This is a genomic window from Cupriavidus sp. GW821-FHT07C08, assembly GCF_059419025.1.
On the sequence record NZ_JBWKQZ010000037.1, the window covers coordinates 55,333 to 100,744 of the forward strand.

The window sequence follows — 45,412 nt, forward strand, 5'->3', positions numbered from 1 at the left end:
ATTGCCGGTGTTGACCACCAGCGCGCGGATGCCCTTGCCGGCGGCCAGGTGCTCGCGGCAGACCTGCACCGGCGCGGCGCAGAAGCGGTTGCTGGTGAAGACGCCGGCCACGGTGCTGCCTTCGGCCACGCGCACCACCAGCACGTCCTTGCGGTTGGCCTTGCGGATGCCCGCCTCGGCCCAGCCCAGCTCCACGCCGGCGACGGATTTCAGGTTCTCTGCCTGGGGCAGCGGAAGATTGACGGGCATGTGGACTCCTCTTTCCTGCTTGCGTTATCTGCTTGCGGCATCTGCTCGCAACTTGCTTGTCATCAGACGAACATGCCCGCTAAGGGCGGGCATGTCGTTTCCTTTCGCGTCACGCCGTGCGACGGGCGCGACGTCATACCGGTGCGCGACTCAGCTGAGCCGGCCGTGGCACTGCTTGAACTTCTTGCCCGAGCCGCACGGGCACGGGTCGTTGCGGCCGACCTTGGGCATGCCCGCGAGCGCCAGCTCGGCGGCGGCCATGGCCGCACCGGTGCGCGGCGACGGCGCTTCCTCGACCGGCTCGCGCCCTTCGGCGAACTCGTCGTGCTTGTACTGGACGTTCTCCAGGTGCGAAAGGCCTTCCTCGATCTCTTCCGACGCCTGCTCCAGTTCTTCCGGCGACTGGATCTGCACGTTGAAGGTCACGCGCGTGACTTCGCTCTTGATCAGGTCCAGCAAACGCGCGAACAGCTCGAACGACTCGCGCTTGTATTCCTGCTTGGGATCCTTCTGCGCATAGCCGCGCAGGTGGATGCCCTGGCGCAGGTGGTCCAGCGCGGCCAGGTGCTCGCGCCAGTGCGTGTCGATGCTCTGCAGCATGACCGAGCGCTCGAAGCCGGCGAACGACTCGCGGCCGACCATCGCGACCTTGCTGTCGTAGCGCTCCGCGGCCGCCTTCATGATCAGGTTGAGCAGCTCTTCGTCCTCGATGCTCTGCGCGCCCTCGATGGTCTGCGCCAGCGGCACTTCCAGGCCCCAGTCCTCGCGCAGGCGCGTTTCCAGGCCGGCGATGTTCCACTGCTCTTCCATGGTGTCGGCCGGCACGTGGTCGCGGAACAGCTCAACCAGCACGCTTTCGCGCAGGTTGGTCACCATGTCGCCGACATCCTGGGCTTCCAGCACGTCGTTGCGCAGCTTGTAGATTTCCTTGCGCTGGTCGTTGGCAACGTCGTCGTACTGCAGCAGCTGCTTGCGGATATCGAAGTTGCGGCCTTCGACCTTGCGCTGCGCCGACTCGATCGAGCGCGTGACGATGCCGGCTTCGATCGGCTCGCCCTCGGGCATCTTCAGGCGTTCCATGATGGCGCGCACGCGGTCGCCGGCGAAGATGCGCAGCAGCTGGTCGTCCAGCGACAGGTAGAAGCGCGACGAACCCGGGTCGCCCTGGCGGCCGGCACGGCCGCGCAACTGGTTGTCGATACGGCGCGACTCATGGCGCTCGGTGCCGACGATATGCAGGCCGCCGGCGGTCTTGACCTGCTCGTGCAGCGAATGCCACTCATCCTCGAGCTGCTTGATGCGCGCGGTCTTCTCGGCGTCGGACAGGTTCGGATCCGCCTCGATAAAGCCGGACTGCTTCTCCACATTGCCGCCCAGCACGATGTCGGTACCGCGACCGGCCATGTTGGTGGCAATGGTGATCATCTTGGGGCGGCCGGCCTGGGCCACGATCTCGGCTTCGCGTGCGTGCTGCTTGGCGTTGAGCACCTGGTGCGGCAGTTGCTCGCGCTCGAGCAGGCCCGACAGGTATTCCGAGGTCTCGATCGAGGTGGTGCCCACCAGCACCGGCTGGCCACGCTCGTAGCAGTCGCGGATATCGCGCACCACGGCGTCGTAGCGCTCCTTGCCGGTCTTGTAGATCTGGTCCTGCTGGTCCTTGCGCTGGGCCGGGCGGTTGGTCGGGATCACCACCACTTCCAGGCCGTAGATCTCCTGGAACTCATACGCTTCGGTGTCAGCCGTGCCGGTCATGCCGGCCAGCTTGCTGTACATGCGGAAGTAGTTCTGGAAGGTGATCGTCGCCAGCGTCTGGTTCTCTTGCTGGACGGTGACGCCTTCCTTGGCTTCCACGGCCTGGTGCAGGCCGTCGGACCAGCGGCGGCCGGTCATCAGGCGGCCGGTGAACTCGTCGACGATCACGACTTCGTCGTTCTGCACCACGTAGTGCTGGTCGCGATGGAACAGGCTGTGCGCGCGCAGTGCGGCGTACAGGTGGTGCATCAGCGTGATGTTCTGCGGCGCGTAGAGCGATTCGCCCTCGCCGATCAGGCCCTGCTGCGACAGGATCTCTTCGGCCTTCTCGTGGCCGGCTTCGGTCAGGTAGACCTGGTGGCCCTTCTCGTCGACGTAGTAGTCGCCCGGCTTCTCGACGCCGGTGCCATCGGCCTTCTCTTCACCGATCTGGCGCTCGAGCAGCTTGGGGATGCCGTTCATGCGCTGGTACAGGTCGGTCTGGTTCTCGGCCTGGCCGGAGATGATCAGCGGGGTGCGGGCCTCGTCGATCAGGATCGAGTCCACTTCATCGACGATGGCGTAGTTGAGCGGGCGCTGCACGCGCTGCGACGGGTCGTAGACCATGTTGTCGCGCAGGTAGTCGAAGCCGAACTCGTTGTTGGTGCCGTAGGTGATGTCCGAGTTGTACGCCGCCTGCTTGGCGTCGTGTGGCATCTGCGACAGGTTCACGCCCACCGACAGGCCCAGGAAGTTGTACAGCCGGCCCATCCACTCGGCATCGCGCTGCGCCAGGTAGTCGTTGACGGTCACCACATGCACGCCCTGGCCGGTGATGGCATTCAGGTACACGGCCAGGGTCGCGGTCAGCGTCTTGCCTTCGCCGGTGCGCATTTCGGCGATCTTGTTGTCGTTCAGCACCATGCCGCCGATCAGCTGCACGTCGAAGTGGCGCATCTTCATGACACGCTTGCTGGCCTCGCGGCAGACGGCGAAGGCCTCGGGCAGCAGCGCCTCGAGCGATTCGCCGCCGGCGTGGCGCTGCCGGAAGGTCTCCGTCATGCCGCGCAGCTCGTCGTCCGAGAGCTGCTCGAACTTCGGCTCCAGCGCATTGATCTGCGCCACCGTGCGGCGATATTGTTTGATCAGCCGCTCATTGCGGCTGCCGAAGACTTTCTTGAGAAGGCCGGTGATCATCGATTGCTTTCACCTGCGCGGAACCGGGTGCACCCCAGGGATGCGGGCTGCTCCGGCGGCCGGGCGAGGAATGGATAGATTGGCGCAAAACGCCGAGTTTATCATGTGCCGGGGTCACGGCCGGAACGCGCCTGGCCCCGTCCCGCAAGGGCAGGCAAGCCTGCCGAATGTTGACCACGCGTGTCGTGCGCATGATCGCCCGCGCGCCCCGTCAGCCACAGTTTGGGGCGGCCGCCGCAGCTTCAATCCACGGTCGGGCAAGGCGGCCCCCGCGCCCCTTGCTAGAATGCATGCATGCGCCGCTTCACCCACCACGCCCTGCAGACCCCCGCCGCCAAGCCGCTCAACGATTGGCTGGCCAAGGCCGGCCCGGTTTCGACGCTGATGCAGACCGCGCGCCAGCTGTCGGTGCTGGAGGCCGAGGTGCTGGCGCTGCTGCCCGCCGGCATGCGCGACGGCCTGGCCGTGGCCGGCGTCAAGCGTGACGCCACCGACCCGAACGCCCAGGTGCTGCTGTTGCTGGCCGCGCACGGCGCCGCCGCTGCCCGCGTGCGCCAGGTGGTGCCGACGCTGCTGGCGCGGCTGCACCAGCGCGGCTCGCACATCACCGCGATCCGGGTGCGGGTGCAGCCAGAGGTGTCGCGCCACGCGGACTGGGAAGTGGAGCCCGTGCAACGTCAGCGCACCGGCGGCCGCATGACGCCCACGGGACTCGCCAATCTGGACCAGCTGGCGCGCAGCCTGCCGGATTCGCCGCTGCGCGACGCGCTCAATACCCTGCTCGCCCATCACCGCTAGCCCGGTGCCGATCACGAAAAAGCCGACCCTCGGGTCGGCTTTTTTTGCGCCAGTTCGCCAGGATCAGGCAAACGCCGGCTGCGCCTGCGGCAGGAAAGCGGCCGGGGCTTCCTCGACGCGATCGAAGGTGACCAGCTCGTAGGCTTCCTGGTCGGCCAGCAGCGCGCGCAGCAGCTGGTTGTTCAGGCCGTGGCCCGACTTGTTGGCCACATAGGCGCCGATCAGCGGATGGCCCACCACATACAGGTCGCCGATCGCATCCAGGATCTTGTGGCGCACGAACTCGTCGCCGTAGCGCAGCTCTTCATTGTTGAGCATGCGGTGCTCGTCCAGCACGATCGCGTTGTCCAGGCTGCCGCCGCGCGCCAGGCCCATCTCGCGCAGCGCTTCCACCTCGTGCGCAAAACCGAAGGTGCGGGCGCGGGCAATCTCGCGCACGTAGCTGGTGTCGGCAAAGTCGATCGAGAAGGTCTGGCCGGTCTTGTCGACCGCCGGGTGGCGGAAGTCGATGGTGAACGACAGCTTGAAGCCGAAGAACGGCTCCAGCCGCGCCAGCTTGTCGCCCTCGCGCACTTCCACCGGCTTCTTGACGCGGATAAAGGTCTTCAGCGCGTTCTGCTCTTCAATGCCAGCCGACTGCAGCAGGAACACGAAGGACGCGGCGCTGCCGTCCATGATCGGGATTTCCTCGGCGTCGACATCGACATAGAGGTTGTCGATGCCCAGGCCCGCACAGGCCGACATCAGGTGCTCGACGGTCGAAACGCGCGCGCCATCCTTCTGCAGCACCGACGCCAGGCGCGTGTCGCCGATGGCCGACGCGGCCACGGGAATCTCGACGGCCTCGGGCAGGTCGACGCGGGTAAAGACGATGCCGGTGTCGGCCGACGCGGGACGCAGGGTCAACGTGACCTTGCGGCCCGAGTGCAGGCCGATGCCAACGGTCTTCACCAGGGATTTGATCGTGCGCTGTTTGAGCATGACAGCCTCAACTATTATAAAAATCTATCGTGCAGCTTTTCTGATTAAGGGATTTTACCACCACCTCAAGGGCGCTGCAGCCGGGTTTTGTTTCCGGCTGTTAACACTCCCTTAACAAGTTGCGTATTATCCACGTTTACCCGGATAACTGTGTCACCCACGCAACGCCGCCAGCACTGCCTCGGCGCTGCTGACGCGGAATTCTCCCGGTGCCTCGACGTCGAGCCGGGTGACGACGCCATCGTCGATGACCATCGCGTAGCGCTTGGAGCGCACACCCATGCCGCGCGCGGTCAGGTCCTGGTCCAGGCCCAGCGCACGGGTCCACTCGGCGCTGCCGTCGGCCATCATGCGCACCGTGCCGCCCGCCTGCTGCTCACGGCCCCAGGCGCCCATCACGAAGGCGTCGTTGACCGACACGCACCAGACCTCGTCGACACCGGCCTCGCGCAGTTCCGCGGCGTGCTGCACAAAGCCCGGCACATGCTTGGCCGAGCAGGTCGGCGTGAAAGCGCCGGGCAGGCCGAACACCACGATCTTACGGCCGCGGACCAGGTCCGCCACCTTGAAGGCATTGGGGCCAAGGGCACAGCCGTTGCCTTCGGTTTCGAAGAATTCCTGCAGCGTGGCGTCGGGGACGCGGGAACCTACAGCGATCATGGGTCGTGGTCCTCTTGGGTTTTCTGAAGAATAGTCCGGATGCCGGGGCGCGGACGCCCGCACTCAGGCAGACGGGCAACCTCAAGATCATAGGCGCCCTGCCCGCATTGCCAAAGCCGGGTCACATCCGGTGACATCCGGCGCGGATCCGATACACCTTGCTACAAAGACGTCCGCGCGGCGCACCTCTTGGGTGCGCCGCGCGGACGCTGATACATCCCGACCGGGAAGGCGGGAAACCAGTCCGGGGAGGCGGCCAGCGGCACGCCCGTCCCGGCGACGGGATGTGGGTGAAGCTCAGTCCGGCGCAGGCGCGGCGCCGCCAGCGGCCCGGCGGTTCACGTCAGTCCATGCAAGGCACGCGCGGATGGGGAGCGCACGTGCATCGCGACAAGGCGACGCGTTCCGTCAGGCGGCCGGTGGAGGCACCGATGCCGCGCCAGGCAGGGCTCAGTCTGCCTGCTTGCGCAGGAAGGCCGGGATGTCGTACGTATCCACACCCTTTTCCTGCAGCGCCGCCACGTGGGCCGACGCCGACTCACGCGAGCTGCGCCACACTGCCGGCGTATCCAGGTTGCTGTAGTCCGGCGAGCTGTGCGTGGCCGCGGCGGCGGTCATGTTGGCCATCATCTGCACCGGCATGTTGTCCGTGCCGGTCTTGAGCAGGGTCATCGGCTGTTGCTTCTTGGCCGAGCGGCCCAGGCCCGTGGCCACCACCGTCACGCGCAGCGCATCGCTCATCGAGTCGTCGTACACCGTACCGAAGATCACGGTCGCATCTTCCGCGGCGTAGCTGCGGATGGTGTTCATGACTTCCTTGGTTTCCGACAGCTTCAGCGAACGGCTGGCGGTGATGTTGACCAGCACGCCGCGCGCGCCGGACAGGTCCACGCCTTCCAGCAGCGGGCTGGCAACGGCCTGCTCGGCCGCCAGGCGGGCGCGGTCAACGCCCGACACGGTGGCCGTCCCCATCATGGCCTTGCCCTGCTCGCCCATCACCGTCTTCACGTCTTCGAAGTCGACGTTCACCAGGCCGTCAACGTTGATGATCTCGGCAATGCCGGCCACCGCGTTGTGCAGCACGTCGTCGGCGCACTGGAAGCACTTGTCCATCTCGGCGTCGTCGCCCATCACTTCGAACAGCTTCTCGTTGAGCACCACGATCAGCGAGTCGACGCTCGATTCCAGCTCGCTGGAACCGTGTTCGGCCACCTTGGCGCGGCGCGCGCCTTCGAAGTCGAACGGCTTGCTGACCACGCCCACGGTCAGGATGCCCATCTCCTTGGCCACTTGCGCGACGATCGGCGCGGCGCCCGTGCCGGTGCCGCCGCCCATGCCGGCAGTGATGAAGACCATGTGCGCGCCGCGCAGGGAGTCGGCGATCTGCTCGCGGGCCTGGTCGGCACAACCGCGGCCGACTTCCGGCTTGGCGCCAGCGCCCAGGCCCGTATTGCCAAGCTGCAGCACGCGCGAAGCGCTCGAACGCTTGAGCGCCTGGGCATCGGTGTTCATGCAGATGAATTCGACGCCTTGCACGCCGCGGCTGATCATGTGCTGCACGGCGTTACCGCCCGCACCGCCCACGCCGACCACCTTGATGATGGTGCCGTCCTGCACTTCCGTTTCGATCATGTCAAAGTCCATCACTGCCTCCGAGAAAAATCAGTCCCCAGACGATGCAGCCTCCCCGCCGCAACCCCTGGTTTCTGAACAAGAAACCAATAAAAAGAAAACCAGAAAACTTCCACTGAGCACACAGGCCTGTCCGGTAGACCGCCCTGCCTGCGCGCCGTTGCATCGTCAGCGCGTCAATTTCCGCATTGATCAGAAATTGCCGACAAACCATTCCTTCATGCGCGTCCACACCTGCTTGACCGAGCCGCTCTGCACGGCCACCTTGCGTCCGCGCATGCGTTGCACGCGGCCTTCCAGCAGCAGGCCCATCACGGTCGCGTAGCGCGGGCTCTTCACCACCTCGTGCAGGTTGCCGCGGTACTCCGGCACGCCCACGCGCACGGGCTTGAGGAAGATGTCCTCGCCCAGCTCGACCATGCCCGGCATCATCGCGGTGCCACCGGTGATGACCACGCCGGACGACAACAGTTCTTCATAGCCCGACTCGCGCACCACCTGGTGCACCAGCGAGTACAGCTCTTCGATGCGCGGCTCGATCACCGCGGCCAGTGCCTGGCGGCTGAGCGTGCGCGTGCCGCGGTCGCCCACGCCGGGCACCTCGATCATGTCGTCCGGGTCGGCGATCGCCTGCTTGGCGATGCCGTATTGGATCTTGATGTCCTCGGCGTCGGGCGTCGGCGTGCGCAGCGCCATCGCGATGTCGTTGGTGATCTGGTCGCCGGCGATGGGGATCACGGCCGTATGGCGGATCGCGCCTTCGCTGAAGATGGCGATGTCGGTGGTGCCGCCGCCGATGTCGACCAGCACCACGCCCAGCTCCTTCTCGTCCTCAGTCAGCACCGCCAGGCTGGAAGCCAGCGGCTGCAGGATCAGGTCGTGCACTTCCAGGCCGCAGCGGCGCACGCACTTGACGATGTTCTGCGCGGCGCTGACCGCGCCGGTGACGATATGCACCTTCACTTCCAGGCGGATGCCGCTCATGCCGATGGGCTCGCGCACGTCTTCCTGGCCGTCGATGATGAATTCCTGCGTCAGGATGTGCAGGATCTGCTGGTCGGTCGGGATATTGACCGCCTTGGCGGTCTCGATCACGCGCGCCACGTCGGTCTGCGTGACCTCCTTGTCCTTGATCGCCACCATGCCGCTGGAATTGAAGCTGCGGATGTGGCTGCCGGCAATGCCGGTGAAAACCTCTGAAATCTTGCAGTCGGCCATCAGCTCGGCCTCTTCCAGCGCCTTCTGGATCGACTGCACGGTGGCCTCGATATTGACCACGACCCCTTTCTTCAGACCCTTGGACTCTGACTGGCCCATCCCGATCACCTCGTAGCTGCCGTCGGGGCGCAGTTCTGCCACCACCGCCGCCACCTTCGAGGTGCCGATATCCAGACCGACCAACAGGTCCTTGTATTCCTTGCTCATCGGGTTTTCTCCGCGTTCTTGCTCTTCAGTCGCGTCGGATTGTTGTTGGAAGTACCTGAAACCGCTGCTGCCGCCGGCGCCGGCTTGGCCGCCTTCGCTGCCTTCGCCGCCTTCTCAGCCCTGACCGCCGCTGCGATCTGCGCCTCGGTCAGGAAGCGGGCATTGGCGGCGCGGATGGCAAAGCCGTTGGGATAACGCAGGTCGGCATACTCGATCTGGCTGCCCCATTGCTGGGTGACCTGCGGCCAGGCCGCGACGAAGCGCCGGACCCGCTGGTCCATCGCCACGCGATCCTCATCGTTCTGCTCGCGGCCCAGTTCGACCTCCATGCCGTTGGACAGCTTCGCGCGCCAGGCATAGCGGCCGGACAGGGCCACCGCCAGCGGCTCGGCCTTGAGCGGCTTGAACCACTGGCGCATGACCTCGAGCTTCTCGATCACGTCGCCCTCGCTGTCCGGCGGCCCGTCCAGCGCCAGCAGCTGTGCGTCTTCTTCCGCCTCGGCGGTGTTGGCGACAAAGACCTCGCCATAGGTATTGATCAGGCGGCCGCTGTCGGGCGTGCCCCAGGTGCCCAGCGCCTCGTGTTCCTCGACCTCGACCGCCAGGCCGTTGGGCCATTCGCGCCGCACGCTGGCGCGCCGCACCCAGGGCACCGACTCGAACGCCTGCCGGGCCGCGTTCAGGTCCAGCGTGAAGAAATTGCCGGTCAGCTTGCCCAGCGCGCTGGCACGCACGCTGGGCGCGTTCACGTGGCGCAGGGCGCCGCCGTCCAGCGGGCCGATCTCCACATGGGTGATGGCGAACACCGGCCGCTGCGCCAGCCACAGCAGGCCTGCCGCGAGCGCCATCAGCACCACCAGCGCGTACAGCGCGGAGGCGATCAGGTTGAGCAGGCGTGCGTTATGCCACATGGTCCGGTGCGGTCGTGTTCGGTTGCGTTATTCGGGTTTCCAATGCTCGTTGGGATGCAGGTCCAGCGTGGCCGCGGCCACCACCTGCATCACGAAGTCCTCGTAGCTGATGCCAACCGCGCGCGCCGCCATCGGCACCAGCGAATGGCCGGTCATGCCGGGCGAGGTATTCATCTCGAGCAGGAAAGGCTTGCCGTCGGCGCGCAGCATCAGGTCGGCGCGCGCCCAGCCGCGGCATCCCAGCACGCGGTAGGACTGCACCGCCAGTGCCCGGACCTCGCGTTCGACTTCAGGGTCCAGGCCCGACGGGCACAAGTACTGGGTATCGTCAGTAAAGTACTTATTTTGATAGTCGTAGTTGGCTTCGGGCGCAACAATGCGGATCACCGGCAGCGCTTCGGCGCTGTCGCCCTCGCCCACGATCGGGCAGGTCAGCTCGGCGCCGTCGATAAAGGTCTCGGCAATGACGTCGTTGTCCAGCGCCGCGGCCTTCTCGAACGCCGCGCGCATCTGGTCGGCGGCAGTGACCTTGGTCAGGCCGATCGACGAGCCCTCGCGCGCCGGCTTGACGATCAGCGGCAGGCCCAGGTCGGCCGCCACGGCGTCGAAATCGGTGTCCGCATGCAGCATGGCAAAGCGCGGCGTGGCCAGGTCATGGGTCATCCACAGGCGCTTGGTGGCCTGCTTGTCCATGGCCATGGCCGAAGCCAGCACGCCGCTGCCGGTGTACGGCACGCCCAGCTGCTCGAGCAGGCCCTGCATGGTGCCGTCCTCGCCATAGCGGCCGTGCAGTGCGATAAAGACGCGGTCAAAGCCGGCCGCGGCCAGCTCGGCCACGCCCTGCAGGCCCGGGTCGAAGCCGTGCGCGTCCACGCCGCGCGACTGCAGCGCAGCCAGAACGCCCTTGCCCGACATCAGCGAGATCTCGCGTTCGGCCGAGCGCCCGCCCAGCAGCACGCCGACTTTGCCCAGCGACTTGGGATCGATATTGGGATGGGCGACGAAGCTCATGCCTGGCCTCCCTGCGTTGATTGCGTCGATTGCTGGTGCGACACCAGCTGCCCCGGCACGGCCCCGATCGAGCCCGCGCCCATCGTCACGACCACATCGCCCGGCCGGACGGCATCCAGGATGGCCTGCGGCATTTCTTCCATCTGCTCCACGAAAACAGGTTCGACCTTGCCGGCCACGCGCAGCGCGCGGGTCAGCGCACGGCCGTCGGCAGCCACGATCGGGGCTTCGCCGGCGGCGTAGACCTCGGCCAGCAGCAGGGCATCGACGGTGCCCAGCACTTTGACGAAGTCCTCAAAGCAATCCCGCGTACGGGTAAAACGGTGCGGCTGGAACGCCAGCACCAGGCGGCGCCCCGGGAACGCGCCGCGCGCGGCGGCCAGCGTGGCCGCCATCTCCACCGGGTGGTGGCCATAGTCGTCCACCAGGGTGAAGGTGCCGGCGCCATCGGGCGTGGCCACCTCGCCATAGCGCTGGAAGCGCCGGCCCACGCCGTGGAACTCGCGCAGCGCCTTGACGATGGCGGCATCGGGCACCTCCAGCTCGGTGGCGATGGCGATCGCCGCCAGCGCGTTCTGCACGTTGTGCAGGCCGGGCAGGTTCAGCACGATCTCCAGCGGCGGCTCGGCATGGCCGTCGAGGTGGCGCTGCACGGTAAAGTGCATCTGGCCGTCGACCGCGCGCGCGTCCACGGCGCGGATCTGGGCATCCTCGGCAAAGCCGTAGCGCACCACCGGCTTGGACACGAACGGCAGGATCTCGCGCACGTTGGGGTCATCCACGCACAGCACGGCGATGCCGTAGAACGGCAACCGCTGCGTGAATTCGATGAACGCCTGCTTGAGCCGGGCAAAGTCGTGCCCGTAGGTGTCCATGTGGTCGGCATCGATATTGGTAATGACCTCGATGACCGGGAACAGGTTCAGGAAAGATGCGTCCGACTCGTCGGCCTCGGCGACGATGAAGTCGCCGGTGCCCAGGCGCGCATTCGCGCCGGCCGAATTGAGGCGGCCGCCGATCACGAAGGTGGGATCGAGCCCGCCTTCGGCCAGCACCGACGCCACCAGGCTGGTGGTGGTGGTCTTGCCGTGCGTGCCGGCAATGGCCACGCCCTGCTTCAGGCGCATCAGTTCGGCCAGCATCACCGCGCGCGGCACCACCGGGATGCGCTTGCTGCGGGCCGCCAGCACTTCGGGGTTGTCGCCGCTGACCGCGGTCGACACCACCACCGCGTTGGCGCCAGCGACGTTGGCCGCGTCATGCCCGTGCATGACCGTGGCGCCCAGCGAAGCCAGGCGCCGCGTGGCGGCATTGTTGCCCACGTCCGAGCCCGAGACCTTGTATCCCAGGTTCAGCAGGACCTCGGCGATGCCGCTCATGCCGGCGCCGCCGATGCCCACGAAGTGGATGTTTTTGACGATATGCTTCATTCGATTGCTGCTTGATTAGGCTTCAGTCCCTGGCCAGCTGACTGCAGATCTCGGCGACGCGCCGGGTTGCCTCAGGCTTGGCCAGTCCGCGCGCCAGGCGCGCCATGTCTTTCAGCTGCGGCCGAGTCAGGCTGGCGATGGTTTGCGCCAGCCCCTCGGCCGTCAGGTCTTTCTGCTGCACCAGCAGGGCCGCGCCCTGCTTCGACAAAAATTCCGCGTTGGTGGTCTGGTGGTCGTCCACCGCATGCGGGAACGGCACGAACATCGCCGCCACGCCCGCGGCAGCCACTTCCGACACCGTCATCGCGCCGGCGCGGCAGATCACCAGGTCAGCATCGGCGTAAGCGCGCGCCATGTCGTCGATAAACGGCAGGGTCTGCGCGGGCACCTGCGCGGCCGCGTAGTTGGCGCGCAGCGTGTCGATCTGCTTTGCGCCCGCCTGATGCGTGACCACCGGGCGCTCGCCCTCGGGCAGCAGTGCGACGGCCTTGGGTACCACCTCGTTCAACGCCGCAGCGCCCAGGCTGCCACCCACCACCAGGATGCGCAGCGGGCCGCTGCGCTGGTCATAGCGCGCTTCGGGCGCGTCCAGGTGCGCCAGTTCCTCGCGCACCGGGTTGCCGGTCCATTCGCCGCCGGGCAGCGTGTCCGGGAATGCGCACAGCACGCGGTCGGCCACCTTGGCCAGCACCTTGTTGGCCAGACCGGCGATCGAGTTCTGCTCGTGCAGCACCAGCGGCCGCCCCAGCAGCGACGCCATCATGCCGGCCGGGAAGGTGATATAGCCGCCCATGCCCAGCACCACGCTCGGGCGCACCCGGCGCAGCGCGACTATGCTCTGCCAGAACGCGCGCAGCAGGTTCAGCGGCAGCAGGAACTTGGTCACCAGGCCCTTGCCGCGCAGCCCGCCGAACTGGATGAACTCCATCGGGATGTCGTGCTTGGGCACCAGCGTGGCTTCCATGCCGGTGCGGTTGCCCAGCCAGACCACCTTCCAGCCTTGCTCGCGCAGCGCGTGCGCGACCGCCAGCCCCGGGAACACGTGTCCCCCGGTGCCGCCGGCCATCACGAGCAAGGTGCGCGTCTGGGTCATACCTTCCCTCCACGCATCAGCACGCGATTTTCATAATCAATGCGCAAGAGAATCGCCAACGCCACGCAGTTCATCAAGATCCCGGACCCGCCATAGCTCACCAGCGGCAGCGTCAGCCCCTTGGTCGGCAGCAGGCCCAGGTTCACGCCCATATTGATAAAGGTCTGCCAGCCGATCCACACGCCGATGCCCTTGGCCACCAGCCCGGCAAAGGTGCGGTCCAGCTGCAGCGCGGTGCGGCCGATATTGAAGGCGCGGCGCACCAGCCAGTAGAACAGCACAATCACCACCAGCACGCCGATAAAGCCGAATTCCTCGCCGATCACCGCCAGGATGAAGTCGGTATGCGCTTCGGGCAGGTAGTGCAGTTTCTCGATGCTGCCGCCCAGCCCCACGCCGGTCCACTCGCCGCGGCCGAAGGCGATCAGCGAGTGCGTCAGCTGGTAGGCCTTGCCCAGCGCGTTGCTCTCTTCCCACGGGTTCAGGTAGGCGAAGATCCGCTCGCGCCGCCAGGGCGACGCGGTGATCAGCAGCGCGAACGCGCCCACTGCCACGCCGACCAGCCCGGCGAACAGCTTGCCGTTGATGCCGCCCAGGAACAGGATGGCCATGGCCACGGCCGCGATTACCAGGAATGCGCCCATGTCCGGCTCGAGCAGCAGCAGCATGCCGACCACCACCACGGCCACGCCCATCGGCAGGAAGCCCTTGGACACGGTCTGCATCCACTCCTGCTTGCGCACCGTGTAGTTGGCGGCATACAGCACCACCGCCAGCTTCATCAGCTCCGACGGCTGGAAGTTCATCACGCCCAGCGGGATCCAGCGCCGCGCGCCGTTCACGCCCTTGCCGACGAACGGCACCAGCACGATCACCAGCAGGACCAGTGCGACGATAAAGAGCTTGGGCGCGTAGCGGTCCCATACCTTGACCGGGATCTGGAACGACGCCAGCCCGACCGACAGCCCGATCCCCAGCGCGAACGCATGGCGCATCAGGAAGTGGCTCTCGCGGTAGTTGGCGTAGCGCGGCGAGTCCGGCAGCGCGATCGAGGCCGAATAGACCATCACCAGGCCGAGCGCGAGCAGCACGATCGACACCCACAGCATGGGCTGGTCGTACTCCATCATGCGCGAGCGCGTCGGCTTGACGCCGGACACGGCGTCGCGCAGGCCACCCCAGGCATTGCCGATGGTGGCACCGATAAAGCCGCTGCGCTTGACCTGTGCTTCGCTCATGGCAGGATCCCCCGGGACAGCGCCAGTTCTTCCACCGCGCCGCGGAACACCTCGGCGCGGTGCACGTAGTTGCGGAACATGTCGAGGCTGGCGCACGCGGGCGACAGCAGCACCACATCGCCGTTCTCGGCCAGTCCGGCAGCCTTCGTCACGGCCTCTTCCAGCGTGGCGGCGTCGACCAGGCTGGCACCGCTGCCCTGCAATGCATCGCGCAGCTCACCCGCGGCGCGGCCGATCAGCACCACCGCGCGTGCGTACTGCGCCACCGGCGCGGCCAGCGGCGAGAAATCCTGGCCCTTGCCTTCGCCACCGGCGATCAGCACCACGCGCTTGTCCAGCCCCGACAGCGCGGCCACGGTGGCGCCGACATTGGTGCCCTTGCTGTCGTCGAAATACTCGACGTCGTCGATGGTGGCAACCCACTCCACGCGGTGCGGCTCGCCGCGGTATTCGCGCAGGCCGTGCAGCAGTGCGTTCATCGGCAGGTCGATGGCACGGCACAGCGCCAGCGCGGCCATCGCGTTGGTGGCGTTGTGCATGCCGCGGATATGCAGCGCGTCGGCCGGCATCAGGCGCTTGTGGCGCACCGGCACGGCTTCCTGGACCACCTCGGCGGCCTTGCGGCGGCGCGGCTTGCCCTCCCCTTCCGCGTCCGGATCGGGTTCGGCCAGCACCAGCCAGGGCATGCCGCCCTCGCGCAGGATGCCGAAGCTGCCCGGCGTCTCCGGCAGGTCGGTGCCGAAAGTCAGCGGCGAGCGCCCGGGCCGCGCCATTTCCATGGTCAGTCGGTCATTGCGGTTGAGCACCTGCACGCACTCACTGCCAGCCGGCCCGAAGATGCGCGCCTTGGACGCGGCATAGGCTTCCATCGAGCCATGCCAGTCCAGGTGGTCCTGGGTGACATTGAGCACGGTGGCCGCGGCGGGCGCCAGCGTGTGCGTGGTTTCCAGCTGGAAGCTGGACAGCTCAAGCACCCACACTTCCGGCAGCGATGCCGAGGCGATGCAGGCCGACAGCTTGTCCAGCGCCGACGGACTGATATTGCCCGCCACCGCCACGCTCTTGCCGGCGCGCTCCACCAACCTGCCGGTCAGCGCGGTGGTGGTGGTCTTGCCATTGGTGCCGGTGATCGCCAGGATCTTCGGCGCGTAGCCGGACTCGGCTTCCAGGTGGCGCAGCGCGCGCACGAACAGTTCGATCTCGCCCCACACCGGGATGCCGCGCGCCTGCGCCGCGGCCAGCAGCGCGCCGGTGCCCGCTTCCAGCGGCGACAGGCCCGGGCTGATCGCCACCAGGCCGATGCCGTCGAGCAGGCTGTCGGCGAACGGGCCGCCGACGAACTCGGCCGAAGTCAGCTCGGCCTGCAGGAAGACAAGGTTGGCGGGCGCCTCGCGCGTGTCTGCCACGCGCACCGCGCAGCCGTTCAGGCCACACCAGCGCGCCATGGCCAGGCCCGATTCACCGAGGCCCAGTACCAGCACATGAGGTTTTTGCAGCTCGCCAAACACTTCGATTTCCTGCCTTTGGTTTCCTGAATCTATATAGAGAGCGCCGTCAGTCCCTGACTCGCGCAACCGTTAACGCAACTTCAGTGTCGACAACCCGATCAGCACCAGCAGCATGGTGATGATCCAGAAGCGCACCGTGACCTGGGTTTCCTTCCAGCCGCCCAGCTCGAAATGGTGGTGCAGCGGCGCCATCCTGAAGAGCCGCCTGCCTTCGCCATAGCGGCGCTTGGTGATCTTGAACCACGTGACCTGCGCCATCACCGACAGTGTTTCCACCACGAAGATGCCGCCCATCACGAACAGCACGATCTCCTGGCGCACGATCACCGCCACCGTGCCCAGCGCGCCGCCCAGCGCCAGCGCGCCCACGTCGCCCATGAACACCTGCGCCGGGTGCGCGTTGAACCAGAGGAAGGCCAGCCCCGCCCCGCCCAGCGCCGAGCAGAAGATCAGCAGCTCGCCCGCGCCCGGGATATGCGGGAACAGCAGGTACTTGCTGTAGACCGAACTGCCCATCACGTACGCAAACACACCCAGCCCGCTGCCGACCAGCACCACCGGCATGATCACCAGCCCGTCCAGGCCGTCGGTCAGGTTGACGGCATTGCTCGAGCCCACGATCACCAGGTAGGTCAGCACGATGAAGCCGGCCACGCCCAGCGGGTAGCTGACCTCCTTGAAGAAGGGCACGATCAGGTTGGACTTGTACGGCATGTCCAGCGACAGCCCGCCCTCGACCCAGCTCAGGAACAGGTCCCACACCCTGACGTTGCTGCTCTCCGACACCGAGAACGCCAGGTAGACCGCGGCCACCAGGCCGATCAGCGTCTGCCAGAAAAATTTCTCGCGGCTCGACATGCCGCGCGGGTCGCGATACACCACCTTGCGGTAGTCGTCGACCCAGCCGATGGCGCCGTAGCCGAAGGTGACCAGCATCACCACCCAGATGAAACGGTTGCCCCAGTCGCACCACAGCAGCGTCGACACCGCGATCGAGACCAGCACCAGCACGCCGCCCATGGTCGGCGTGCCGGCCTTGACCAGGTGGGTCTGCGGGCCGATGGTGCGCACCGCCTGGCCGACCTTCAGCTCGGTCAGCTTGCGGATCACCCACGGACCGAACGCCAGCCCGATCAGAAGCGCGGTGAGGTTGGCCATCACCGCGCGGAAAGTCAGGTAGTTGACGACCCGGAGGAAGCTGTAGTCGTTTTGCAGCCACTGGGCCAGAGCCAATAACATCGTGTTGTCTTATTTAGTGTGCGGAAGAGTCTGCGACCAGCGCCGCGACCATCCGTTCCATGCGCATGAAGCGCGATCCCTTCACCAGCACGGCGCCCGCTTGCGCCACCATGCCCCTGCTGTCTTCCTCCAGTGCCTTTTCCAGTGCTTGCGCCGTGCCGAAATGCCGGCCGCCCGCGCCGAATGCCTGCACCGCATGCACGGCCAGTTCGCCGGTCGCCCACAGCGTGCCAACGCCGCGCGCCTTGGCGTAGGCACCGATCTCTTCGTGGAACGCCGGGCCCTGGTCGCCCACTTCGCCCATGTCGCCCAGCACCAGGATGCGCGGCGCGGCAAAGCCGGCCAGCACGTCGATGGCGGCACGCATGGAGTCGGGGTTGGCGTTATATGTGTCGTCGATGACGACCGTCCCACCCGGCGTGTACTTGACCTGCAGCCGACCCTTGACCGCATGGAAGCCGGCCAGGCCCGACTGGATCGCCGGCACATGCACTCCCGCGGCCAGCGCGCAGGCGATGGCGGCCAGCGCGTTGCGCACGTTGTGCTCACCCAGCAGCGCCAGGCGCACGTCGAAGCCATGGCCGGGCGCGCGTACCTGCATCACCTGTGCGCCGTCGACCAGCGTCACGGTGGCGTGCACATCGGCGCGCTGCGAGGTGCCGAACGACAGCGCGCGGCGCGCGCCCGCGGCTTCGCGCCACACCGGCGCGTGGGCGCCGCCGCTTTCCGCATCGAGCGGGTACACCGCCACGCCGTGAGCCGGCAGCGCCGCAATCGCGGCGGCGTGCTCGTGGGCAACGGCTTCCACGTTCACCATGAACTCCTGGTGCTCGCGCTGCGCGTTGGTGATCACCGCCACGGTGGGCTGGGCGATGCCGGCCAGGTAGACCGTCTCGCCCGGGTGGTTCATGCCGAGCTCCAGCACCGCCAGCTTGTGCGTGGCGCGCAGGCGCAGCACCGTCAGCGGCAGGCCGATATCGTTGTTCAGGTTGCCGCCGGTGGCCAGGCGCTGGTCCTCGCCCACCGCCGCGGCAAAGATGGCCGCGATCATTTCCTTGACCGTGGTCTTGCCGTTGCTGCCGGTCACCGCCACCGCCGGCAGCGTGAACTGGCGGCGCCAGCCGGCGCCCAGCTCGCCCAGCGCGAGGCGCGTGTCCGGCGCGACGATGGCCGGCACGCCTGCATCGAGCTCGCGGCTGACCAGCACGGCGGCAGCGCCGCGTGCCACCACGTCGGCGATGAAGTCATGCGCGTCGAAGCGCTCCCCCTTGAGGGCGACGAACAAGTCGCCAGTCTCGACGCTGCGGCTGTCGGTATGCACGCGCGAAAACTTCACGGCGCCGTCGCCGCAAACGCGCGCGCCGGCGATCCAGCCGGCGGCTTGCTGCAAGGTGGTCATTGGGGTCTGGCTCATGCCGATACTCCACGGGTGGCAAGCGCCAGTCGTACGTGTTCGCGATCGGAGAACGGGCGCTTGCGGCCCTGGATCTCCTGGGTGGCCTCATGGCCCTTGCCCGCCACCAGCACCACGTCGGCCGGTGCCGCGTGCCTGACGGCATAGAGGATGGCCGCGGCGCGGTCTTCGATCTGGCGCGCGCGCGCGCGCTCGGCCATGCCGTCGGCAATGGCGTCCAGGATGTCCTGCGGGTCTTCGCTGCGCGGGTTGTCGCTGGTCAGGATGACCTCGTCGGCCTCGCGCTCGGCCACTGCGCCCATCAGCGGGCGCTTGATCGGGTCGCGGTCGCCGCCGCAGCCGAACACGCACCACAAGCGGCCGTTGCGCGCCTGCGCCACCGGGCGCAGCGCGGCCAGCGTCTGCGCCAGCGCATCCGGGGTATGGGCGTAGTCGACCACGGCCAGCGGCGCATCCGGGCCGCCGGCGGCACCGAACAACTCCATGCGCCCTTCCACCGGCGTCAGCGCGCGCAGCGCGGCGATGGCCGCGTCCCACGCCACGCCGTTGGCGAGTGCCGCACCCAGCACCGCCAGCAGGTTGCTGACATTGAAGGCGCCGATCATCGGCGTGGCCATCTCGGCGCTGCCGAAGCTGCCGTCGATATGGAAGGCCGTGCCGGTGGGCGTGGCGCGCACGTTGGTGGCGCGCAGCCACTCGCCGCGCGGGCGGCGCACCGTGGCCGCGCCGGGGCCGTCGATGCCGTATTCGATCACGTGCGGCGCACCGATGGCGGCGGCGTCCGCCGCCAGCAGGCGCTGGCCCATGGCGTCGTCGCGGTTGATCACAGCGGTACGCAGGCCGTCCCAGCGGAACAGGCTCTCCTTGGCGGCCTCGTACTCGGCCATCGAGCCGTGGTAGTCGAGGTGGTCCTGGGTCAGGTTGGTCAGCACCGCCACCGAGAAATGCGTGCCGGCCACGCGCTCCTGCTCCAGGCCGTGCGAGGACACCTCCATCGCCACGGCGCGCGCGCCGGCGTCGTGCAGGGACGCCAGGCTGGCCTGCAGCTGCACCGCGTCGGGCGTGGTGAAGCCGGTGGCCTGCAGCGCGCCCGGGAAGCCGGTGCCCAGCGTGCCGATGGTCGCGCAGGGCGTGCCGGCGGCCTGCAGCACCCGTGCCAGCCACTGGCTGCACGAGGTCTTGCCATTGGTGCCGGTAATGCCGGTCACGGCCAGGCCGCGCACCGGGTTGCCATGCCAGCCGGCGGCGATCGGGCCGGCCAGCTGGTGCAGGCCGTTCACCGCGAGGTGCGGCACGACGTCGCCGAAGGGCCAGTCGAAGCCGTCGGCCTCATAGACGATGGCCCCCGCGCCGGCGGCGATCGCTTGGGCGATATGGGGCCGGCCGTCGGTGGCCAGGCGCTCGTTGCCGAGCACGTAGGCGAAGAACACATCGCCGCGCGCCAGGCGCCGGGTATCGCCGGTCAGCTGCGCGGCGGCGGCCACGTTGGTACGCAGCCAGGCCAGCGCGTTGCTGGCCTGGGCGGTGACCTCGAGCGGGAGCAGTGGCTTGGCCGTCATTGGGTCGAGCTCCACGGTTCGCTCTCCTGCACCTTGTCGCTGACCACCAGCTGGCGGATCGGCGAGTCGGGCTGCACATTCAGTGCGCGCAGCGTGCCCCCGGTGATGGCCGCGAACGCCGGGCCGGCCACCAGGCCGCCGTAGTGGCTGCCGGCGGTGGGCTCGTCCACGCTGACAGCCACGATGATGCGCGGATTCGACATCGGCGCCAGGCCGATGAACGAGGCGCGGTACTTGCTGCGGTTGTAGCCGCGGCCTTCATGCTTGTAGGCGGTGCCGGTCTTGCCGCCGACGCGGTAGCCCATCACCTGCGCCTCGGGGGCGGTGCCGCCGGGCGCGGTCACGGTTTCCAGCATGGCGCGCACATCGCGCGCCACTTGGGGCGACAGGATGCGTTCGCCGGTGACAGGACCGTTGGTGCGGAACATCGACACCGGGATCAGCTCGCCGTCATGCGCGAAGATGGTGTAGGCATGCGCCATCTGGAACAGCGACACCGACAGGCCGTAGCCGTACGACATGGTGGCCTGCTCGATCGGGCGCCAGCTCTTGAACGGGCGCACGCGGCCGGCCACGGCGCCGGGGAAGCCGATCTTGGGCGCCTGGCCAAGGCCGACACTGGTGAACATGTCCCACATTTCCTGCGGCTTCATCAGCATCGCGATCTTGGTCGTGCCGATGTTGCTCGACTTCTGGATCACGCCGCTCACCGTCAGCGCCCCATAGTTGTGGGTATCGCTGATGGTGGCGCCTTCGAAGTTGTACTTGCCGGTGGTGGTGATCACCGTGGACGGCGTCACGCGCTTGAGCTGCAGCGCCAGGCCGACCGTGATCGGCTTCATCATCGAGCCCGGCTCGAAGGTATCGGTCAGCACGCGGTTGCGCAGCTGCTCGCCGGACAGCCGGGTACGGTCGTTGGGGTTGTAGGTGGGCCAGTTGGCCAGCGCCAGCACTTCGCCGGTCTGGGCGTCGAGCACCACGGCGCTGGCGGCCTTGGCCTTGTGCTTTTCGACCACGGCCTTGAGTTCGTTATAGGCCAGGTACTGGATCTTGGCGTCGATCGACAGCTGGATGTCCTCGCCGTCACGCGGGGTCTTCAGCACGCCAACGTCCTCGACCACGCGGCCCAGGCGGTCCTTGATCACCTGGCGCGCGCCGGCACGGCCGGCCAGGCCGGGCTCGCGCGCCAGCTCCACGCCTTCCTGGCCGCGGTCTTCCACGTTGGTGAAGCCGACGATGTGGGCCATCGCCTCGCCTTCCGGGTAGAAGCGCTTGTATTCGCGGGTCTGGTGGATGCCTTCGATCTTCAGCGCGGCGATCTTGTCGGCGACGTCAGGCAGCACCTGGCGCTTCAGGTAGACGAAGCCCTTGTCCTCGGACAGCTTCTTGCCCAGGTCTTTCTCGGACATGCCGAGCAACTTGGCCAGCTGGCGGATCTTGGCGGCATCGACCTGGTTGGGCACGTCCTCGGGCACCGCCCAGATGGCCTTGACCGGCAGGCTGGTGGCCAGCACCAGGCCGTTGCGGTCCAGGATCTTGCCGCGCGTGGCCGGCAGCTCCAGCGTGCGCTGGAAGCGCTTCTTGCCCTCGGCCTCGTAGAACTGGTTGCCGGGGCCCTGGATCCAGGCCGCGCGTACGGCCAGCGCGCCGAAGGCCGCGAACATCATGAACACCACCAGCTTGGAGCGCCACATCGGCAGGCGCAGGCCCAGCACCGGGCTGGCCGAGAACTGGCCGCTGCGCGGGCGCGAGGCGGTGCCGTTGCGGTCACGGCGGGGCGGGTTGGGACGGGCCATGCTCATCGGCGCGCCTCCGCGGCACTGGCCGGCGCCGCCTCGGCGGGCGGCGGCAGCACGATGCCGGACAGGTACTGGGTCTTGCCGGGGTTGACCGGCGCCATCTTCAGCTGCGCGCGCGCCGTGTCGGCGATGCGCGCGCTCTTGCCCAGCGCGCTCTGCTGGTACTGCAGGCGCGACCAGTCGATATCGAGCTGCTTCTCTTCAGCCTGGGCCCGCTCCAGCGCGACGAACAGCGTGCGCGCCTGGTGCTGCGCGCTCACCAGCGACAGCGCGCACAGGATCAGCGCGGCGAGCAGGAAGAAGGTCAGGCGGTTCATGCGCGTGCGCCTCCGCCCGCAGGGGTCGAGGCAGGGGCCAGCTTCTCGGCCACGCGCATCACGGCCGAGCGCGCGCGCGGGTTGGCGGCTACCTCCTCGGTGCCCGGTTTGTAGCGGCCGAGCAGGCGCAGCGTCGGTTGCGGCAGGTCGGCCGCGCGCAGCGGCGCGCGGCGCAGCGCCGGGTCGGCATCCTGCTGGGGACGGGCGTGCGCCGCCATGAACCGCTTGACGATGCGGTCCTCCAGCGAGTGGAAGCTGATCACCACCAGGCGCCCTCCGACCTGCAGCAGTTCATACGCCGCCTTCAGCCCTCTTTCGAGGTCCTCAAGCTCTTGATTGACGTGAATCCGTAGAGCCTGAAAGGTGCGGGTCGCAGGGTCCTGACCCTTCTCGCGTGTCTTGACGGCTTTCGCCACGAGCGCGGCAAGGTCGGCAGTAGTGGCGATGGGTCCGCCATCGCCGGGTTCGCTCCGGCGAGCAACAATCGCCTTTGCAATCTGTACAGCAAACCGTTCTTCCCCATAGTCTCGTATCACCCTGGCAATGTCCTGCTCATCCGCCTGCGCCAGCCACTGCGCGGCAGTGATGCCGCGCGTGGTGTCCATGCGCATGTCCAGCGGGCCCTCGAAACGAAAGGAAAACCCCCTCGCCGCCTCGTCGATCTGGGGCGAGCTGATCCCCAGGTCAAGCAGCACGCCAGCGACGTGGCCGCGCCCCGACAGGCGCTCGGCCATGGCCGCAAAGCTCGCGTGCTCAATGGAGAAGCGGGCATCCTTGATGGTGCCCGCTTCTGCGATTGCTGCTGGGTCCTTGTCGAACGCAACCAGGGCCCCGTCTGGCCCCAGCCGGGCCAGCACCGCCCGGCTGTGCCCTCCCCTGCCGAAGGTGCCGTCGACGTAGACCCCGTCTGGCCGCCAGACCAAGGCGTCGACGGCCTCGTCCAGCAGCACGGTGCGATGGCGCAGGGCGGGGGTTGCCGGCGTTCCGGTAGGACTCATGACCTCGTCAGAAAGAGAAATTCTTCAATGCTTCGGGCATGCCCTGCGCCATCGCCTGCTGTTCCTTGGCGGCGTAGGTCGCGGCATCCCACACTTCGAAATGGCTGCCCATGCCGAGCAGCATGACTTCCTTGTCGAGCAAGGCGGCACTGCGCAGTTCCGGGGCGATCAGCACCCGGCCCGCGCCGTCCATTTCCACGTCGGCGGCGTTGCCCAGGAAGATGCGCTTCCACCAGTGCGCATCCATCGGCAGCGCTGCAATGCGCGTGCGGAAGGTTTCCCACTCGGGCCGGGGAAACAGCAACAGGCAGCCATCCGGGTGCTTGGTCAGCGTCACCCGGCCCTCGGCCTGCTGTTGCAGCGCCTCGCGGTGCCGGGACGGAATGGACATCCGCCCCTTGGCATCCAGCGAGAGTGCCGATGCTCCCTGAAACAAGCTTGCTCCCGGTCCATGCCGGCCGGTTGTCGGCCAGCATGCGCGTGAATCCCTTCTGTTCCGACTATGGCGACATCATCCCACGGCCGGGGCCCAATTTCACACAAAAATACACTTCCTCACACTATTTCCCACTTTAGAGGAAGCGATATGGCGGGTCAAGGCTGGTTGCAGGGCAGCAAACGAGTTTTTTTGAATCAGAACAATGACTTAGCGCGCACACTTCACGCACCGAAAAAGTGAATCCTTAATGAAATGAAGATCTTAGGGAGGAAAGCCGAGAAACCACCTGAGAACCACTTGCGGAGGAACTGCCGGCGGCACGGGAAAGACCTGCCCCGTCGCGCGAAGAGAGGATACAACAATTGCCCGCCAGCCCTGCCAGAACCAGGGCCAGCGAGGGGCAGGCAAGGGCCGGCTCAGATCCGGTAGGCGGCGGTGGTCATCACGCGCGAGGCGCCGCGCATCAGTGCCCGCACCGGGGCGGGCAACGGGATCCCGCCGGCATCGCGCGCGGCATCGCCGTGGCGGATCTCGTCGTCGCGCATCTGCTCGAGGATGGCGCGCGAGCGGCCGTCGGCCTCGGGCAGGCGGTCCAGGTGCCCGCCTAGGTGGTGCTCGACCTGGCGCTCGGTCTCGGCGACGAAGCCCAGGCTGACACGATCGCCGGCGCGGCCGGCCACCCAGCCGATGGCGAAGGCGCCGGCGTACCACAGCGGGTTGAGCAGGCTCGGGCGCGAGCCCAGTTCGCGCAGGCGCTCGGCGCACCAGGCCAGGTGGTCTTCCTCTTCGCGCGCGGCGGCATCCATCTGCGCGCGCACCGCGCCGTTGCGCGCGGTGAGCTTCTGGGCCTGGTACAGGGCCTGCGCGCAGACCTCGCCGACATGGTTGATGCGCATCAGCCCGGCCACGTGGCGGCGTTCATCGGCGCTCATCTGTTCTGTGTCCGGCGCCAGCCGGTCAGCCGGGTTGGTGCGCGCGGTGCGCGTGGCGCCGGCAATGGCGCGCAATGCCACGTCGAATTCTTTGATCAGGTTGTCCATGTCGCAGAGGCAGTTGGTCTTCGTTCCCGCCAGCCCCTGCCATCGTGGGGTGCGCAGCCGCGGCGCGGCACGCGCAGGGGCCATCGGGATTACCCGCATTGTAGCTTGCCTCTAATCGGCGCCAACCCGCATCCCGCCTTGCATTGATGCGCCTGGCTACTCAGAAACCCTGAGTTGTTAAAAGAAGACAAAGGGGGATTGGCCTGACTAGTGAATTAAGGGTTGTTTGTTACAGTACTTCGCAACTTCCAAGGAAGTTTGACGCACGGGGGATGGAGACCAACAGGAGGTTCTCCCGGGCCGTCACCAATAATTCTTACAGTGGAGATCAACGAGCATGAAGAAATCGCTTCTGGCGCTGGCAGCGCTTGGCGCATTTGCTGGGGCGGCGCAGGCCCAATCGAGCGTGACCCTGTACGGCGTGGCCGATGCGAACCTCGAATACGTCAGCAATATGTCGACGACCAACCCGACCAACGCCAGCCCCACTAATCCGTTCCCGGGCCCAGCGCACAACCTGTTCCGGATGTCCTCCGGCGGCCTGTCCGGCTCGCGCTGGGGCCTGCGTGGCGTCGAGGACCTGGGCAGCGGCCTGAAGGCGCTCTTTGTGCTTGAAAGCGGTTTTGGGCTGGATGACGGGAAATCGCAGCAAGGTGGCCGCCTGTTCGGTCGTCAAGCCTACGTCGGCCTGGAAAGCGACCAGGTCGGCCGCGTGACCTTCGGTCGCCAGTACACCTCGCTGTTCGACATGATGGCCAACTTTTCGCCGACCGGCTATGCCACCCAGTACGAGCCGGTGGTCGCTCAACTGGGCCTGAACTTCCGCTCGGACAACACCGCCAAGTACACCGGCAAGTTCGGCCCGGTGACCGCGGTCGCGCACTGGTCGTTCGGTAACGGCGTTGCCGGCGGCGGCGAAGTCCCCGGCCAGTTCCGCCGCGACACCGGCTACGGTGCCGGCCTGGCGTGGGCCGCCGGCCCGTTCGGCATTACCGCCGCCTATGACCAGTACAACCCGACCCTGAACGCCGCCGGTGGCACCGGTGACTTCAAGAAGGCCGCGGTTGCTGCCAGCTATGCCTTCGGCCCGGCCAAGCTGATGGCCGGCTATCGCTGGGGCATGAACAAGGCACCGAATGACAATACGATCCTGAAGGACAACTACTACTGGGTCGGTGCCAACTACCAGGTCACGACGGCGCTGGGCCTGACGCTGGCTTACTACTACGACGACGTCAAGAACCTGAACCTGGCCGCCACCGGCGCCACCAACAACATCAAGAACCCCTGGCAGATTTCGTTCGTCGCCGACTACAACCTGTCCAAGCGCACCGACCTCTACCTGACCACCGCCTATTCGAAGAACGCCGGCCTGAACTTCGACACCTCGGCCATCAGCTTCGCCAACGGCTACTTCCTGGGTTCCGGCAAGGACAACATGGTCGGCGTCGCCCTGGGCATCCGCCACAAGTTCTGATCGCCTGTCGATCCCGGTCGCAAGGCCGGTCTGCAAAGGCACCTCCGGGTGCCTTTTTTCATTGGCGCGCCCCCCAACTCCCATAGGGCATCACCTCATCGGCGCCACCCCGGCAGCGGACTAGAATGCACTTACCGTAGCCGCCCCACCGACCTCACGAGCGGACAACACCAGGAGACTCACGCATGCAACCCAATCGCCGGCGCGCCGTCGCGCTGCTGCTGTCCGCCAGCCTTGCCGCGCTCGCCAGCCAGTCGGTGCTGGCCGCCGACCCGTACCCGGCCAAGCCGATCCGGCTGGTGGTGCCCTTTGCCGCCGGCGGCACCACCGACATCCTGGCCCGCGCCGTGGCCGCGGAGCTGGCCAGGCTGCCGGGCTGGAACGTGGTGGTCGACAACAAGCCCGGCGCCGGCGGCAATATCGGCGCGGACCTCGTCGCCAAGGCCGCGCCGGATGGCTACACGCTGCTGATGGGCACCGTGGGCACCCATGGCATCAACCAGTCGCTGTACGGCAAGCTGCCGTTCGACCCGATCAAGGACTTCGCTCCGATCACCGAGGTGGCGGCCGTGCCCAACGTGCTGGTGCTGAACCCGGCGTTTGCGCAGCAAAACAAGATCGACAGCGTCAAGGACCTGATCGCCTACGCGCGCGCCAACCCCGGCAAGATCAACATGGCCTCCAGCGGCAACGGCACCTCGATCCACCTGGCCGGGGAGCTGTTCAAGACGCAGACCCGGACCTTCATGGTCCACTTCCCGTACAAGGGCAGCGGGCCGGCGCTGACGGACCTGGCCGGGGGCACCGTGCAGGTGATGTTCGACAACCTGCCGTCGTCGATGGCGCTGATCAAGAGCGGCAAGCTCAAGGCGCTGGCGGTGACCAGCGCCAGGCCGTCGCCGGCGCTGCCGGGCGTGCCGACCATCGCCCAGGCCGCGGGCCTGCCGCAGTATGAAGCCAGCTCCTGGTTCGGCATGCTGGCGCCGGCCGGCACGCCGCCGGATGTCATCCACCGCATCCAGCAGGAAGTGGCCAAGGCGCTGAATGCCCCGGCCGTGCGAGAACGCCTGCAGGCGCAGGGCGCCGAGCCTGTCGGCAACACCCCGGAGCAGTTCGCCGCGTTCATCCGCGCCGAAACCGCCAAGTGGGCCAAGGTGGTCAAGGATTCCGGCGCCAAGGTGGATTGACGCCGATTTGATCGCCGGCAGGGCGGCGGCCCATATCGCGCATATACTTGAGGCATCAAATGTCGGCTGCCCGCCCCGTGGGCAGCCTCTGGCGGCTGCGGCCGCACCCCTGCGCACCGATGCACTGAAGATGCCAAACCCGTCCCCTGCCGCCGGCGCCGAAAGCGCGCCGGTCGACCTTGAAACCCGCGCCGACCAGACCGAGCACGAAGCCCTGCGGCTGTGGTTGCGGCTGTTGACCTGCACCACCCTGATCGAGGGCGATATCCGTTCGCGGCTGCGCCAGGATTTTGCCTGCACGCTGCCGCGCTTCGACCTGATGGCGCAGCTCGACCGCCACCCTGAAGGCCTGAAGATGGGCGAGCTGTCGCGCCGCATGATGGTGACAGGCGGCAATGTCACCGGCATCACCGACCAGCTGCAGCAGGAAGGCCTGGTCTCGCGCGAGGCCCTGCCCACTGACCGCCGTGCCTACCTGATCCGCCTGACCCCGGCCGGGCGCGCCGCGTTCTCGCGCATGGCGCGCGCGCATGAGGACTGGATCGAGCAACTGTTCTCCGGCCTGGCCGAGACCGACCGGCGCGCCCTGTTCCGACTGCTTGGCCGGCTCAAGACCGGCCTGATCTCGCCATGAAACCGCTTGCCCTCCTTACCCTGTGCGGCCTGCTGCCGGTGCTGGCCGCCTGCAGCAGCACGCCGCCGCCGCCACAGGTCACGCCGGTGAACGCCACCATCAAGCTTGGCCGCGTCACCGAGAGGACGTTCCTGACCCGCCTGGACGTGGCCCAGGTGCCCCCGTACTACGGCGGCGGCACCAGCGTCGGCGTGGGCGCCGCGGGTGGCGGCGGGGGTGGCGGGGTGGGCGTGGGCTTTGCCTTCGACCTGAGCCGGCTGTTCAACAAGCCCGCGCCGGTGCAGCAGGTGGACCTGTTCCAGTACAAGGTGCGAACCATGGACGGCGCGATCGTATCGGCCAACGCGCCGGCGGTGCCGGGGCTGGAGCCAGGCGCGTGCGTGCGGGTGATCTACCCCGACGGCAGCCAGGAGGCCCGCCTGGCGCCATCGAACGAGTGCTGAGCCGCCGCAACGCGGCCTGAAAGCACAACGGCCTCCACTCGGGAGGCCGTTGTCGTTTGCAGCGGCTGCCGCTCAGGCGGCCTTGCGGCTGTCGCGCAGTTCGCGGCGCAGGATCTTGCCGACGTTGGTCTTGGGCAGCTCGGTGCGGAACTCGACGTACTTGGGCCGCTTGTAGCCGGTCAGGCGTTCCTTGCAGAACTCGATCACATCGGCCTCGGTCAGCCCCGGATCCTTCTTCACCACGAACAGCTTGACCACCTCGCCCGAGTGCGTGTCGGGCACGCCCACGGCCGCCACTTCCAGCACGCCCGGGCACTCGGCGACCACGCCTTCGACCTCGTTCGGATACACGTTGAAGCCCGACACCAGGATCATGTCCTTCTTGCGGTCGACGATCTTGGTGTAGCCGCGCTCGTCCATCACGCCGATGTCGCCGGTCTTGAAGAAGCCGTCCGGGGTCATGACCTTGGCGGTCTCGTCCGGGCGGTTCCAGTAGCCGGCCATCACCTGCGGGCCGCGGATGCAGATCTCGCCCGGCTGGCCGAGCGGCACGTCCTTGCCGTCGTCGTCGCGGATCACCACTTCGGTCGACGGCAGCGGCATGCCGATGGTGCCGGAGAACACGTTGGTGTCGGTCGGGTTGCAGGTGGCCGAGGGCGAGGTCTCAGACAGGCCGTAGCCTTCGATGATCGGGCAGCCGGTCTTGGCCAGCCACTGCTTGGCCACCGCCTCCTGCACCGCCATGCCGCCGCCGTTGGCCACGCGCAGGCCGGAGAAATCGACCTTGCTGATCTCCGGGTTGTTGAGCAGCGCGTTATACAGCGTGTTGACCGCCGGAAACATGTTGAACTTGTACTTCTGCAGTTCCTTGATGAAGCCCGGGATGTCGCGCGGATTCGGGATCAGCACGCTGGTGCCGCCGCTGCGCATGCCCAGCAGGCAGCAGACCGTCAGCGCGAAGATGTGGTACAGCGGCAGCGCGGTGATGGTGATGGGCTGGTCGATATGGGCGCCCTTGTCCAGCGCCGGCTGCATCCACGCCTCGGACTGCAGCACGTTGGCCACCACGTTACGGTGCAGCAGCACCGCGCCCTTGGATACACCGGTGGTGCCGCCCGTGTACTGCAGGAAGGCAACGTCCTCCGGCCCCGTGGTGGCCGGCTGCAGCGTCAGCTTGCGGCCTTCGGCCAGCACGCTGTTGAAGCGCACGCAGTTGGGCAGCTCCCACGCCGGTACCATCTTCTTGACGTTGCGCACCACGAAATTGACGATCGCGCCCTTCAGGCCGCCGAGCAGGTCGCCCATGCTGGCCACCACCACGTGCTTGACCGGGGTCTTGGCCAGCACCTGCTGCAGCGTCGAGGCAAAGTTCTCCAGGATCACGATGGCCTCGGCGCCGCTGTCCTTGAGCTGGTGCTCGAGCTCGCGCGGGGTGTAGAGCGGGTTGACGTTGACCACCACGAAGCCGGCGCGCAGCACCGCCGCCAGCACCACCGGGTACTGCAGCACGTTCGGCATCATGATCGCCACACGTGCGCCGGGGCGCAGCCCGCGCGACTGCAGCCACGCGGCAAAGTGGGCCGAGAGCTGGTCCAGTTCGCCGTAGGTGATGGCCTTGTCCATGCAGATGAAGGCCTTGCGGTCGGCATAGGTGCGGAAAGACGCCTCGAGCAGCGCGGCAAGCGAGCGGAACTGGCTGGCATCGATCTCGGCGGGAACGCCGGCCGGGTAGTGTTTCAGCCAAATTCTTTCCATAGCACCGTCTCCTGAATTTCTGAATGGTCGTTCGATTTTGCCGAGATGCTAAACGTGCGCCCCGGTTAAAACAACAACTTAGACGAAGTCCTCGGGGTCACCGGACAGGCCTTGATGCCCCTGACGGGCATTATGCGCCACCGATCGGGCGCAAGTAGCGGGATAACCCCTAGTGAGGCAAACCCGCACTCACCCGCCGCTGGGCAGCGCCAGCTTCATCATGCTGGCGGCAAGCTCCTGCGCCAGCGTCTCCGGGTCCATGCGCCCGGGTTCATGCCAGGTGTACAGGAACCCCACCACGCTGCCGATCGCGTGCGCCGTCACGCGCGCGTCGCCGAAGGCGAACACGCCGTCGCGCTTGCCCTCCTCCAGCAGCGCATAGAGGTCGCGATAGAAGTCCCGCGCCATGCTGTCGAGCCACGCCACGGTGTCGGGGCGCAGGTACTGGTTGTCGCGAAAGCTCAGCGTGGCCGGCACATGGCAGGCGACGCAGCGCCGCGCCATCTCGAGCAGGCAGGCCTGCAGGCGCTCGCGCACCGGCAGCGCCGGGTCCGCGGTCTCGCGGATCACGGGCAGGCAGGTCTGGGCCGACTCGCGGCACAGGATGTCGAAGATCTCGTACTTGTCAGTAAAGTAGTAGTAGACCGCCGGCTTGGTCACGCCCAGCGCGCGGCACAGGTCGTTCATGGTCATGCCGGGATAGCCCTTGCTGTAGAAGAGCTGCGCGGCGGTATCGAGGATCTGGCGGCGGCGGGCCTCCTGGCGCTCGGCGATATGCGGGCGGGCCGGCTGCGTCTCTGGCGGTGGGCTCAACGGCGGGTTCAGCGGTGCGGATCTGGGTGCAATCGACATGATGCAATTCTCGCACGGCGGGACGCGGCAGCTTAGTTGGCCGCCGTCTTGCCGCCCGCGGTCAGCGTGCCGGTGCGCGTGGCCGGCGGCGCCAGCCGCTGCAGCGCGGCCTCGCGCTCAGCGGCGGGCAGCGCGCCGATACGGGCGGCCTCGTCATAGAACCGCTGCCAGTCGCCGTTGCACCGCGCCAGCAACGCGGTGAAGGCCGGCACCCACTGCTGGTAGGTGGCCACCGCGGCCAGATGGGCGTTGGTCAGTGGCTGGTCGAACCAGCGGTCATAGCCGCTGAAGCCGCCCCACTCCGTGCGCAGCCGCGCGTACTCGGTGCGCAGGTCGGCGAAGATCCTGGCCTTGCCCTCGCGCTTGGCGTCGTCATCGAGCGGGGTCTGATACAGCGCCACCAGCCGGTCGCGCGTGCCCAGCAACAGCGCGCGGAACTGCTGGCGCCGGGCATCGTACTGCCGATAGCTGGCGCGCGCCTCCTCCGACGCATCCTCGGCCAGCCAGCGCTCCACGCCCGCGGCTTCCACCGCGGTGGCGAAGGACTCGTTGAAGGCGGTGTCGTTGCGCACGTACACCACCTGGTGCGCCAGCTCGTGGAAGATCAGCCGCGCCAGTTCGCCCTCGGGCAGGTAGACGAAGGTATTGAGCAGCGGGTCGTCGAAATAGCCCAGCGTCGAATAGGCGGGGATGCCTGCCACGTACGTCTCAAGCCCGTCGCGGCGCAATCCCTGCGCATACTGCTCGGCATCGGACTGGGCGTAGTAGCCGCGGTAGCTGATGCAGCCGACGATGGGGAAGCACCACCTGCGCAGGTCCATCGACAGCTCGGGCGTGGCGAACACGCTCCACACCACATAGGGCCGGTGCAGGTTGGCGTAGCGGCGGTAGCTGCCGTTCTCGGGCAGCTTCAGTTCGCGCGAGGCAAAGTCGCGCATGCGGCCGGCCAGCGCCAGCCGCTGCGCCAGGCGCGCATCGTTGGCGTCGCGCGCGCTGGCGATGGCGTCGGTCAGCGGCTGTGCCTGGGCCATCACGCCCAGGTGGCCGCCGATCGACTGCGCGTAGTAGCCGACGGCCTCGCACCCGGCCGTCACCAGGACCACCGCGGTGAGGCCGGTCGCCGCCAGGAGTGCCGCCCAGCGCCGGCGGCCAGGCTGCGGCGTCATGCCGGCAGGACTGCCCCTTCCGTGCAGGCCTCGACCTGCACCAGGCAGTCATAGAACACCGGCGCGCGGCCCAGGTCGGTCAGGCGCTGGCTGGTCAGCTCGTTGGCGTTCTTGCCGTCCGAAGCCAGCTTCTTCCACCAGATCGACAGGCCCACCACCAGCCCGCGCCGGGCGCGGTCGGTGACGCGGGCGCGCGCCACCATGCTGCCGCGGTCGTTGAAGACGCGCACCATGGCGCCGTGCACGATGCCGCGCTCGGCCGCGTCGGCCGGGTGGATGTCCAGGTGCGGCTCGCCCTCGGTGGCGCGCAGGCTGTCGACGTTGACGAAGGAGCTGTTGAGGAAGTTGCGCGCCGGCGGCGAGATCATCGCCAGCGGATAGCGCGCCGCCAGCTCGGGCGCGGTCAGCGGCGCCTCGTACTGCGGCACGTAGTCAGGCAGCGGGTCGAAGCCGTCGCGCGCCATCGGCTCCGAATAGAACTGGCACTTGCCCGATGCGGTCGGGAAGCCGCCCTCGGCGAACGGCGCCGCCGGCAGCGCCAGCTTCTGCCAGCCCTGCTCCTTCAATGATTCCCAGCTGATGCCGGCCGCGCGCGCATCGCCCGGAATGATGGCCTGCGCGGCAATGGCCTCGTCGCTGTCGGCAAAGCACGCCTCGGTGAAGCCCAGGCGCTGCGCCAGCCGGCGGAAGATCTCGGTATTGGGCAGGGCCTCGCCCATCGGCGCGATGGCGGCGTTGTTGGCCAGGAAATAGGTATGGCCGTAGGCCTTGTGCACGTCGGTGTGCTCAAGCTGCGTGGTCGCCGGCAGCAGGATGTCGGCATAGTCGGCTGTGTCAGTGCGGAAGTGCTCCAGCACCACCGTGAACAGGTCCTCGCGCGCAAAGCCGGCGGCGACCTTGCCGGATTCCGGCGCCACCGCGACCGGGTTGCTGTTGTAGACCACCACGGCCTCGATGCGCGGCGCGCCGGGCGCCGGCTCGGCCAGCAGCGCGTCGCCGATGGTGCTCATGTTGACGATGCGCGGCAGCGTCTGCGGCCAGCCAGGCAGCAGGTCGGGGCGCTGCAGCGCGGCTTCGTCGATCGGGAAGAAGCCCGAGGTCGACAGCTGCAGCCCGCCCGCGGGCTGGCGCCAGGCGCCCACCAGCGACGGCAGGCACGCCACCGCGCGCACCGCCTGGCCGCCGCCGTGCACGCGCTGCATGCCGTAGTTCAGGCGGATTGCCACCGGCTGGCGCTCGCGCACCGCCAGCTGGCCGTAGAGGCCGGCCAGCCATTCGATGTCCTCGGCCGGGATGCCGCAGATCTCGGCCGCGCGTGCCGGGGTGTAGGCCTGCGCGCGCTCGCGCAGCGCATCGAAGCCGACGGTGTGGCGTTCAATGTAGTCGTGGTCGAGCAGGTCGTCGCGGATCAGCACATGGATCAGCGCCAGCGCCAGCGCGCCGTCGGTGCCGGGCATCGGGGCGATATGGCGATGGCACTTCTCGGCGCTCAGCGAGCGGTACGGGTCGATTGCCACCAGCGTGGCGCCGCGCCGCTTGGCTTCCTGCGCGCGGGTCCAGAAATGCAGGTTGGAGGCAATCGGGTTGCCCCCCCAGATGATCACCAGCCTGGCATCGACCACGTGCTCCATGTCCATGCCCACGCTGGCGCCGTAGGTGTAGCGCAGCGCGGTGGCGCCGGCGCTGGCGCAGATGGTGCGGTCCAGCCGCGACGCGCCCAGCTTGTTGAAGAAGCGCGCGGCCATGCTCTCGCCCTGCACCAGCCCCATGGTGCCGGCGTAGCTGTACGGCACGATCGCCTGCGGATCGCGCGCGGCGATCGCCTGCAGGCGGGTGGCGATGGTGTCCAGCGCCTCCTCCCAGGAGATCGGCGCGAACTTGCCTTCGCCCTTCCTGCCGATGCGCTTCATCGGCGTCAGCAGCCGGTCCGGGTGGTAGGTGCGCTCGGTGTAGCGCGACACCTTGGTGCACAGCACGCCCTGCGTGCCGGGATGGTCGGGATCGCCCGCTACCTTGACGGCACGGCCGTCCTCGACGGTGACGAGCAAGGCACAAGTGTCGGGGCAGTCATGCGGACAGGCGGCGCGGACGATGCGGGAAGCCATGGGGTCTCCGGGCGGGGTGTGTTGTTTTCGTTCGTTCGTACGGAACTGGAGATGCCGGCGCAGGCGGCGGGTTGCGGCGCCCGAGCTGCGCCGGCGGGCGGCGCTTTCCCGGCCGTGCGGGGTGATGGCGGGGAGTATCTCGATCCGATTGTATTCGATTATGATGTGCCGGCGCGCTGCCTGCACAGACCGGTACGCGCACCATGCCGCACGACGTGAGCAATTCGCCGGCGAGAGACCGGCCGACGCGGCCAACGGGTAACCGAACCACATTTCGCGGGGGTTTATGTCTTTCCGATCCGGGGTCAATGGCCGGCTTGCCGGCCTGCTGGTGGCGTGCGCCATCGGCACGGGTGGCGCATCCTGCGCTGCCTTCGCAGCCAACACGGCGGGCACCGCCGACACATCCGAAAACGGCGTCACTGCCGACACCATCCTGCTGGGCCAGTCCGCCGCCCTGACCGGCCCGACCGCTGTGCTCGGCAAGCAGATGAACTCGGGCGCGCGGCTGTATTTCGACCATATCAACCGGCAGGGCGGCATCTACGGCCGCAAGATCCGGCTGGAGGCGCTGGACGACTACTACGAGCCCGAGCCCGCCGCCAGGAACACAAAGAAGCTGATCGAGGAAGACCGCGTCTTCGCCCTCTTCGGTTATGTCGGCACGCCCACCAGCCAGGCCGCTCTGCCGCTGGCAATCCAGGCCAGGGTGCCGTTCTTCGGCCCGTACACCGGGGCGCAGTCGCTGCGCGAGCCGCGCAGCCGCTACGTCTTCCACGTGCGCGCCGGCTACAACGAGGAAACCGCGGCCATCCTGCGCCAGATCCATACCACCGGGCTCAGGCGCGTGGCCGTGGTCTACAACGAGGACGCCTACGGAAAGGCCGGACTGGAAGGACTTGAGCGCGCGCTCAAGGCCGCGCCCGACAGCGGCGTACAGATCGTCGCGCGCGAGCCCGTGGTCCGCAATACCACGGAAATCGGCGACGCCATCCAGGGCTCGATGAAGACCAGGCCCGACGCCGTGGTGATGATCAGCGCCTACCGCACCGCCGGCGCCTTCGTGAAGGAAGCGCTGCGCCGCGGCTACAACGGCCAGTTCTACAACGTCTCCTTCGTCGGCACGCAGGCGCTGGCCAACGAGGTCGGCGCGCAGGGCAGCGGCGTGATCATCTCGCAGGTGATGCCGCACCCGGGCAACGCCACGCTGCCGATCGTGCGGGAGTACCTGCGCATGCTGCAGGCCGCCGGCAAGCCCAGCGAATTCGACTACGCCAGCATCGAAGGCTTTATCGCCGCCAAGGCCTTCACCGAAGGCCTGCGCCGCGCCGGCAAGGACCTGACGCGCGAGAAGCTGGTGACCGCGCTGGAGTCAATGCGCAGCTATGACCTCGGCGGGTTTATCGTCAACTTCACGCCGGAGAACCACGTGGGTTCGAAATTCGTGGAGATGACGATCATCAATTCGAAGGGCCAGGTGATCCGCTGAGACTCCGGGTTTTCTCCTCCCTGCGCGCGGGAGGAGAAAACCATGCCCTACTCCATGTCGTTCAGGTGACACGCCGAGAACCGCATCGGCGCAATCTCCTTCAGCAGCGGCTGCTCTTCCCGGCAACGCGGCATCGCATGCGGGCAGCGCGGGTGGAAGTGGCAGCCCGGCGGCGGGTTCAGCGGCGACGGGATCTCGCCGCGGATCGCGACATAGGTCTTGCGGGCCACCTCCAGCTTGGGCGCCTCGGCCAGCAGTGCCTGGGTATAGGGATGGTTGGGCGCGGCGAACACGTCTTCGGTCGGCGCGGATTCAACCACCCGCCCCAGGTACATGATCACCACGCGGTCGCTGATGTGCTTGACCACGCCCAGGTCGTGGCTGATGAACAGGTAGGTCAAGTTCAGGTCTTCACGCAGGCGCATGAACAGGTTCAGCACCTGGGCCTGGATCGACACGTCCAGCGCCGCCACCGACTCGTCGCACACCAGGAACTCGGGCTTCACCGCCAGCGCCCGGGCAATGCCGATGCGCGCGCGCTGCCCGCCGGAGAACTGGTGCGGAAAGCGCCGCAGCACGGTCGGGTCCATGCCCACGCGCACCAGCATGTCTTCCACATAGCCCTTCTGCGCGCCGCGCCCGACCATGCCGTGCACCACCGGCGCCTCGCCGACGATATCCAGCACGCGCAGCCGCGGATTGAGCGAGGCGTACGGGTCCTGGAAGATCATCTGGATCGCCAGCTGCTTCTCGCGGCGCTTGTCGGGCGGCAGGTGGTCGAGGTTGGTGCCGCGCCAGAAACGCTCGCCCTCGGTCAGTGAGTGCAGGCCTACAGCCATGCGGCCCAGCGTGGACTTGCCGCAGCCGGACTCGCCCACCAGGCCGACCACCTCACCGGCACGGATACTCAGGTCGACGCGGTCGACCGCGTGCACCACCTCGTCATGCGCATGGGCGCCGAACAGGTTGGCGATGCGCGCGGCGGCGTCGAGCGACTTGACGAAGCGCTTGGACACGCCGCGCAGCTCCAGGATCGGCGCGCTCGGCGTGGCCCCCTCTTCAGCGGCAGGATTCGTCATCGGTCGGGATTGCAGTTCAGTTGCGCTCATGCCGCCTCCTGGTTGGCCAGCACCGGATGGAAGCAGCGCAGGCGGCGGCCGTCGGCGGCGGTCTCCAGCGGCGGCTCGGTCTTGCAGGCAGCGGTGGCGTAGGGGCAGCGCTCACGGAAGGCACAGCCGCCCGGCAGGTTCAGCAGCGACGGCGTCATGCCCGGGATCTGCCGCAGCGGCGCGCCGCGCGGATTGCGCGACGGCGCCGAGCTGATCAGCCCGTGGGTGTACGGGTGCTCGGGGTGCTCCAGCACCTGGCGCACGTCGCCGGCCTCCACGATCTTGCCGGCGTACATCACGCACACGGTATCGGCCAGCCCCGCCACCACCGACAGGTCGTGCGTGATCCAGATCAGCGCCGTGCCCGATTCGCGGCACAGGGTCTGCATCTCGTACAGGATCTGGCCCTGGATGGTGACGTCCAGCGCGGTGGTCGGTTCGTCGGCAATGATCAGGTCGGGCTTGTTCAGCAGCGCGATCGCGATCGCCACGCGCTGGCGCATGCCGCCCGAGAACTGGTGCGGATAGGCCTGCAGGCGCTCGTCCGGCGACGGGATGCCGACCCGCGCGAGCGCATTGCGCGCGCGTTCGCGCGCCACCGCCTTGCCCACCTTCTCATGGGCCAGCACCGCCTCGATCATCTGCGTGTCGATGCGCAGGACCGGGTTCAGCGTCATCATCGGGTCCTGGAAGATCATTGCGATGCGGTTGCCGCGCACGTCGCGCTGCTGCGCCGGCGTGAGCGCGCGCAGGTCGCGGGTGATGCCGTCGCGGCTGGTCAGCGCGATGCGGCCGTCGACGATCTTCCCGGGCGGGTCGATCAGGCCCATGATCGAATAGCCCGTCATGGACTTGCCCGAGCCGGACTCGCCCACCAGCCCCATGATCTCGCCGCGGCCCACGGTGAAGGACACGTCGTCGACGGCCTTGGCGATGCCGCCGCGCGTGTGGAATTGCGTCTTCAGGTGTTCAACCACCAATGTCGGTTGTGCCATGTTCCGCTCCTGGTTATTGCGTCTGCAGGCGCGGGTTGAGCACATCGCGCAGCTGGTCGGCCACCAGGTTCATCGCCACGATGGTGACCACCAGCGCGATGCCCGGGAAGAAGCTGATCCAGTACTTGCCCGACAGCATGTACTGCTGGCCGTTGGAGATCAGCGAGCCCAGCGAGGGCTCGGTGACCGGCACGCCCAGCCCGAGGAAGGACAGCGTCGCTTCCAGCGTGATGGCCGAGGCCACCTGCAGCGCCGCGATCACGATCAGCGGCGGCAGGCAGTTGGGCAGCAGGTGGCGGAACATGATGCGCATCGGCGGCAGGCCCAGGCAGGTGGCGGCCTCGATATATTCCTTGCGCCGCTCCACCAGCGCGGCACTGCGCGTGGTGCGGGCGTAGTAGGCCCACTGCACCGCCACCAGCGCGATCACGATATTGCCCAGGCCCGGGCGCAGGAAGGCCAGCAGGATCAGCGCCAGCAGGATCGGCGGGAACGACAGCTGCAGGTCGGCCACGCGCATGATGAAGGCCTCGGTGCGCCCGCCCAGGAAGCCGGCCAGCAGGCCGAGCGTGGCGCCCAGCAGCAGCGCGATCACGGTGCTGACCACGCCCACGCCGATGCTGATGCGCAGGCCGTACATCACCGCCGACAGGATGTCGCGGCCCTGCTCGTCCGAACCCAGCAGGAAGGTCATGCCGTTGCCGGCCTGCTCGCCCGGCGCCAGGCGCGCGTCAAGCACGTCCAGCGTGGCCAGGTCGTAGGGGTTCTGCGGCGCCAGCCACGGCGCGAAGATGGCGATCAGGATGATGATGACCAGGGTGGCCAGCCCGGCCACGGCAATCTTGCTGGAGAAGAACTCCGCGGCAAAGCGCCGCCACGGCGATTGTTCGCGCGCCGCGGCGGGCGGCGGCGTCTTGTCCTCTTGTTCGACAGATACGGCACTCATGGCTCAGCCCTTGTTGTCGGCAATGCGCACGCGCGGATCGAGCATGCTGTAGATGATGTCCACCACCAGGTTGATCAGGATAAACAGCGTCACGATCACCATCAGGTAGGCGACGATCACCGGCCGGTCCAGCAACTGGATCGAGTCGATGATGAGCTTGCCCATGCCGGGCCAGGCGAAGATGGTCTCGGTCACGATCGCAAAGGCGATGATCGAGCCGAACTGCAGCGCTATCACCGTGACGATCGGGATCAGGATGTTCTTCAGCACGTGCACGCCGACGATGCGGGTGTTCGACAGGCCCTTGGCGCGCGCAAACTTGACGTAGTCCTGCATCATCGCCTCCTGCGTGCCGGCGCGCGTGAGCCGGATCACCATGGCGATGTTCAGGAGCGACAGCGTCACCGCCGGCAGGATCAGGTGGCGGATGCCGTCGGCGGTCAGGAAGCTGAGCGGGATCCCAAGCACGCGCACGGTCTCGCCGCGTCCGTTGGAGGGAAGCCAGCCGAGTTGCACCGCGAACACCATGATCAGCATCAGCCCGACCCAGAAGGTGGGCAGCGAGAAGCCCAGGATCGACACCCCCATGATCGACTTGCCGGCGATGCCCTTGGGCCGCAGCCCGGCCCACAGGCCCAGCGGGATGCCCAGCACGATCGCCAGCAGGATCGCGCAGATGGCCAGCTCCATGGTGGCGGGCATGCGCTCGAAGATCAGCTTGAGCGCTGGCGTGCCGTGCGCGAACGAGGTACCCAGGTTGCCTTGCAGCGCATTCTGCAGGAACACCCAGTACTGCTCCCACAACGGCTTGTCCAGGCCCAGCGCCGCGATGGTGCGCTTGATGTCCTCCTGGTCGGCCTGCGGGTTGATCAGGATGTCGACGGGATTGCCGATGGCAAAGACGCCGAGGAAAACCAGCAGCGACATGACGAAGAGCACGACCACGCTCTGCATCAGGCGCCGGATGATAAAGACCAGCATATTCGAACCACTTTCCTTTCGCGCGCGAATGCACGCCACACCCGGGCCGCGCCGTGGCGCTTCCCGGGTGTGGCGCGGCAGCCATGCGCGGCACCGCAAACTCGGCCAGCAGACCATCCGCGGGCCGAGGCTCCTGTCTGGGCTGACCGGAGCTTACTGGGGCTTGAAGTTATGCGCGTAGGTGCGCTCGTCGGTACGCGGCACGTAGACGATGCCCTTTTGCGTGGCCCAGGTGGTCACCTGCTGGTGGATCGGGACGATACCGCCATCGTTGATCGCGATTGCGGTGGCCTCCTGCAGCAGCTTGGAGCGCTCCTTGTCATCCACGGTGGACAGCGCCTTCTCCAGCACCACGTCCATCTTGGGGTTGCAGTACTCGCCCCAGTTGGTGGTGCCGAAGCCCTTCTTGCTGTCCTCGCATGCCAGTAGCGCGCGCAGCGGCGAGCTGACCTCGCCGGTCTGCGCGCCCCAGCCCAGCAGCCCGAACGACCACTCGTGCTTGATGCCTTTGGACGAGTATGTCGCCATCGGCATGCCTTCGACCTTGGTGGCGATGCCGATGCGAGTCAGGTTCTGCGCAATGGTCTGCGCGATCTTCTCGTCGTTGACGTAGCGGTTGTTGGGCGTATGCAGCGTCACGCCGAAGCCGTTCGGGAAGCCGGCGTCGGCCAGCAGCTTCTTGGCGGCCTCGGGGTCGTACTTGACCGTCTTCAGGTTGGGGTTATAGCCGAACAGCGTCGGCGGCACCAGGTTGTTGGTCGGCTCGGACAGGCCTTCCATCAGGCGGTCCTTGATGCCCTGCCGGTTGATCGCCATGCTGATGGCATTGCGCACGCGCGCGTCCTTCAGCGGGTTCTTGTCCAGCGGTGCGCCTTCCTTGGTGGTGACATAGGGCGACTTGTCGCGCTTGGCATCGAAATACAGGTAGATCACGCGGTGCGAGATCTTGGAGAAGAACGACAGCTTGGGATCCTGGCGCACCTTGGGCAGGTCAGGCGTGGGCACGTTCTCGATGGCCTGCACGTCGCCCGACAGCAGCGCCGCCAGGCGCGTCGCCGGATTGGGGATGAAGCGCAGCGTGACCTTGTCCCAGGCCGGCTTGGCGCCCCAGTAGTCGTTGTTGCGCACCAGCTCGACCCGGTCGTCGCGGGCATAGCTGACGAACTTGAACGGCCCGGTGCCGACCATGCCCTTGCCCTGCGCGAAGTCATCCGAGCTCAGCCCCTGCGTGGCCTTCTTCTGCACGATGAAGATCGACGTGAGGTCGTTCAGCATCAGCGGATAGGGCTGGTTGGTGGTCAGCTGGATGGTGTACTTGTCGATGATCTTCTTGTTGACGATCGCCTTGGTGTAGACATCGAACTTGCCAGGGCTGTTCTGGATGGTGGCCGGGCGGTCCAGCGACCAGATCACGTCTTCGGCGGTCAGCTCGGAGCCGTCGTGGAACTTCACGCCCTTGCGGATCTTGAATTCCCAGGTGAGGTTGTTGACCAGCTTCCACGACTCGGCCAGGCCCGGGATGATGCGGCTGTCCGGGTCCATCTTGGTCAGCGAGTCAAAGACATGCTCGGAAACGTTGATGTTGGAGAACAGGTTGTAGAAGTGCGGATCCATCGAGGTTGGCGGCGAACTCATGGCCAGTTTGAGGTCCGCGGCCTGGGCGGTGCCGGCAAGCGCCAGGCCAAGGGCCCCGGCTACCGCCACCACACCAATTGCCTTCTTGAAAGTGCGAAGGGACATCGCGCAATTCTCCCTGTAGGAAGTGAAGCAGACGTATTAGGATCGGCAATGCGCCGCGGGTCACGCGGCGGCGCTGCGTTTTGGTGCGGTTTGGGGTGCAGTTGCGCATCACAAAGCGACGAAATTGCCGGCCGGGCACTTCAAGCATGAACTGTTCCAGCAGAGCCCATGTCGCGGCAATGCGGGGAAACCCACCCGCGCTGGCATATTGCACTGCGCCAACCGGGCAAGCGCGCAGGAAATCGCCGCATTTTGGCGCTTTGCGGAGAGGCATCGTATGATCGGGGTATCCAACGCTAACGCCCCTAACGTCCAGGGCAGCCAGGCATCATGAAGCTCATTCCCGAAATCCTGCAGGCACAAGCCGAAATCCGCGCGATCCGGCGCGACATCCACGCCCACCCGGAACTCTGCTTCGAAGAACAGCGCACCGCCGACGTGGTCGCGCAGAACCTGGAATCGTGGGGCATCGAAGTTCATCGCGGCCTGGGCACCACCGGCCTGGTGGGCGTGATCCGCAACGGCAACAGCCCGCGCACCATCGGCCTGCGCGCCGACATGGACGCGCTGCCGCTGCAGGAAGCGAACACCTTTGATCACCGCTCGCAGCACACGGGCAAGATGCACGCCTGCGGCCACGACGGCCACACCGCCATGCTGCTCGGCGCGGCGCGCTACCTGGCGCAGCACAAGCCCTTCGACGGCACCGTGCACCTGATCTTCCAGCCGGCCGAGGAAGGCGGCGGCGGCGCCCGCGAAATGATCAAGGATGGGCTGTTCGAGCGCTTTCCGTGCGACGCGGTATTCGGCGTGCACAACTGGCCGGGCATGCCGGTCGGCGCGTTCGGCACGCGCGCGGGCCCGCTGATGGCATCCAGCAACGAGTTCCGCATCGTGGTGCGCGGCAAGGGGGCACATGCGGCCATGCCCAACAATGGCAACGACCCGGTCTTCACCGCGGCGCAGATCGTGTCGGCGCTGCAAGGCATCATCACGCGCAACAAGCGCCCGATCGATACCGCGGTGATCTCGGTCACGCAATTCCACGCGGGCGACGCCACCAATATCGTGCCGGACCAGGCCTGGATCGGCGGCACGGTGCGCACATTCACGGTGCCGGTGCTGGACCTGATCGAACGGCGCATGGAAGAAGTGGCGCGCGCGGTGGCGGCGGCGTTCGACTGCACCATCGAATACGAATTCCACCGCAACTATCCGCCCACCATCAACAGCGAGGCCGAGACCGGCTTTGCCACCGAGGTCGCCGCCGAACTGGTCGGGCCGGGCAACGTCGACAGCAATGTCGAGCCCACCATGGGCGCCGAGGATTTCTCGTTCATGCTGCAGCACAAGCCCGGCTGCTACCTGTTCCTGGGCAACGGCGACGGCGGCCATCGCGACGCCGGCCATGGCATCGGACCCTGCATGCTGCACAACCCGAGCTACGATTTCAACGACGAACTGCTGCCGGTCGGCTCGACGTTCTTCGTGCGGCTGGTGGAAAAGTGGCTGGCGCCTGCGTGACGTTACGTACCTGAGCACAGCACAACGATAACAACAGGGGAGCATCCGGATGGGCCGCCTGGCGCTGGATCGCGAGACAGCGCGCAGCTTCGCGCGCGTGGCGCTGGACAATATCCTGCGCCGCTATCCGTACAAGCTGGACCACATGATGGCCAGCGCCGATGACCTGGCCGAACCGGCGGCCTGGCATCCGGTCTTCTGCGGCAGCTACGACTGGCACTCCAGCGTGCACATGCACTGGTTGCTGGTTCGGCTGCTGGCGCTGTCGCCGGACCTGGAGGAGGCGCCGCGCATCCGCGCAACGCTGGATGCCCAGCTGCGCCCAGAGCACATCGCGGTCGAACTGGCCTACTTCCAGCGGCCCCATTCGCGCACCTTCGAGCGCCCCTATGGCTGGGGCTGGATGCTGAAACTGCAGGCGGAATTGCTGGCGCTGGCGCGACAGGACGCCCAGGCAGCCACCTGGGCCGAGGCGTGCGCGCCGCTGGCATCGCACCTGTCACGGCAACTGGCGGATTTCCTGGATGCAGCGGTTTTCCCGGTGCGCACCGGCACCCATTACAACAGCGCCTTCGCCCTGGTGATGGCCGTGGCCTATGCACGCACGCACCAGGACCTCACCTTGCGGCGCGCCATCGTGCGGCGGGCCCACCGCTGGTTCGGACATGATCAGAAATACCCGGCGCGGTATGAGCCCGGCGGCGATGAATTCCTGTCCGGCGGGCTGACCGAAGCCGTGCTGATGCACGCCGTGATGGACGGCTGCGCGTTTTCAGAATGGTGGGAGTTGTTCGTGCCAGGGCAGGTGGAACTGGCCAACTGGCTGACGCCGGTCGAAGTGACCAATCGCAGCGATCCCAAGACCTCGCACCTGGACGGACTCAACCTGTCGCGCGCCTGGTGCTGGCGCATGCTGGAGCCCGCCCTGCCCGAGCCGCTGCGGCCGCTGGCCATCCGGGCCTGGTCGGACCATCTCGAAGCGTCGCTGCCGCAGGCGGTCGAGGGTGAGTATGTGTCGACGCACTGGCTGGCCTCGTTCGCGGTGCTCGCGCTGGCCGAGCCCATCGGCGGCTGATGGCGCCGCCAGCGTCCTTCAGTCCAGCGCGATGTCGCCATACCAGGACTCGGCCTTGCTCTTGGTGTTGTCGGTATCGGTCATGATGCCCACGGCGATGACCCGGCCGGGGTCGGTCCCGAAGGCCTTGCGGTAGTCGGCGCGCAGGTCGCGCTCATGGCAACGCCACTCATTGGCGTGCTTCATGCCGCTATCCACCACGATCATGCGCACCCGGTCCGTGTGCGGATTTTTCACCACTGAGCCTTCCGCGCGCCGTCCGCCCCAGATATACATCAGCGTGGCGTAGGGCATTTCGCGGCCGGTGGTCAGCCGCGCCATCTCGTACATCAGCTGGTCTTTCAAGGACAGTGCACCCTTGTCGCCGTCGAAGGCGACAAATAGGCGCAACGGCGAATCCTCGCGCGGGCCGTGGCTGTTGTCGGCGTTGCGGATAATGCCGCTGGTCTTCCAGGTCCAGCGCAGCATGCCGGCATCGCGATCGCGCAGCGGGACATACAGGCCGGAGGCCGAGCTCTCGGCCTGCGCATGGACGACCACGCGCTGGTCGACCTCTGCCATCGAATAACGGGTGGGCGTCTTGTTGCGGTTGATGGTCCACGGCTGCCAGCCGACCGGCAACTGGCCGCGATGCGGTGAGACCGAGAACAACGGCAGCGTGGCCAGGGTCGGCGGCGGCGCGGCATCGGCGACTTCGCCGTCGTCACCCGCCTCGGCTTCCGCCGCACTGGTGTTGGCGGCAGCCAACGGCTCGGGCGACGACACCGCAGGCAGCGCCGGGTCCGTCTGCGCTGCCGCGTATGCGGTCATGCGCCTGGCGAACGTCTGGCAATCGATCGCGGAAGTACCGGCCGTATTGGCCGTGTCATCCGGATGAACCGCGGAAACAGGGGGATTGGATGCGCATCCTGCCAGCAGCAGCGCGCCGGCGGCGCCAGTCAAAACCAGCCGAAACACCTTGGCCGTCATGTAACCCCTCGAAACCCGAATCCGGACCTGCTCTGTTGGCAAGGGTCCGGCTATTGCCCACTACTTGCTGCAAACACATGTTGCAACCGCCTACGTGCCGCATGTGGGCACTTGGGGGTCGACCATAGCAGAAGGCGCGCAGTCCCGGAATGCTCGCCGACCCGCGTTGCGGCATGAAAACAACGAGGACGCGCATGCCTGCGCCCGCCACGGCATTTTCGCCGCGCCAAAGCAAAAACCCCCAGCCTTTGGGGCTGGGGGTTCTGCGGTATAAGAGCCTGGCGATGACCTACTTT

General features: G+C 67.3%; 38 protein-coding genes (1 of these 38 cut by a window edge). 8 read left to right on the forward strand and 30 right to left on the reverse strand.

Annotated features, from left to right (window positions below; translation table 11 throughout):
* Positions 1–249, reverse strand: partial view of a bifunctional glutamate N-acetyltransferase/amino-acid acetyltransferase ArgJ gene (argJ, locus tag AC07UK_RS33510; protein ID WP_436222701.1) — the start only. 978 nt of this gene lie to the left of the window's left edge; only the first 249 of its 1,227 coding nucleotides appear in the window; its start codon is at positions 247–249; its stop codon lies beyond the left edge, outside the window.
* Positions 250–399: 150 nt separating this feature from the next.
* On the reverse strand, positions 400–3,177 hold the full coding sequence (gene secA, locus AC07UK_RS33515; RefSeq protein WP_494687847.1) for a preprotein translocase subunit SecA: 2,778 nt from the start codon (positions 3,175–3,177) through the stop codon (positions 400–402).
* A gap of 294 nt (positions 3,178–3,471) precedes the next feature.
* Here secA and AC07UK_RS33520 point away from each other — a divergent pair, with 294 nt between their 5' ends.
* Complete coding sequence (locus AC07UK_RS33520) at positions 3,472–3,975, forward strand: hypothetical protein (RefSeq protein ID WP_013958068.1); 504 nt, start codon at positions 3,472–3,474, stop codon at positions 3,973–3,975.
* A gap of 63 nt (positions 3,976–4,038) precedes the next feature.
* On the opposite strand, the gene lpxC is transcribed toward AC07UK_RS33520, so the two are convergent.
* The 18 genes from lpxC to coq7 all read right to left on the reverse strand — a co-directional run bounded on the left by lpxC (position 4,039) and on the right by coq7 (position 24,669).
* Entirely contained in the window at positions 4,039–4,956 is a 918-nt protein-coding gene (lpxC, locus tag AC07UK_RS33525) for a UDP-3-O-acyl-N-acetylglucosamine deacetylase (protein ID WP_013958069.1), read from the reverse strand.
* Between the two features lie 153 nt (positions 4,957–5,109).
* Entirely contained in the window at positions 5,110–5,616 is a 507-nt protein-coding gene (locus AC07UK_RS33530) for a peroxiredoxin (RefSeq protein WP_436222703.1), read from the reverse strand.
* A 450-nt stretch (positions 5,617–6,066) separates the two neighbouring features.
* The gene (gene ftsZ, locus AC07UK_RS33535) at positions 6,067–7,260 is read right to left on the reverse strand and encodes a cell division protein FtsZ (protein WP_035826167.1); all 1,194 of its coding nucleotides are present in this window, start codon (positions 7,258–7,260) and stop codon (positions 6,067–6,069) included.
* 180 nt (positions 7,261–7,440) lie between these two features.
* Positions 7,441–8,673: a cell division protein FtsA gene (ftsA, locus tag AC07UK_RS33540; RefSeq protein WP_010814765.1), complete on the reverse strand. Its 1,233-nt coding sequence runs from the start codon at positions 8,671–8,673 to the stop codon at positions 7,441–7,443.
* The gene (locus AC07UK_RS33545; protein ID WP_010814766.1) at positions 8,670–9,584 is read right to left on the reverse strand and encodes a cell division protein FtsQ/DivIB; all 915 of its coding nucleotides are present in this window, start codon (positions 9,582–9,584) and stop codon (positions 8,670–8,672) included. Before AC07UK_RS33545 ends, ftsA begins: the two co-directional genes overlap by 4 nt.
* 27 nt (positions 9,585–9,611) lie before the next feature.
* Positions 9,612–10,595 (reverse strand): D-alanine--D-alanine ligase, encoded by a 984-nt coding sequence (locus AC07UK_RS33550; protein WP_013958071.1) that lies wholly within the window; start codon positions 10,593–10,595, stop codon positions 9,612–9,614.
* Positions 10,592–12,025, reverse strand: a complete 1,434-nt coding sequence (murC, locus tag AC07UK_RS33555; protein WP_494688071.1) for a UDP-N-acetylmuramate--L-alanine ligase — start codon at positions 12,023–12,025, stop codon at positions 10,592–10,594. The genes AC07UK_RS33550 and murC overlap by 4 nt, the downstream gene beginning before the upstream one ends.
* A gap of 22 nt (positions 12,026–12,047) precedes the next feature.
* Positions 12,048–13,118 carry an undecaprenyldiphospho-muramoylpentapeptide beta-N-acetylglucosaminyltransferase gene (gene murG / locus AC07UK_RS33560; RefSeq protein ID WP_436222704.1) on the reverse strand — a complete coding sequence of 357 codons (1,071 nt, stop codon included), beginning with the start codon at positions 13,116–13,118 and terminating at the stop codon, positions 12,048–12,050.
* Positions 13,115–14,356 (reverse strand): putative lipid II flippase FtsW, encoded by a 1,242-nt coding sequence (ftsW, locus tag AC07UK_RS33565; protein WP_436222705.1) that lies wholly within the window; start codon positions 14,354–14,356, stop codon positions 13,115–13,117. The genes murG and ftsW overlap by 4 nt, the downstream gene beginning before the upstream one ends.
* Positions 14,353–15,864, reverse strand: a complete 1,512-nt coding sequence (gene murD, locus AC07UK_RS33570; protein WP_436222706.1) for a UDP-N-acetylmuramoyl-L-alanine--D-glutamate ligase — start codon at positions 15,862–15,864, stop codon at positions 14,353–14,355. The genes ftsW and murD overlap by 4 nt, the downstream gene beginning before the upstream one ends.
* Before the next feature lie 69 nt (positions 15,865–15,933).
* Positions 15,934–17,103: a phospho-N-acetylmuramoyl-pentapeptide-transferase gene (mraY, locus tag AC07UK_RS33575; RefSeq protein WP_042887312.1), complete on the reverse strand. Its 1,170-nt coding sequence runs from the start codon at positions 17,101–17,103 to the stop codon at positions 15,934–15,936.
* A 13-nt stretch (positions 17,104–17,116) separates the two neighbouring features.
* On the reverse strand, positions 17,117–18,517 hold the full coding sequence (locus AC07UK_RS33580) for a UDP-N-acetylmuramoyl-tripeptide--D-alanyl-D-alanine ligase (protein WP_436222707.1): 1,401 nt from the start codon (positions 18,515–18,517) through the stop codon (positions 17,117–17,119).
* The gene (locus AC07UK_RS33585) at positions 18,514–20,076 is read right to left on the reverse strand and encodes a UDP-N-acetylmuramoyl-L-alanyl-D-glutamate--2,6-diaminopimelate ligase (protein ID WP_494688072.1); all 1,563 of its coding nucleotides are present in this window, start codon (positions 20,074–20,076) and stop codon (positions 18,514–18,516) included. Before AC07UK_RS33585 ends, AC07UK_RS33580 begins: the two co-directional genes overlap by 4 nt.
* Positions 20,073–21,878: a peptidoglycan D,D-transpeptidase FtsI family protein gene (locus tag AC07UK_RS33590; protein WP_436222708.1), complete on the reverse strand. Its 1,806-nt coding sequence runs from the start codon at positions 21,876–21,878 to the stop codon at positions 20,073–20,075. The genes AC07UK_RS33585 and AC07UK_RS33590 overlap by 4 nt, the downstream gene beginning before the upstream one ends.
* Complete coding sequence (ftsL, locus tag AC07UK_RS33595) at positions 21,875–22,192, reverse strand: cell division protein FtsL (protein WP_114134140.1); 318 nt, start codon at positions 22,190–22,192, stop codon at positions 21,875–21,877. Before ftsL ends, AC07UK_RS33590 begins: the two co-directional genes overlap by 4 nt.
* Positions 22,189–23,190 carry a 16S rRNA (cytosine(1402)-N(4))-methyltransferase RsmH gene (gene rsmH, locus AC07UK_RS33600; protein WP_436222709.1) on the reverse strand — a complete coding sequence of 334 codons (1,002 nt, stop codon included), beginning with the start codon at positions 23,188–23,190 and terminating at the stop codon, positions 22,189–22,191. Before rsmH ends, ftsL begins: the two co-directional genes overlap by 4 nt.
* Positions 23,191–23,197: 7 nt before the next feature.
* On the reverse strand, positions 23,198–23,626 hold the full coding sequence (mraZ, locus tag AC07UK_RS33605; RefSeq protein ID WP_013958082.1) for a division/cell wall cluster transcriptional repressor MraZ: 429 nt from the start codon (positions 23,624–23,626) through the stop codon (positions 23,198–23,200).
* A 419-nt stretch (positions 23,627–24,045) separates the two neighbouring features.
* Positions 24,046–24,669, reverse strand: coding sequence for a 2-polyprenyl-3-methyl-6-methoxy-1,4-benzoquinone monooxygenase (gene coq7, locus AC07UK_RS33610; protein WP_114134142.1), 624 nt, complete (start codon positions 24,667–24,669; stop codon positions 24,046–24,048).
* A 337-nt stretch (positions 24,670–25,006) separates the two neighbouring features.
* On the opposite strand from coq7, the gene AC07UK_RS33615 reads away from it, so the two are divergent.
* The 4 genes from AC07UK_RS33615 to AC07UK_RS33630 all read left to right on the forward strand — a co-directional run bounded on the left by AC07UK_RS33615 (position 25,007) and on the right by AC07UK_RS33630 (position 28,410).
* Positions 25,007–26,146: a porin gene (locus AC07UK_RS33615; RefSeq protein ID WP_436222710.1), complete on the forward strand. Its 1,140-nt coding sequence runs from the start codon at positions 25,007–25,009 to the stop codon at positions 26,144–26,146.
* Positions 26,147–26,331: 185 nt separating this feature from the next.
* Positions 26,332–27,333 carry a tripartite tricarboxylate transporter substrate binding protein gene (locus AC07UK_RS33620; protein ID WP_013958085.1) on the forward strand — a complete coding sequence of 334 codons (1,002 nt, stop codon included), beginning with the start codon at positions 26,332–26,334 and terminating at the stop codon, positions 27,331–27,333.
* A 130-nt stretch (positions 27,334–27,463) separates the two neighbouring features.
* Entirely contained in the window at positions 27,464–27,967 is a 504-nt protein-coding gene (locus AC07UK_RS33625; protein WP_013958086.1) for a MarR family winged helix-turn-helix transcriptional regulator, read from the forward strand.
* Positions 27,964–28,410 carry a hypothetical protein gene (locus AC07UK_RS33630; protein ID WP_436222711.1) on the forward strand — a complete coding sequence of 149 codons (447 nt, stop codon included), beginning with the start codon at positions 27,964–27,966 and terminating at the stop codon, positions 28,408–28,410. Before AC07UK_RS33625 ends, AC07UK_RS33630 begins: the two co-directional genes overlap by 4 nt.
* Before the next feature lie 72 nt (positions 28,411–28,482).
* On the opposite strand, the gene AC07UK_RS33635 is transcribed toward AC07UK_RS33630, so the two are convergent.
* The 4 genes from AC07UK_RS33635 to AC07UK_RS33650 form a co-directional block, all read right to left on the reverse strand.
* A complete protein-coding gene (locus tag AC07UK_RS33635; RefSeq protein WP_436222712.1) occupies positions 28,483–30,165 on the reverse strand; it encodes a long-chain fatty acid--CoA ligase in 1,683 nt (560 codons plus the stop codon).
* Positions 30,166–30,354: 189 nt separating this feature from the next.
* On the reverse strand, positions 30,355–31,017 hold the full coding sequence (locus AC07UK_RS33640; protein WP_494688070.1) for a TetR/AcrR family transcriptional regulator: 663 nt from the start codon (positions 31,015–31,017) through the stop codon (positions 30,355–30,357).
* Between the two features lie 32 nt (positions 31,018–31,049).
* Positions 31,050–32,183: an aminopeptidase gene (locus AC07UK_RS33645; protein WP_494688069.1), complete on the reverse strand. Its 1,134-nt coding sequence runs from the start codon at positions 32,181–32,183 to the stop codon at positions 31,050–31,052.
* On the reverse strand, positions 32,180–34,288 hold the full coding sequence (locus AC07UK_RS33650) for a molybdopterin-containing oxidoreductase family protein (RefSeq protein WP_494688068.1): 2,109 nt from the start codon (positions 34,286–34,288) through the stop codon (positions 32,180–32,182). The genes AC07UK_RS33645 and AC07UK_RS33650 overlap by 4 nt, the downstream gene beginning before the upstream one ends.
* A 286-nt stretch (positions 34,289–34,574) precedes the next feature.
* On the opposite strand from AC07UK_RS33650, the gene AC07UK_RS33655 reads away from it, so the two are divergent.
* Positions 34,575–35,777 (forward strand): ABC transporter substrate-binding protein, encoded by a 1,203-nt coding sequence (locus AC07UK_RS33655; protein WP_494688067.1) that lies wholly within the window; start codon positions 34,575–34,577, stop codon positions 35,775–35,777.
* 47 nt (positions 35,778–35,824) lie between these two features.
* Here the strand turns inward: AC07UK_RS33655 and AC07UK_RS33660 are convergent, their stop codons facing one another.
* The 5 genes from AC07UK_RS33660 to AC07UK_RS33680 all read right to left on the reverse strand — a co-directional run bounded on the left by AC07UK_RS33660 (position 35,825) and on the right by AC07UK_RS33680 (position 41,548).
* Positions 35,825–36,856, reverse strand: a complete 1,032-nt coding sequence (locus AC07UK_RS33660) for an ABC transporter ATP-binding protein (protein ID WP_436223116.1) — start codon at positions 36,854–36,856, stop codon at positions 35,825–35,827.
* Between the two features lie 26 nt (positions 36,857–36,882).
* Positions 36,883–37,881 carry an ABC transporter ATP-binding protein gene (locus AC07UK_RS33665; protein ID WP_013958094.1) on the reverse strand — a complete coding sequence of 333 codons (999 nt, stop codon included), beginning with the start codon at positions 37,879–37,881 and terminating at the stop codon, positions 36,883–36,885.
* Positions 37,882–37,894: 13 nt separating this feature from the next.
* Positions 37,895–38,827, reverse strand: coding sequence for an ABC transporter permease (locus AC07UK_RS33670; RefSeq protein ID WP_316151615.1), 933 nt, complete (start codon positions 38,825–38,827; stop codon positions 37,895–37,897).
* A 3-nt stretch (positions 38,828–38,830) separates the two neighbouring features.
* Entirely contained in the window at positions 38,831–39,808 is a 978-nt protein-coding gene (locus AC07UK_RS33675; RefSeq protein ID WP_436222717.1) for an ABC transporter permease, read from the reverse strand.
* Between the two features lie 153 nt (positions 39,809–39,961).
* Positions 39,962–41,548, reverse strand: coding sequence for an ABC transporter substrate-binding protein (locus tag AC07UK_RS33680; RefSeq protein WP_114136022.1), 1,587 nt, complete (start codon positions 41,546–41,548; stop codon positions 39,962–39,964).
* A 330-nt stretch (positions 41,549–41,878) separates the two neighbouring features.
* Between AC07UK_RS33680 and AC07UK_RS33685 the strand changes: the two genes are divergently transcribed.
* On the forward strand, positions 41,879–43,072 hold the full coding sequence (locus AC07UK_RS33685; RefSeq protein ID WP_436222718.1) for a M20 aminoacylase family protein: 1,194 nt from the start codon (positions 41,879–41,881) through the stop codon (positions 43,070–43,072).
* A gap of 49 nt (positions 43,073–43,121) precedes the next feature.
* Positions 43,122–44,147, forward strand: coding sequence for a DUF2891 domain-containing protein (locus AC07UK_RS33690; RefSeq protein WP_494688066.1), 1,026 nt, complete (start codon positions 43,122–43,124; stop codon positions 44,145–44,147).
* A gap of 18 nt (positions 44,148–44,165) precedes the next feature.
* Here AC07UK_RS33690 and AC07UK_RS33695 read toward each other — a convergent pair whose 3' ends face one another.
* Entirely contained in the window at positions 44,166–45,116 is a 951-nt protein-coding gene (locus tag AC07UK_RS33695; protein WP_494688065.1) for a DUF3047 domain-containing protein, read from the reverse strand.
* Positions 45,117–45,412 lie beyond the last annotated feature (296 nt).

Coding starts and splice junctions, on each gene's coding strand:
- AC07UK_RS33665 (WP_013958094.1), bottom strand. CDS start 37,881: ATGGCACAACCGACATTGGTGGTTGAACACCTGAAGACGCAATTCCAC.
- AC07UK_RS33670 (WP_316151615.1), bottom strand. CDS start 38,827: ATGAGTGCCGTATCTGTCGAACAAGAGGACAAGACGCCGCCGCCCGCC.
- AC07UK_RS33530 (WP_436222703.1), bottom strand. CDS start 5,616: ATGATCGCTGTAGGTTCCCGCGTCCCCGACGCCACGCTGCAGGAATTC.
- AC07UK_RS33580 (WP_436222707.1), bottom strand. CDS start 18,517: ATGAGCCAGACCCCAATGACCACCTTGCAGCAAGCCGCCGGCTGGATC.
- murC (WP_494688071.1), bottom strand. CDS start 12,025: ATGAAGCATATCGTCAAAAACATCCACTTCGTGGGCATCGGCGGCGCC.
- AC07UK_RS33550 (WP_013958071.1), bottom strand. CDS start 10,595: ATGAGCTTCGTCGCCCATCCCAATATCGATCCCAAGTCGCTGGGCAAA.
- AC07UK_RS33630 (WP_436222711.1), top strand. CDS start 27,964: ATGAAACCGCTTGCCCTCCTTACCCTGTGCGGCCTGCTGCCGGTGCTG.
- AC07UK_RS33625 (WP_013958086.1), top strand. CDS start 27,464: ATGCCAAACCCGTCCCCTGCCGCCGGCGCCGAAAGCGCGCCGGTCGAC.
- AC07UK_RS33585 (WP_494688072.1), bottom strand. CDS start 20,076: ATGACGGCCAAGCCACTGCTCCCGCTCGAGGTCACCGCCCAGGCCAGC.
- ftsL (WP_114134140.1), bottom strand. CDS start 22,192: ATGAACCGCCTGACCTTCTTCCTGCTCGCCGCGCTGATCCTGTGCGCG.
- AC07UK_RS33695 (WP_494688065.1), bottom strand. CDS start 45,116: ATGACGGCCAAGGTGTTTCGGCTGGTTTTGACTGGCGCCGCCGGCGCG.
- ftsW (WP_436222705.1), bottom strand. CDS start 14,356: ATGAGCGAAGCACAGGTCAAGCGCAGCGGCTTTATCGGTGCCACCATC.
- AC07UK_RS33660 (WP_436223116.1), bottom strand. CDS start 36,856: ATGACGAATCCTGCCGCTGAAGAGGGGGCCACGCCGAGCGCGCCGATC.
- secA (WP_494687847.1), bottom strand. CDS start 3,177: ATGATCACCGGCCTTCTCAAGAAAGTCTTCGGCAGCCGCAATGAGCGG.
- ftsZ (WP_035826167.1), bottom strand. CDS start 7,260: ATGGACTTTGACATGATCGAAACGGAAGTGCAGGACGGCACCATCATC.
- lpxC (WP_013958069.1), bottom strand. CDS start 4,956: ATGCTCAAACAGCGCACGATCAAATCCCTGGTGAAGACCGTTGGCATC.
- AC07UK_RS33645 (WP_494688069.1), bottom strand. CDS start 32,183: ATGACGCCGCAGCCTGGCCGCCGGCGCTGGGCGGCACTCCTGGCGGCG.
- AC07UK_RS33545 (WP_010814766.1), bottom strand. CDS start 9,584: ATGTGGCATAACGCACGCCTGCTCAACCTGATCGCCTCCGCGCTGTAC.
- AC07UK_RS33620 (WP_013958085.1), top strand. CDS start 26,332: ATGCAACCCAATCGCCGGCGCGCCGTCGCGCTGCTGCTGTCCGCCAGC.
- AC07UK_RS33635 (WP_436222712.1), bottom strand. CDS start 30,165: ATGGAAAGAATTTGGCTGAAACACTACCCGGCCGGCGTTCCCGCCGAG.
- AC07UK_RS33590 (WP_436222708.1), bottom strand. CDS start 21,878: ATGAGCATGGCCCGTCCCAACCCGCCCCGCCGTGACCGCAACGGCACC.
- rsmH (WP_436222709.1), bottom strand. CDS start 23,190: ATGAGTCCTACCGGAACGCCGGCAACCCCCGCCCTGCGCCATCGCACC.
- AC07UK_RS33680 (WP_114136022.1), bottom strand. CDS start 41,548: ATGTCCCTTCGCACTTTCAAGAAGGCAATTGGTGTGGTGGCGGTAGCC.
- AC07UK_RS33640 (WP_494688070.1), bottom strand. CDS start 31,017: ATGTCGATTGCACCCAGATCCGCACCGCTGAACCCGCCGTTGAGCCCA.
- AC07UK_RS33650 (WP_494688068.1), bottom strand. CDS start 34,288: ATGGCTTCCCGCATCGTCCGCGCCGCCTGTCCGCATGACTGCCCCGAC.
- AC07UK_RS33690 (WP_494688066.1), top strand. CDS start 43,122: ATGGGCCGCCTGGCGCTGGATCGCGAGACAGCGCGCAGCTTCGCGCGC.
- AC07UK_RS33675 (WP_436222717.1), bottom strand. CDS start 39,808: ATGCTGGTCTTTATCATCCGGCGCCTGATGCAGAGCGTGGTCGTGCTC.
- coq7 (WP_114134142.1), bottom strand. CDS start 24,669: ATGGACAACCTGATCAAAGAATTCGACGTGGCATTGCGCGCCATTGCC.
- AC07UK_RS33655 (WP_494688067.1), top strand. CDS start 34,575: ATGTCTTTCCGATCCGGGGTCAATGGCCGGCTTGCCGGCCTGCTGGTG.
- murG (WP_436222704.1), bottom strand. CDS start 13,118: ATGACCCAGACGCGCACCTTGCTCGTGATGGCCGGCGGCACCGGGGGA.
- AC07UK_RS33615 (WP_436222710.1), top strand. CDS start 25,007: ATGAAGAAATCGCTTCTGGCGCTGGCAGCGCTTGGCGCATTTGCTGGG.
- mraY (WP_042887312.1), bottom strand. CDS start 17,103: ATGTTATTGGCTCTGGCCCAGTGGCTGCAAAACGACTACAGCTTCCTC.
- ftsA (WP_010814765.1), bottom strand. CDS start 8,673: ATGAGCAAGGAATACAAGGACCTGTTGGTCGGTCTGGATATCGGCACC.
- AC07UK_RS33685 (WP_436222718.1), top strand. CDS start 41,879: ATGAAGCTCATTCCCGAAATCCTGCAGGCACAAGCCGAAATCCGCGCG.
- AC07UK_RS33520 (WP_013958068.1), top strand. CDS start 3,472: ATGCGCCGCTTCACCCACCACGCCCTGCAGACCCCCGCCGCCAAGCCG.